Source organism: Burkholderia sp. SR8, assembly GCF_052851275.1.
This window is the reverse complement of sequence record NZ_JAULUC010000005.1, coordinates 282,912-339,567: the sequence shown is the minus strand read 5'-3', so window position 1 is coordinate 339,567 and position 56,656 is coordinate 282,912. Positions and strand designations below refer to the sequence as shown.

Annotated in this window: 55 protein-coding genes and 1 tRNA gene (2 of these 56 only partly in view); 32 read left to right on the top strand and 24 right to left on the bottom strand. The window is 66.7% G+C overall.

Translation table 11 applies throughout. The features are described from left to right. From mraY to lpxC, 11 genes are all read left to right on the top strand, one after another. Positions 1-447: the end of a phospho-N-acetylmuramoyl-pentapeptide-transferase gene (mraY, locus tag Q3A80_RS09060; protein ID WP_121858548.1), read on the top strand. Its footprint begins 723 nt before the window's first position; only the last 447 of its 1,170 coding nucleotides appear in the window; the start codon falls outside the window, past its left edge; the stop codon is at positions 445-447. 28 nt (positions 448-475) lie between these two features. Then, a complete protein-coding gene (murD, locus tag Q3A80_RS09055; RefSeq protein WP_446328704.1) occupies positions 476-1,987 on the top strand; it encodes a UDP-N-acetylmuramoyl-L-alanine--D-glutamate ligase in 1,512 nt (503 codons plus the stop codon). Beyond that, on the top strand, positions 1,984-3,267 hold the full coding sequence (ftsW, locus tag Q3A80_RS09050; RefSeq protein ID WP_446328703.1) for a putative lipid II flippase FtsW: 1,284 nt from the start codon (positions 1,984-1,986) through the stop codon (positions 3,265-3,267). The genes murD and ftsW overlap by 4 nt, the downstream gene beginning before the upstream one ends. Continuing rightward, a complete protein-coding gene (gene murG, locus Q3A80_RS09045) occupies positions 3,264-4,367 on the top strand; it encodes an undecaprenyldiphospho-muramoylpentapeptide beta-N-acetylglucosaminyltransferase (protein WP_446328702.1) in 1,104 nt (367 codons plus the stop codon). The genes ftsW and murG overlap by 4 nt, the downstream gene beginning before the upstream one ends. Next, on the top strand, positions 4,364-5,761 hold the full coding sequence (gene murC / locus Q3A80_RS09040; RefSeq protein WP_446328701.1) for a UDP-N-acetylmuramate--L-alanine ligase: 1,398 nt from the start codon (positions 4,364-4,366) through the stop codon (positions 5,759-5,761). Before murG ends, murC begins: the two co-directional genes overlap by 4 nt. A gap of 1 nt (position 5,762) precedes the next feature. Further along, positions 5,763-6,704: a D-alanine--D-alanine ligase gene (locus Q3A80_RS09035; RefSeq protein ID WP_446328700.1), complete on the top strand. Its 942-nt coding sequence runs from the start codon at positions 5,763-5,765 to the stop codon at positions 6,702-6,704. Between the two features lie 19 nt (positions 6,705-6,723). Then, positions 6,724-7,476, top strand: a complete 753-nt coding sequence (locus Q3A80_RS09030) for a cell division protein FtsQ/DivIB (RefSeq protein ID WP_124610652.1) — start codon at positions 6,724-6,726, stop codon at positions 7,474-7,476. A 26-nt stretch (positions 7,477-7,502) separates the two neighbouring features. Next, positions 7,503-8,735: a cell division protein FtsA gene (ftsA, locus tag Q3A80_RS09025; RefSeq protein ID WP_006752447.1), complete on the top strand. Its 1,233-nt coding sequence runs from the start codon at positions 7,503-7,505 to the stop codon at positions 8,733-8,735. A gap of 112 nt (positions 8,736-8,847) precedes the next feature. Continuing rightward, the gene (gene ftsZ, locus Q3A80_RS09020) at positions 8,848-10,044 is read left to right on the top strand and encodes a cell division protein FtsZ (protein ID WP_011883181.1); all 1,197 of its coding nucleotides are present in this window, start codon (positions 8,848-8,850) and stop codon (positions 10,042-10,044) included. 189 nt (positions 10,045-10,233) lie between these two features. Next, a complete protein-coding gene (locus tag Q3A80_RS09015) occupies positions 10,234-10,740 on the top strand; it encodes a peroxiredoxin (protein WP_011655895.1) in 507 nt (168 codons plus the stop codon). A gap of 239 nt (positions 10,741-10,979) precedes the next feature. Further along, complete coding sequence (gene lpxC, locus Q3A80_RS09010; RefSeq protein WP_446328699.1) at positions 10,980-11,897, top strand: UDP-3-O-acyl-N-acetylglucosamine deacetylase; 918 nt, start codon at positions 10,980-10,982, stop codon at positions 11,895-11,897. A 67-nt stretch (positions 11,898-11,964) separates the two neighbouring features. Here lpxC and Q3A80_RS09005 read toward each other — a convergent pair whose 3' ends face one another. After that, positions 11,965-12,444: a DciA family protein gene (locus Q3A80_RS09005; RefSeq protein WP_446328698.1), complete on the bottom strand. Its 480-nt coding sequence runs from the start codon at positions 12,442-12,444 to the stop codon at positions 11,965-11,967. A 267-nt stretch (positions 12,445-12,711) separates the two neighbouring features. Between Q3A80_RS09005 and secA the strand changes: the two genes are divergently transcribed. The 4 genes from secA to Q3A80_RS08985 all read left to right on the top strand — a co-directional run bounded on the left by secA (position 12,712) and on the right by Q3A80_RS08985 (position 18,243). Then, on the top strand, positions 12,712-15,510 hold the full coding sequence (secA, locus tag Q3A80_RS09000) for a preprotein translocase subunit SecA (protein WP_446328697.1): 2,799 nt from the start codon (positions 12,712-12,714) through the stop codon (positions 15,508-15,510). A 147-nt stretch (positions 15,511-15,657) separates the two neighbouring features. Further along, a complete protein-coding gene (gene argJ / locus Q3A80_RS08995; RefSeq protein ID WP_446328696.1) occupies positions 15,658-16,899 on the top strand; it encodes a bifunctional glutamate N-acetyltransferase/amino-acid acetyltransferase ArgJ in 1,242 nt (413 codons plus the stop codon). A 19-nt stretch (positions 16,900-16,918) separates the two neighbouring features. Then, positions 16,919-17,788 carry an ATP-binding protein gene (locus tag Q3A80_RS08990; RefSeq protein ID WP_446328695.1) on the top strand — a complete coding sequence of 290 codons (870 nt, stop codon included), beginning with the start codon at positions 16,919-16,921 and terminating at the stop codon, positions 17,786-17,788. Then, positions 17,785-18,243 carry an NUDIX domain-containing protein gene (locus Q3A80_RS08985; RefSeq protein ID WP_446328694.1) on the top strand — a complete coding sequence of 153 codons (459 nt, stop codon included), beginning with the start codon at positions 17,785-17,787 and terminating at the stop codon, positions 18,241-18,243. The genes Q3A80_RS08990 and Q3A80_RS08985 overlap by 4 nt, the downstream gene beginning before the upstream one ends. Before the next feature lie 61 nt (positions 18,244-18,304). On the opposite strand, the gene Q3A80_RS08980 is transcribed toward Q3A80_RS08985, so the two are convergent. The 9 genes from Q3A80_RS08980 to Q3A80_RS08940 form a co-directional block, all read right to left on the bottom strand. Next, on the bottom strand, positions 18,305-18,505 hold the full coding sequence (locus tag Q3A80_RS08980; RefSeq protein ID WP_006756830.1) for a DNA gyrase inhibitor YacG: 201 nt from the start codon (positions 18,503-18,505) through the stop codon (positions 18,305-18,307). Positions 18,506-18,533: 28 nt separating this feature from the next. Next, positions 18,534-19,289 (bottom strand): cell division protein ZapD, encoded by a 756-nt coding sequence (zapD, locus tag Q3A80_RS08975; RefSeq protein WP_446328693.1) that lies wholly within the window; start codon positions 19,287-19,289, stop codon positions 18,534-18,536. Between the two features lie 106 nt (positions 19,290-19,395). Then, the gene (gene coaE / locus Q3A80_RS08970; RefSeq protein ID WP_446328692.1) at positions 19,396-20,004 is read right to left on the bottom strand and encodes a dephospho-CoA kinase; all 609 of its coding nucleotides are present in this window, start codon (positions 20,002-20,004) and stop codon (positions 19,396-19,398) included. 93 nt (positions 20,005-20,097) lie between these two features. After that, on the bottom strand, positions 20,098-21,009 hold the full coding sequence (locus tag Q3A80_RS08965) for a prepilin peptidase (RefSeq protein WP_446328691.1): 912 nt from the start codon (positions 21,007-21,009) through the stop codon (positions 20,098-20,100). Between the two features lie 44 nt (positions 21,010-21,053). Continuing rightward, complete coding sequence (locus tag Q3A80_RS08960; RefSeq protein WP_446328690.1) at positions 21,054-22,259, bottom strand: type II secretion system F family protein; 1,206 nt, start codon at positions 22,257-22,259, stop codon at positions 21,054-21,056. A gap of 5 nt (positions 22,260-22,264) precedes the next feature. Continuing rightward, the gene (locus tag Q3A80_RS08955) at positions 22,265-23,542 is read right to left on the bottom strand and encodes a GspE/PulE family protein (protein WP_446328689.1); all 1,278 of its coding nucleotides are present in this window, start codon (positions 23,540-23,542) and stop codon (positions 22,265-22,267) included. 82 nt (positions 23,543-23,624) lie between these two features. Beyond that, positions 23,625-24,914, bottom strand: coding sequence for an HlyC/CorC family transporter (locus tag Q3A80_RS08950; RefSeq protein WP_446328688.1), 1,290 nt, complete (start codon positions 24,912-24,914; stop codon positions 23,625-23,627). A gap of 149 nt (positions 24,915-25,063) precedes the next feature. After that, positions 25,064-25,140: transfer RNA gene (locus tag Q3A80_RS08945), tRNA-Pro, on the bottom strand. A gap of 149 nt (positions 25,141-25,289) precedes the next feature. After that, entirely contained in the window at positions 25,290-26,285 is a 996-nt protein-coding gene (locus Q3A80_RS08940; protein ID WP_446328687.1) for a polyprenyl synthetase family protein, read from the bottom strand. A 210-nt stretch (positions 26,286-26,495) separates the two neighbouring features. On the opposite strand from Q3A80_RS08940, the gene rplU reads away from it, so the two are divergent. The 4 genes from rplU to proB all read left to right on the top strand — a co-directional run bounded on the left by rplU (position 26,496) and on the right by proB (position 29,601). Beyond that, complete coding sequence (gene rplU / locus Q3A80_RS08935; RefSeq protein ID WP_006025184.1) at positions 26,496-26,807, top strand: 50S ribosomal protein L21; 312 nt, start codon at positions 26,496-26,498, stop codon at positions 26,805-26,807. 24 nt (positions 26,808-26,831) lie between these two features. Next, positions 26,832-27,095, top strand: coding sequence for a 50S ribosomal protein L27 (gene rpmA, locus Q3A80_RS08930; RefSeq protein ID WP_006476999.1), 264 nt, complete (start codon positions 26,832-26,834; stop codon positions 27,093-27,095). Positions 27,096-27,282: 187 nt separating this feature from the next. Continuing rightward, entirely contained in the window at positions 27,283-28,395 is a 1,113-nt protein-coding gene (cgtA, locus tag Q3A80_RS08925; protein WP_446328686.1) for an Obg family GTPase CgtA, read from the top strand. An 87-nt stretch (positions 28,396-28,482) separates the two neighbouring features. Further along, positions 28,483-29,601, top strand: coding sequence for a glutamate 5-kinase (gene proB, locus Q3A80_RS08920; protein ID WP_446328685.1), 1,119 nt, complete (start codon positions 28,483-28,485; stop codon positions 29,599-29,601). Between the two features lie 119 nt (positions 29,602-29,720). Here the strand turns inward: proB and Q3A80_RS08915 are convergent, their stop codons facing one another. Continuing rightward, positions 29,721-30,329, bottom strand: a complete 609-nt coding sequence (locus tag Q3A80_RS08915; RefSeq protein ID WP_446328684.1) for a CNP1-like family protein — start codon at positions 30,327-30,329, stop codon at positions 29,721-29,723. A gap of 13 nt (positions 30,330-30,342) precedes the next feature. Continuing rightward, complete coding sequence (locus Q3A80_RS08910) at positions 30,343-30,990, bottom strand: RNA pyrophosphohydrolase (RefSeq protein WP_446328683.1); 648 nt, start codon at positions 30,988-30,990, stop codon at positions 30,343-30,345. 228 nt (positions 30,991-31,218) lie between these two features. Here Q3A80_RS08910 and Q3A80_RS08905 point away from each other — a divergent pair, with 228 nt between their 5' ends. Together Q3A80_RS08905 and Q3A80_RS08900 are read left to right on the top strand one after the other, a co-directional pair. Further along, positions 31,219-32,955, top strand: a complete 1,737-nt coding sequence (locus tag Q3A80_RS08905) for a proline--tRNA ligase (RefSeq protein ID WP_446328682.1) — start codon at positions 31,219-31,221, stop codon at positions 32,953-32,955. Positions 32,956-32,976: 21 nt separating this feature from the next. Continuing rightward, positions 32,977-33,585 (top strand): MarC family protein, encoded by a 609-nt coding sequence (locus Q3A80_RS08900; protein ID WP_040143346.1) that lies wholly within the window; start codon positions 32,977-32,979, stop codon positions 33,583-33,585. A gap of 83 nt (positions 33,586-33,668) precedes the next feature. Here the strand turns inward: Q3A80_RS08900 and Q3A80_RS08895 are convergent, their stop codons facing one another. Both Q3A80_RS08895 and ffh read right to left on the bottom strand, forming a co-directional pair. Then, complete coding sequence (locus tag Q3A80_RS08895; protein ID WP_009688452.1) at positions 33,669-34,220, bottom strand: hypoxanthine-guanine phosphoribosyltransferase; 552 nt, start codon at positions 34,218-34,220, stop codon at positions 33,669-33,671. Positions 34,221-34,314: 94 nt separating this feature from the next. After that, positions 34,315-35,682: a signal recognition particle protein gene (gene ffh / locus Q3A80_RS08890; protein ID WP_040143347.1), complete on the bottom strand. Its 1,368-nt coding sequence runs from the start codon at positions 35,680-35,682 to the stop codon at positions 34,315-34,317. Positions 35,683-35,771: 89 nt separating this feature from the next. On the opposite strand from ffh, the gene Q3A80_RS08885 reads away from it, so the two are divergent. From Q3A80_RS08885 to Q3A80_RS08855, 7 genes are all read left to right on the top strand, one after another. Continuing rightward, complete coding sequence (locus Q3A80_RS08885) at positions 35,772-36,665, top strand: cytochrome C assembly family protein (protein ID WP_446328681.1); 894 nt, start codon at positions 35,772-35,774, stop codon at positions 36,663-36,665. A 13-nt stretch (positions 36,666-36,678) separates the two neighbouring features. Then, the gene (locus tag Q3A80_RS08880) at positions 36,679-36,996 is read left to right on the top strand and encodes a PP0621 family protein (RefSeq protein ID WP_446328680.1); all 318 of its coding nucleotides are present in this window, start codon (positions 36,679-36,681) and stop codon (positions 36,994-36,996) included. Continuing rightward, entirely contained in the window at positions 36,993-37,583 is a 591-nt protein-coding gene (ampD, locus tag Q3A80_RS08875; RefSeq protein WP_446328679.1) for a 1,6-anhydro-N-acetylmuramyl-L-alanine amidase AmpD, read from the top strand. The genes Q3A80_RS08880 and ampD overlap by 4 nt, the downstream gene beginning before the upstream one ends. A 455-nt stretch (positions 37,584-38,038) precedes the next feature. Beyond that, positions 38,039-41,038 (top strand): ribonucleoside-diphosphate reductase subunit alpha, encoded by a 3,000-nt coding sequence (locus Q3A80_RS08870; protein ID WP_446328678.1) that lies wholly within the window; start codon positions 38,039-38,041, stop codon positions 41,036-41,038. Positions 41,039-41,401: 363 nt separating this feature from the next. Beyond that, a complete protein-coding gene (locus Q3A80_RS08865; protein ID WP_059500930.1) occupies positions 41,402-42,613 on the top strand; it encodes a ribonucleotide-diphosphate reductase subunit beta in 1,212 nt (403 codons plus the stop codon). An 82-nt stretch (positions 42,614-42,695) separates the two neighbouring features. Continuing rightward, positions 42,696-43,022, top strand: a complete 327-nt coding sequence (locus Q3A80_RS08860; protein WP_446328677.1) for a hypothetical protein — start codon at positions 42,696-42,698, stop codon at positions 43,020-43,022. A gap of 28 nt (positions 43,023-43,050) precedes the next feature. Next, complete coding sequence (locus tag Q3A80_RS08855; RefSeq protein ID WP_446328676.1) at positions 43,051-43,716, top strand: histone H1-like DNA-binding protein; 666 nt, start codon at positions 43,051-43,053, stop codon at positions 43,714-43,716. Positions 43,717-43,931: 215 nt separating this feature from the next. Here the strand turns inward: Q3A80_RS08855 and Q3A80_RS08850 are convergent, their stop codons facing one another. The 10 genes from Q3A80_RS08850 to Q3A80_RS08805 form a co-directional block, all read right to left on the bottom strand. Next, a complete protein-coding gene (locus Q3A80_RS08850) occupies positions 43,932-44,405 on the bottom strand; it encodes a glycine zipper 2TM domain-containing protein (RefSeq protein ID WP_446328675.1) in 474 nt (157 codons plus the stop codon). 19 nt (positions 44,406-44,424) lie between these two features. Next, a complete protein-coding gene (locus Q3A80_RS08845) occupies positions 44,425-45,363 on the bottom strand; it encodes a carbohydrate kinase family protein (RefSeq protein WP_446328674.1) in 939 nt (312 codons plus the stop codon). A 94-nt stretch (positions 45,364-45,457) separates the two neighbouring features. After that, entirely contained in the window at positions 45,458-45,961 is a 504-nt protein-coding gene (gene tpx, locus Q3A80_RS08840) for a thiol peroxidase (protein ID WP_446328673.1), read from the bottom strand. 72 nt (positions 45,962-46,033) lie between these two features. After that, positions 46,034-47,470 carry a DUF3426 domain-containing protein gene (locus Q3A80_RS08835; RefSeq protein WP_446328672.1) on the bottom strand — a complete coding sequence of 479 codons (1,437 nt, stop codon included), beginning with the start codon at positions 47,468-47,470 and terminating at the stop codon, positions 46,034-46,036. Between the two features lie 45 nt (positions 47,471-47,515). Continuing rightward, positions 47,516-48,418 (bottom strand): 50S ribosomal protein L11 methyltransferase, encoded by a 903-nt coding sequence (prmA, locus tag Q3A80_RS08830; RefSeq protein WP_446328671.1) that lies wholly within the window; start codon positions 48,416-48,418, stop codon positions 47,516-47,518. 2 nt (positions 48,419-48,420) lie between these two features. Continuing rightward, positions 48,421-49,788 (bottom strand): acetyl-CoA carboxylase biotin carboxylase subunit, encoded by a 1,368-nt coding sequence (gene accC / locus Q3A80_RS08825; protein WP_446328670.1) that lies wholly within the window; start codon positions 49,786-49,788, stop codon positions 48,421-48,423. 85 nt (positions 49,789-49,873) lie between these two features. Continuing rightward, on the bottom strand, positions 49,874-50,350 hold the full coding sequence (gene accB, locus Q3A80_RS08820) for an acetyl-CoA carboxylase biotin carboxyl carrier protein (protein ID WP_040143360.1): 477 nt from the start codon (positions 50,348-50,350) through the stop codon (positions 49,874-49,876). A 64-nt stretch (positions 50,351-50,414) separates the two neighbouring features. Further along, positions 50,415-50,867, bottom strand: a complete 453-nt coding sequence (aroQ, locus tag Q3A80_RS08815) for a type II 3-dehydroquinate dehydratase (protein ID WP_446328669.1) — start codon at positions 50,865-50,867, stop codon at positions 50,415-50,417. 194 nt (positions 50,868-51,061) lie between these two features. Further along, the gene (locus Q3A80_RS08810) at positions 51,062-51,616 is read right to left on the bottom strand and encodes a TlpA family protein disulfide reductase (RefSeq protein ID WP_446328668.1); all 555 of its coding nucleotides are present in this window, start codon (positions 51,614-51,616) and stop codon (positions 51,062-51,064) included. Between the two features lie 7 nt (positions 51,617-51,623). After that, positions 51,624-52,268: a UDP-N-acetylmuramate--alanine ligase gene (locus Q3A80_RS08805; protein WP_446328667.1), complete on the bottom strand. Its 645-nt coding sequence runs from the start codon at positions 52,266-52,268 to the stop codon at positions 51,624-51,626. 233 nt (positions 52,269-52,501) lie between these two features. Between Q3A80_RS08805 and mpl the strand changes: the two genes are divergently transcribed. From mpl to aroE, 4 genes are all read left to right on the top strand, one after another. Next, entirely contained in the window at positions 52,502-53,887 is a 1,386-nt protein-coding gene (gene mpl, locus Q3A80_RS08800; protein ID WP_059689100.1) for a UDP-N-acetylmuramate:L-alanyl-gamma-D-glutamyl-meso-diaminopimelate ligase, read from the top strand. Next, entirely contained in the window at positions 53,884-54,453 is a 570-nt protein-coding gene (locus Q3A80_RS08795) for a YqiA/YcfP family alpha/beta fold hydrolase (RefSeq protein ID WP_446328666.1), read from the top strand. Before mpl ends, Q3A80_RS08795 begins: the two co-directional genes overlap by 4 nt. 81 nt (positions 54,454-54,534) lie before the next feature. Continuing rightward, a complete protein-coding gene (locus Q3A80_RS08790) occupies positions 54,535-56,634 on the top strand; it encodes a ribonuclease catalytic domain-containing protein (RefSeq protein ID WP_446328665.1) in 2,100 nt (699 codons plus the stop codon). After that, a protein-coding gene (gene aroE, locus Q3A80_RS08785; protein WP_446328664.1) for a shikimate dehydrogenase crosses the window boundary here: on the top strand, positions 56,631-56,656 show its beginning. Its footprint extends 841 nt past the window's final position; only the first 26 of its 867 coding nucleotides appear in the window; its start codon is at positions 56,631-56,633; its stop codon lies beyond the right edge, outside the window. The genes Q3A80_RS08790 and aroE overlap by 4 nt, the downstream gene beginning before the upstream one ends.

Genomic DNA, 56,656 nt, shown 5'->3' with positions numbered 1-56,656 from the left:
ATGGGCAGCTCGGTCTATTCGAAATACCTGCTGTTCCCGCATATTCCGGGCGCGGGCGAACTGCTGATCTTCTGCTCCGCGATGGGCGGGGCAGGGCTCGCGTTCCTCTGGTACAACACGCACCCCGCGCAGGTGTTCATGGGCGACGTCGGCGCGCTGGCGCTCGGCGGCGCGCTCGGCACGGTCGCGGTGATCGTGCGTCAGGAAATCGTGCTGTTCATCATGGGCGGCATCTTCGTCGCGGAAACGCTGTCGGTGATGCTGCAGGTGTCGTGGTTCAAGTACACGAAGAAGCGTTACGGCGAAGGGCGGCGCCTGCTGAAGATGGCGCCGCTGCATCACCATTTCGAATTGTCCGGCTGGAAGGAAACGCAGGTGGTGGTGCGTTTCTGGATCATCACGCTGATGCTGTGCCTGTTCGGTCTGTCCACCCTCAAGTTGCGGTAAAGGAAAGGTAACAAGGATGTCTGGCGAGATGTTTGGAGATCGGCAGCGGCCGATGGTGCTCGTACTGGGGCTCGGGGAATCGGGCCTCGCGATCGCGCGGTGGTGCGCGAGGCACGGGTGCCGGCTGCGTATTGCCGATACCCGCGAGGCGCCGCCGAACCTTGCCGCGCTGCAGGCCGAAGGCATCGATGCGGAGTTCGTCGGCGGGCCGTTCACACCCGCGCTGCTCGACGGCGGCATCGAGATCGTCGGGCTGAGCCCCGGGCTGTCGCCGCTCGAACCGGCATTGGCCGCGCTGATCGCGGCCGCGAACGAGCGCGCGATCGCGGTGTGGGGCGAACTGGAATTCTTCGCGCAGGCGCTGCGTGCGCTCGGCACGAGCGGCTACCAGCCGAAGGTGCTGGCGATCACCGGCACCAACGGCAAGACCACGACGACGAGCCTCACGGGCCTGCTCTGCCAGCGCGCGGGCAAGAAGGTCGCCGTCGCGGGCAACATCAGCCCCGCGATGCTCGAACGGCTTGCGAGTGCGATCGACGATACGGCGCTGCCGGACGTCTGGGTGCTCGAACTGTCGAGCTTCCAGCTGGAGACTGCACGCACGTTCGCGCCCGACGCGGCCGCGATTCTCAACATCACGCAGGATCACCTCGACTGGCACGGCAGCTTCGACGCGTATGCGGCTGCGAAGGGCCGGATCTTCGGTGCGACGACGACGCGCGTGCTGAACCGCGACGACGCGGCCGTGATGAAGTTCGCGCCGGCCGCCGGCGCCGCCGATGCGGCGCGCACGATCACGTTCGGCCTGAACGAACCGCTGCAGGACGGCGATTACGGCCTGTCGCGCGACAACGGCATCGCGTGGCTCGTCGAAGCGGTCGACCGCGACGCGCCGGACGAAACGACGACGACCCGCCGGCGCAAGCGCGACGGCGCGCATACGCCCGACATCGCGCAAAAGCGCCTGATGCCGGCCGACGCGCTGCGCATCCGCGGGCTGCACAACGCGGCGAACGCGCTGGCCGCGTTCGCACTCGCACGGGCGATCGATCTGCCGGCCGCGCCGCTGCTGCACGCGCTGCGCGAATACCGCGGCGAAGCGCATCGCGTCGAAGTGATCGCGACGATCGACGACGTCGACTACGTGGACGACAGCAAGGGAACCAACGTCGGCGCGACGGTTGCCGCGCTCGACGGCCTCGCGCAGAAGATCGTGCTGATCGCCGGCGGCGACGGCAAGGGCCAGGATTTCGGGCCGCTCGTCGCGCCGGTCGCACGCTGGTGCCGCGCGGTGATGCTGATCGGCCGCGACGCGCCGGCGATTCGCGACACGCTCGCGGAAACCGGCGTGCCGCTCGCGGACCACCCGACGCTCGAAGCCGCGGTGCACGCGGCAGCCGAGCTTGCCGAACCGGGCGACGCGGTGCTGCTGTCGCCCGCGTGCGCGAGCCTCGACATGTTCAGGAATTACGCCCATCGCGCGGACGTGTTCCGCGCGGCGGTGAATGAAGTCGCCATCGACAAAGGAGCGACGCCATGAGCTGGTCCGATCGCCTCGTCTCCCGTTTCAACGACCGGCGCGACGCCGGCGGCAATGCCGCGGGCGGCCGCGTCGCGTCGGCCACGCGGGCCGCGACCGGCGGCCTCGCGAGCGTCGTCAACGGCGTGCGGCCGAGCCGCTCGCGGATGCTCGACTTCGACTACTCGCTGCTGTGGGTTGCGATCGCGCTGCTCGGGCTCGGCGTCGTGATGGTGTATTCGGCGTCGATCGCGATGCCCGATTCGCCGAAATACGCGTCGTATCACGATTACGCGTTCCTGATGCGTCACTGCATCTCGCTCGTCGTCGCGTTCGTCGCGGCCGTGATCGCGTTCCGCGTGCCGGTGTCGACGTGGGACAAATATGCGCCGCATCTCTTCCTGATCGCGCTCGTCGGCCTCGTGATCGTGCTGATCCCGCACGTCGGCAAGGGCGTGAACGGCGCACGCCGCTGGATTCCGCTCGGCATCACGAACATGCAGCCGTCGGAAATCATGAAGCTCGCGGTGACGATCTACGCGGCGAACTACACGGTGCGCAAGCAGGAGTACATGCAGAGCTTCGCGAAGGGCTTCCTGCCGATGGCGTTCGCGGTCGGCCTCGTCGGCGCGCTGCTGCTGCTCGAGCCGGACATGGGCGCGTTCATGGTGGTCGCGGCGATCGCGATGGGCGTGCTGTTCCTCGGCGGCGTGAACGGCAAACTGTTCGGCGGCCTGGTCGCGACGGCGGTCGGCACGTTCACGATGCTCGTGTGGCTGTCGCCGTGGCGTCGCGAGCGGATCTTCGCGTATCTCGATCCGTGGGACGAGCGCTACGCGCAGGGCAAGGCCTACCAGCTCACGCACTCGCTGATCGCGTTCGGCCGCGGCGAATGGTTCGGTGTCGGCCTCGGCGGCAGCGTCGAGAAGCTGAACTACCTGCCCGAAGCGCACACCGACTTCATTCTCGCGGTGATCGGCGAGGAGCTCGGCTTCGTCGGCGTGCTGGTCGTGATCCTGCTGTTCTACTGGATCGTGCGCCGCGCGTTCGAGATCGGTCGCCAGGCGCTCGCGCTCGACCGCACGTTCGCGGGCCTGATGGCGAAGGGCATCGGCATCTGGTTCGGTGCGCAGACCTTCATCAACATGGGCGTGAACCTCGGCCTGCTGCCGACCAAGGGCCTGACGCTGCCGCTCGTGAGCTACGGCGGCTCCGGCATTTTGCTGAACTGCGTCGCGCTCGCGGTGCTGTTGCGCGTGGACTACGAGAACCGGGTGCTGATGCGTGGAGGGAAGGTATGACCGCGTCGCGACGCACGCTGATGGTGATGGCAGGCGGCACCGGGGGCCACGTGTTCCCGGGGCTCGCGGTCGCGCACCGGATGGAAGCGGCGGGGTGGCGCGTCGTATGGCTCGGCAATCCGGCCGGGATGGAAGCGACGCTCGTGCCGAAGCACGGCATTCCGATGGAGTACGTGCGCTTCGGCGGGCTGCGCGGCAAGGGCCTGAAGACCAAGCTGACGCTGCCGTTCAACCTGCTGCGCGCGTGCTGGCAGAGCCTCGGCGCGCTGCGCCGCGTGCGTCCGGACGTCGTGCTCGGGATGGGCGGCTACATCACGTTCCCGGCGGGCGTGATGACCGCGCTGTCGGGCCGGCCGCTCGTGCTGCACGAACAGAATTCGATCGCCGGGCTCGCGAACAAGGTGCTCGCGAAACTCGCGAAGCGCGTGCTCGTCGCGTTCCCCGGCGCGCTGCCGCACGCGGAATGGACCGGCAACCCGATTCGCGCGGAACTTGCGCGCACGGCAACACCCAAAGCACGCTATGCATCGCGCAGCGGCCCGCTGAACGTGCTGGTGGTCGGCGGCAGTCTCGGCGCTGCGGCGCTGAACGAAGTCGTGCCGCGCGCGCTCGCGCTGCTCGCGCCGGGCGAGCGTCCGCGCGTCGTGCATCAGGCCGGCGCGAAGCACATCGACGCGCTGAAGGCGAACTATGAAGCGGCCGGTTTCTCGGGCGGCGACGACGTGCGGCTCGTGCCGTTCATCGACGACATGGCCGGCGCATACGCGGCCGCGGATCTCGTGATCTGCCGCTCCGGTGCGATGACGGTGTCGGAAATCGCGGCGGTGGGTGTGGCGGCGCTGTTCGTGCCGTTCCCGTACGCGGTCGACGATCACCAGACGACCAACGCCGCGTTCCTCGCCGATGCGGGCGCTGCGGTGCTGGTGCAACAACGCGACCTGTCGGCCGAACTGCTGGCCGACTGGCTGCGCGGCCAGTCGCGGGCGTCGCTCGCTGACATGGCGGAGCGTTCGCGCTCGCTGGCAAAGCCCGAGGCCACGGATGAAGTCGCGCGCGTCTGCGCGAAGGTGGCCGGCGCGAACCTGGAAACACTGCAATGAAACACATCGTCAAACACATTCATTTCGTCGGGATCGGCGGCGCGGGCATGAGCGGCATCGCCGAAGTGCTCGTCAACCTCGGCTACGCGGTCAGCGGCTCGGACCTGGCGCGCAATGCGGTGACCGATCGTCTGCAGGCGCTCGGCGCCCGGATCGCGATCGGCCACGACGCGGCGAACATCGAGGGCGCGAACGCGGTCGTCGTATCGACGGCCGTGCGCTCGGACAACCCCGAAGTGCTGGCCGCGCGCCATCGGCGCGTGCCGATCGTGCAGCGCGCGGTGATGCTCGCGGAGCTGATGCGCCTGAAGCAGGGGATCGCGATTGCCGGCACGCACGGCAAGACCACGACGACGAGCCTCGTCGCGAGCGTGCTCGCGGCGGGCGGGCTGGACCCGACCTTTGTGATCGGCGGCCGGCTGATCAGCGCCGGCGCGAACGCGCGGCTCGGCACCGGCGACTTCATCGTCGCCGAGGCCGACGAATCGGACGCGTCGTTCCTGAACCTGTATCCGGTGATCGAAGTCATCACGAACATCGATGCCGACCACATGGACACCTACGGCCACGATTTCGCGCGGCTCAAGCAGGCGTTCATCGAATTCACGCAGCGCCTGCCGTTCTACGGCAGCGCGGTCGTGTGCGTCGACGATCCGAACGTGCGGCAGATCATCCCGTTCATCTCGAAGCCGGTCGTGCGCTACGGGCTGTCGCCGGATGCGCAGGTGCGCGCCGAAGACATCGACGCGCGCGACGGCCGCATGCACTTCACGGTGATCCGCGAAGGCCGTGCGCCGCTCGCGGTCGTGCTGAACCTGCCGGGCCTGCACAACGTGCAGAACGCGCTCGCGGCGATCGCGATCGCGACCGATCTCGGCGTGTCGGACGACGCGATCCAGCTCGCGCTGGCGGAATTCAACGGCGTCGGCCGGCGCTTCCAGCGCTACGGCGAGGTGCCGACCGCGGACGGCGGGCAGTACACGCTGATCGACGACTACGGCCACCACCCGGTCGAGATGACCGCGACGATCGCGGCCGCGCGCGGCGCGTTCCCGGGCCGCCGCCTCGTGCTGGCGTTCCAGCCGCACCGCTACACGCGCACGCGCGACTGCTTCGACGATTTCGTCAACGTGCTGTCGACGGTCGACGCGCTGGTGCTGACGGAAGTCTACGCGGCCGGCGAAGCGGCGATCGCGACGGCCAGCGGCGACGCGTTGTCGCGTGCGCTGCGCGCGGTGGGGAAGGTTGACCCGGTGTTCGTCGCGACGGTCGACGACGTGCCGGATGCATTGGCGAAGGTCGCGCAGAACGGCGACGTGGTAATCACGATGGGCGCGGGTTCGATCGGCGGCGTGCCGGCGAAGGTCGTGCAGAACACGCAACAGAAGGGATGACATGAGCGGGATCGATCCGAAACGTTTCGGCAAGGTGGCGGTGTTGTTCGGCGGCGAATCCGCCGAGCGCGAGGTGTCGCTCACCTCGGGCCGCCTCGTGCTGCAGGGCCTGCGCGACGCGGGCGTCGACGCGCATCCGTTCGACCCGGCCGAGCGGCCGCTGTCGGCGCTGAAGGACGAAGGCTTCGTGCGCGCGTTCAACGCGCTGCACGGCGGCTACGGCGAGAACGGCCAGATCCAGGGCGCGCTCGACTTCTACGGGATCCGCTACACGGGCAGCGGCGTGCTCGGCTCCGCGCTGGGCCTCGACAAGTTCCGCACGAAGCTCGTGTGGCAGCAGACGGGCGTGCCGACGCCGCCGTTCGAGACGGTGATGCGCGGCGACGACTACGCGGCGCGCGCGACGGAGATCGTCGCGAAGCTCGGCCTGCCGCTGTTCGTGAAGCCGGCGAGCGAAGGCTCGAGCGTCGCGGTGCTGAAGGTGAAGACGGCCGACGCGTTGCCCGCCGCACTGTCGGAGGCGGCGACGCACGACAAGATCGTGATCGTCGAGAAGAGCATCGAAGGCGGCGGCGAATACACCGCGTGCATCGCCGGCGATCTCGACCTGCCGCTGATCAAGATCGTGCCGGCCGGCGAGTTCTACGACTACCACGCGAAGTACGTGGCCGACGATACGCAATACCTGATTCCGTGCGGGCTGCCCGCCGAACAGGAAACGGAACTGAAGCGCATCGCGCGCCGCGCGTTCGACGTGCTCGGCTGCACCGACTGGGGCCGTGCGGACTTCATGCTCGACGCCGCCGGCAACGCGTATTTCCTGGAAGTGAACACGGCCCCCGGGATGACCGACCATTCGCTGCCGCCGAAGGCCGCGCGCTCGATCGGCATCAGCTATTCGGAGCTGGTCGTGAAGGTGCTGTCGCTTACGCTCAACGACTGACGCAGGAACGGAACGACGTATGTGGAACAACGTTCGCCAACTCAACCTTGCCGCCAGCGCGCTGTACGCGCTGCTGCTGCTCGTGTTGGCGGCGGCCGGCTGCTACTGGCTGATCCAGCGTCCGACGTTCGCGCTGCGCGAAATCCGGATCGACGGCGACACCGAGCACATCAACACGCCGACGGTGCGGGCAGGCGTGGTCGGACGGCTGAAGGGCAATTTCTTCACGGTCGATCTCGACACCGCGCGCGCCGCGTTCGAGCAGATGCCGTGGGTGCGCCACGCGAGCGTGCGCCGGGTGTGGCCGAATGCGCTGGCTGTCACGCTCGAGGAGTACAAACCGCTCGGGACCTGGGGTAGCGCGCAACTCGTCAGCGTCGACGGCGAGCTGTTCACCGCGAACCAGGGCGAACTGGATCAGGAACTGCCCGCGTTCGACGGCCCGGAAGGCAGCGCGAAGGAAGTCGTCACGCGGTACCGCGACTTCGCGAACTGGTTTGCGCCGCTGAAGGCGGCGCCGGAAGAAGTGACGCTGTCGGCGCGCTACGCGTGGACGGTGAAGCTGTCGAACGGCATGCAGGTCGAGCTTGGCAAGGAGCGCACCAGCGAGACCCTGCATGACCGGAGCCAGCGCCTCGTCGCCGCATGGCCGGCCGTCACGGAGCGTTGGGGCAACGACATCGAGTACGCGGACCTGCGTTATCCGAACGGATTCGCGATTCGAGCGGCAGGCATGCGGTTCCTGACCGATACCGACAAGCGCAAGAAGTAACGAGAGATCACACGCAAGAGCACTTTATGAGCAAAGACTACAAGGATCTGCTGGTTTCCCTCGACATCGGCACGTCGAAGGTGGTGGCCATCGTCGCCGAGCTGAAGGGCGAAGGCCATTACGAGGTGATCGGCCTCGGCCAGAGCGAATCGAAAGGTCTGAAGAAGGGCGTGGTGGTCAACATCGAGGCCACCGTGCAGTCGATCCAGCGCGCGCTCGAGGAAGCCGAGCTGATGGCCGACTGCAAGATCACCAACGTGTTCACGGGGATCGCGGGCAGCCATATCCGCAGCTTCAACTCGAGCGGGATGGTCGCGATCAAGGACAAGGAAGTCACGCAGACGGACGTCGCGCGCGTGATCGAGACCGCGAAGGCGATCAACATCCCGACCGACCAGCAGGTGCTGCATATCCTCACGCAGGAATTCATCATCGACGGCCAGGAAGACGTGCGCGAGCCGATCGGGATGAGCGGCATCCGGCTGGAGGTGAAGGTGCACATCGTGACGGGCGCGGTCAGCGCCGCGCAGAACATCGTCAAGTGCGTGCGCCGCTGCGGGCTGGAAGTGAACGACCTGATCCTGCAGCCGCTCGCGTCGTCGCTGGCCGTGCTGACGGAAGACGAGAAGGATCTCGGCGTGGTGCTGGTCGACATCGGCGGCGGCACGACCGACATCGCGATCTTCGCCGAAGGCGCGATCCGCCACACCGCGGTAATTCCGATCGCCGGCGACCAGATCACGAGCGACATCGCGATGGCGCTGCGCACGCCGACGCCCGACGCGGAAGACATCAAGGTCGGCTACGGGATCGCGAAGCAGGCGCTCGCCGATCCGGACGAGATGGTCGAAGTGCCGGGCCTCGGCGAACGCGGTCCGCGCACGCTGTCGCGCCAGGCGCTCGCCGCGGTGATCGAGCCGCGTGTCGAAGAGCTGTTCTCGCTCGTGCAGCAGGTCGTGCGCGAGTCGGGTTACGAAGAACTGCTGAGCTCCGGCGTGGTCATTACCGGCGGGGCATCGATGATGCCGGGCATGGTCGAGCTCGGCGAAGACATTTTCCTGAAACCGGTGCGCATCGGCGCGCCGGAATACGCAGGCGGCCTCGCCGACGTGGTGCGCAATCCGCGCTACTCGACGGCGATGGGCCTGCTCGTCGAAGGAAGCGCTCAGCGCATGCGCGGCCGCAAGGTCGCGGTGCAGTCCGGCAACGCGGGGCAGATCTTCTCGCGGATGAAGGAATGGTTCCTGAGCAATTTCTGACCGCAACGAATCGAAATTCGCGCTGGTGCCGGCGGCTGGCGCGCGACAGGGGGTTGCCCGATCTCCTGCCGAATAACGGCCGAGTAGTTTTATTTTCTTGACGGAGGCAACAATGGAATTCGAAATGCTGGAAACCGAAACCAACGGCACCATCATCAAGGTGGTCGGCGTTGGCGGCGCTGGCGGCAATGCCGTGCAGCACATGATCAACCGTGGCGTGCAGGGCGTCGACTTCATCGTGATGAACACCGACGCACAGGCGCTGTCGCGTGCGCGCGCACCGTCCGTGATCCAGCTCGGCAACACCGGCCTCGGCGCCGGCGCGAAGCCGGAAATGGGCAAGGCGGCGGCGGAAGAGGCGCGCGAGCGCATCGCCGATGCACTGCGCGGCGCGCACATGGTGTTCATCACGGCCGGCATGGGCGGCGGCACGGGCACGGGCGCAGCGCCGGTGGTCGCGCAGATCGCGAAAGAGATGGGCATCCTGACGGTCGGCGTCGTCAGCAAGCCGTTCGAGTTCGAAGGCGGCAAGCGCATGCGCGTCGCGGAAGCAGGCTCGCAGCAACTGGAGGATCACGTCGACTCGCTGATCGTCGTCCTGAACGACAAGCTGTTCGACGTGATGGGCGATGACGCCGAGATGGACAAGTGCTTCCAGTGCGCGGACGACGTGTTGAACAACGCAGTCGCGGGCATCGCCGAAATCATCAATGTCGACGGCCTCGTGAACGTCGACTTCGAAGACGTGAAGACGGTGATGGGCGAGCAGGGCAAGGCGATGATGGGCACGGCGACGGTCGCCGGCGTCGATCGCGCGCGCCTCGCGGCGGAACAGGCCGTGGCGAGCCCGCTGCTCGAAGGCGTCGATCTGTCGGGCGCGCGCGGCGTGCTGGTCAACATCACGTCGAGCCGTTCGCTGCGCCTGTCGGAAACGCGCGAAGTGATGAACACGATCAAGAGCTACGCGGCGGAAGATGCGACGGTGATCTTCGGTGCGGTGTACGACGACGCGATGGGCGATGCACTGCGCGTGACGGTCGTGGCGACGGGTCTGGGCCGTGCGGCGAAGAAGCAGCAATCGGCTCCGATGACGCTGCTGCGCACCGGCACCGACAACCAGCCGGTCAGCGCGGTCTCGCACGGCTATGCACAGCCGCAGCACGTCAGCACGGCCGACTACGGCGCGCTCGATACGCCGGCGGTGTGGCGCAACTCGCGCGAAACCGCGGCATCGCACGTGCAGGCGCTGCAGGAGAAGGGTGTCGACACGTACGACATTCCGGCTTTCCTGCGCAAGCAGGCTGACTGACGACGTACACAGGCGAAGCCGCGGCGAAGCTGCCGCGGTAACGCCGGCGTGACGGATGCCACGGACCACGACAGGCCGCGTCGGATGCGACGCCGGGCCGGGAGACGTGCCCTCTTCGCATGAGCGGAGCGGGATGGGACGTGCTGTCCGCGACACGCTGAAAAACCGTATCGCTATGAGGGACCAGCCATGATTCAAGTGGGCGACGCGCTGCCCGACGCGCAACTGTTCGAGTTCATCGACGACGCGCGCGCAGGCTGCACGCTGGGGCCGAACGCCTTCAGCGTGCGCGACCAGGTTGCGGGAAAGCGGGTGGTGATCTTCGGATTGCCGGGCGCTTTCACGCCGACCTGTTCGGCGCAGCATGTGCCGGGCTATGTCGAGCACGCCGAGCAACTGCGCTCGGCCGGCATCGACGAGCTCTGGTGCGTGTCCGTCAACGACGCATTCGTGATGGGCGCATGGGGACGTGATCTGCACACCGCGGGCAAGGTGCGCATGATGGCGGACGGCAGCGCTGCTTTCACTCATGCGCTGGGGCTGACGCAGGATTTGTCCGCGCGTGGCATGGGAATCCGTTCCCTGCGCTACGCGATGGTGGTCGACGACGGTGTGGTCAAGACGCTGGCCGTCGAAGCGCCGGGCAAGTTCGAAGTGAGCGATGCGGCGAGTGTGCTCGCGACGTTGACGTCCTGATCGTGCGGTGCGCCGTTGCCTGCCGGCAACGCTGCTCACCGGCCTTTAGGGCGGTCGTAACACGGGTCGATGACCGGAAACGCCTCCGTTCCGGGCATCGGCCCGTCCCGTATCGACACGGGTAACCAGTCGAAACAGATATACGCAGTTTCAAACAGCGGCGAATAGGGAATTACGCTATAATCTCACCTATCGAATATAACTCCTGATTGAGAATCTCAATCAAGTTGAAGAACACCATGCTGAAGCAGCGCACCATCAAATCGATCGTGAAGACCGTGGGCATTGGTCTCCACTCGGGCCGCAAGGTCGAACTGACGCTCCGCCCGGCCGCGCCGGGCACGGGGATCGTTTTCTCGCGCGTCGACCTGCCCACGCCCGTCGACATCCCGGCATCGGCGATGTCGATCGGCGACACGCGGCTCGCATCGGTGCTGCAGAAGGATGGCGCGCGCGTGTCGACCGTCGAGCATCTGATGTCGGCGTGCGCCGGCCTCGGCATCGACAATCTCTATGTCGACGTGACGGCCGAGGAAATTCCGATCATGGACGGCAGCGCCGCGTCCTTCGTGTTCCTGATCCAGTCCGCGGGCATCGAGGAGCAGAACGCGCCGAAGCGTTTCATCAAGGTGAAGAAGCCGGTCGAAATCCGCGACGGCGACAAGTTCGCGCGTCTCGATCCGTTTTTCGGCTTCAAGCTGAAGTTCACGATCGATTTCCGTCATCCGGCCGTCGACAAGACCGGCCAGGAACTCGAGGTCGATTTCGCGAACACGTCGTACGTGCGCGAGATCGCGCGTGCGCGCACGTTCGGCTTTGCGCATGAAGTCGAAATGATGCGCGAACTGGGGCTCGCGCGCGGCGGCAGCATGGACAACGCGATCGTGCTCGACGAGTACCGGATCCTCAACAACGACGGGCTGCGTTACGACGACGAGTTCGTGAAGCACAAGATGCTCGACGCGATCGGCGACCTGTACGTGGTCGGCCATCCGCTGCTCGCGTCGTACACGGCGTACAAGTCGGGTCACGGGTTGAACAATGCGCTGCTGCGCGAGCTGCTCGCGCACGAGGACGCATACGAGATCGTCACGTTCGACGATCCGCAGGCCGCCCCGAGCGGCTTCGCGTTCGATACGCAGACGGCGTTCGCCTGACCGGCACGCCGCGCGAGCGATAAAAAAGCGACCCTCGGGTCGCTTTTTTGTTGGGCGGGCGCCGCGCTCAGCGCGACGACTTCGCGCCGTGCCGGGCGGCCATCCGCGCGAGCGCCGCCTGCAGCGGCGACGGCTCCAGATGATCGGCGAGGTCGCGCAACGCGGCGGCGCCGACGGTCGTCATCCGCGCCTGCTTCACGTGCGGCGGCTCCGGCGCGTCCTTCGGCCGCACGCGCACGCGCAGCGCCGAAACGGGCCAGCCGCGTTTCTGCAGATCGGCGAGCAGACGCGGCTCGACCTGCCGCAGCCGGGCCGCGAGCGCGTTGTGCGCGGCAAAGAGGGTCAGGGTGCCGTCCTTGATGGAGCCCGGTTCGACATGATTCGCAAGATAGTCGGGCAGGAGCGCGGCGAGGTCGCGCTGCAGCGACGCGACCTGCTCGACGCCGGCGCGCAGCGCCGCGAACGCGTCGGTGCGGTTGAGCACTTCGGACACGGGTTGCGGGCGATACGCGGGGAGCGGGCCGAAACGCTTGGAAAATCGGTTCATCGAGGCATTCTTCGGGCGCGCACGCGCGCGGACGTTGACGCCGATTGTACCCGCGCCGGGTTGCGCACGGGCGGCTTTCGGGCCGGGTGTCCGGTCGCCCGCGCGGCCCCGGCGCGCTGCGCGAGTCCGGCCGGGACACCGGCGCATGCTTCCCCGCGTGCTAAAATTCCTCGTTTGATTCCACTAATTCGCTAAGCCGCCGGGGCTCGGGCGTCGGGGCGCGCAACACGCGCCGGGCGCCGGTGCTGCGACGCAGGATCCGATCCGATGACAACCGGTTTTCTCCAGAAAATTTTTGGCAGCCGCAACCAGCGGCTCGTCAAGCAATACCAAAAGACCGTCGCGACGATCAATGCGCTCGAAACGCAGATCGAGAAGCTGACGGACGACCAGTTGCGCGGCAAGACGGATGAATTCCGCCAGCGGATCGCGGGCGGCGAGTCGCTCGACAAGCTGCTGCCCGAGGCGTTCGCGGTTTGCCGGGAGGCGAGCCGCCGCGTGCTGAAGATGCGCCACTTCGACGTGCAGCTGATCGGCGGCATGGTGCTGCACTACGGCAAGATCGCCGAAATGCGCACCGGCGAGGGCAAGACGCTCGTCGCGACGCTGCCGGTGTACCTGAATGCGCTGGCCGGCCGCGGCGTGCACGTCGTGACGGTCAACGACTACCTCGCGCAGCGCGACGCCGAATGGATGGCGCGCCTCTACAACTTCCTCGGTCTGTCGGTCGGCATCAACCTGTCCGGCATGGAGCACGAGCAGAAGCAGCAGGCGTATGCGGCCGACATCACGTACGGCACGAACAACGAATTCGGCTTCGACTACCTGCGCGACAACATGGTCTACGAGACCGACGCGCGCGTGCAGCGGGCACTGAACTTTGCAGTCGTCGACGAAGTCGACTCGATCCTGATCGACGAGGCGCGTACGCCGCTGATCATCTCCGGCCAGGCGGAAGACCACACCGAACTGTACGTGCGGATGAACGCGCTGCCGCCGCTGCTCGAGCGCCAGATCGGCGAGGAGAAGGCCGACGGCACGGGCGTCGAGAAGCCGGGCGACTACACGCTCGACGAGAAGTCGCGCCAGGTGTTCCTGACGGAGTCGGGCCACGAGAAGGCCGAGCGGCTGCTCGCCGAGTGGGGCCTGATCGGCGAGGGCGAGAGCCTGTACGCGCCGCAGAACATCACGCTGATGCACCACGTGTACGCGGCGCTGCGCGCGCACACGCTGTTCCACAAGGATCAGCACTATGTCGTGCAGAACGGCGAAGTGGTGATCGTCGACGAATTCACGGGCCGCCTGATGGCGGGCCGCCGCTGGTCCGACGGCCTGCACCAGGCGGTCGAGGCGAAGGAGCACGTGAAGATCCAGAGCGAGAACCAGACGCTCGCATCGATCACGTTCCAGAACTACTTCCGGATGTACGCGAAGCTCGCGGGCATGACCGGTACGGCCGACACCGAAGCGTACGAATTCAACGAGATCTACGGCCTCGAGACGGTCGTGATCCCGACCAACCGTCCGCCGAAGCGGATCGACAAGCAGGACCAGATCTACAAGACGGCCAAGGAGCGCTACGACGCGGTGATCCGCGACATTCGCGAGTGCTACGAGCGCGGCCAGCCGGTGCTGGTCGGCACGACGTCGATCGAGAACTCCGAGCTGCTGTCGCACCTGCTGAAGCAGGCCGGGCTGCCGCACGAGGTGCTGAACGCGAAGCAGCACGAGCGCGAAGCCGCGATCGTCGCGGAAGCCGGGCGTCCGAAGCGCATCACGATCGCGACCAACATGGCCGGCCGCGGTACCGACATCGTGCTCGGCGGCAATGCCGAGAAGCAGGCCGCGTTCATCGAGGCCGACGACGCGATTCCGGCCGACGAGAAGGCGCGCCGCATCAAGCAGCTGCACGACGAGTGGGAAACGCTGCACGAACAGGTGAAGGCCGCGGGCGGCCTGCACATCATCGGCACCGAGCGTCACGAATCGCGCCGGATCGACAACCAGCTGCGCGGCCGTGCGGGCCGCCAGGGCGATCCGGGCTCGTCGCGCTTCTACCTGTCGCTCGACGATCCGCTGCTGCGTATCTTCGCGGGCGACCGCGTGCGCTCGATCATGGATCGCCTGAAAATGCCGGAAGGCGAGGCGATCGAGGCAGGCATCGTCACGCGTTCGATCGAATCCGCGCAGCGCAAGGTCGAGGCACGCAACTTCGACATCCGCAAGCAGCTGCTCGAATACGACGACGTGTCGAACGACCAGCGCAAGGTGATCTACCAGCAGCGTAACGAACTGCTCGAAGCGCACGACATCACCGAGACGATCGCCGCGATGCGCCACGGCGTGATCGCCGAAGTCGTCCGCCAGTTCGTGCCGGAAGGCAGCATCGAGGAACAGTGGGACGTGCCGGAGCTCGAGGAAGCGCTGCGCAACGACTGGCAGCTCGACCTCGCGATCCAGGAAATGGTCAACGAGTCGTCGTCGATCACCGCTGAAGAGATTCTCGACGCCGTGACGACCGCCGCCGACGAGCAATACGACGCGAAGGTCGCGCTGGTCGGCCGCGAATCGTTCAGCGCGTTCGAACGCTCGGTGATGCTGCAGACGGTCGACCGCCTGTGGCGCGAACACCTTGCGGCGCTCGACCATCTGCGCCAGGGCATCCACCTGCGCGGCTATGCGCAGAAGAACCCGAAGCAGGAATACAAGCGCGAGGCGTTCGAACTGTTCGCCGCGATGCTCGAGGCGATCAAGCAGGAAGTCACGCGCATCGTGATGAACGTGCAGATCCAGTCGCCGGAGCAGCTCGAGGAAGCCGCCGAGCAGATCGAGGAGCGCAGCGGTCATCTCGAGAACGTCGAGTACCAGCACGCCGACTATGCGGAAGCCGGCGCGCCGGTCGCGAACGTCGCGGCGGCCACCGCCGCCACGGCGACGGCCGACATGGTCGGCAGCGCGATGACCCACAGCGGCCCGGGCGGCGAGATGCCGAAGGTCGGCCGCAACGACCCGTGCCCGTGCGGCAGCGGCAAGAAGTACAAGCAATGTCACGGTAAGCTGTCGTGATCGGCGGCGGCGCGCGTGCGCGCGCCGCGTCGTTCGTTCGCAGCTTCGAGTCAGTGATGTAAGTTGCGGCGGCCCGTTCCCGCGGCCGCCGGTTCTTCCAATCGATGCCGGCGCGTGCCGGCATTTTCCATCCGGCAGGTGTGCCCCATGGCTGTCAATTTTCCGTCGATCGATCCCGCCCAACTGTATCCCGTCGCCGGCGTCACGCTCGGCTGGGCGGAGGCGAACATCCGCAAGCCGAATCGCAAGGACGTGCTGGTCATCTCCGTCGACGAAGGGGCGACGGTCGCCGGCGTATTCACCGAGAACCGTTTCTGCGCCGCGCCGGTGATCGTGTGCCGCGAACATCTGGCCAAGGTGCGCGCGGGCGGCGCGGGCATTCGCGCGCTCGTCGTGAACACGGGCAACGCGAATGCGGGCACCGGCGAGCCGGGCCTCGCGAACACCCGTGAAACCTGCGCGGAGCTCGCGCGCCTCGCGGGCCTCGATGCCGCGCAGGTGCTGCCGTTCTCGACCGGCGTGATTCTCGAGCCGCTGCCGATCGACCGCCTGAAGGCCGGGTTGCCGGCCGCGCTCGCGAACCGCAAGGCCGCGAACTGGTATGACGCCGCGCAGGCGATCATGACGACGGACACGCTGCCGAAGGCCGCGTCGCGCCAGGTCACGATCGACGGCCACACGGTCACGCTGACCGGCATCAGCAAGGGTGCCGGGATGATCAAGCCGAACATGGCGACGATGCTCGGCTTCCTCGCGTTCGATGCGAACGTCGCGCAGCCGGTGCTCGACACGCTCGTGAAGGAAGTGGCCGACCGCTCGTTCAACTGCATCACGATCGACGGCGATACGTCGACGAACGATTCGTTCATCCTGATTGCATCGGGCAAGAGCACGCTGCCCGCGATCGCGTCGACCGACTCGCCGGCCTATGCGGCGCTGCGCGACGCGGTCACGCAGGTCGCGCAAGAGCTGTCGCAGCTGATCGTGCGCGACGGCGAAGGCGCGACGAAATTCATGACCGTGCAGGTCGAAGGCGGCAAGAGCGTCGCCGAGTGCCGCCAGATCGCCTATGCGATCGGCCACTCGCCGCTCGTGAAGACGGCCTTCTACGCATCCGACCCCAACCTCGGCCGCATTCTCGCGGCGATCGGCTATGCGGGCGTCACCGATCTCGACGTCGGCAAGATCGATCTCTATCTCGACGACGTGCTCGTCGCGAAGGCGGGCGGGCGCAACCCGGCGTATCAGGAAGAGGACGGTCAGCGCGTGATGAAGCAGAGCGAAATCACGATCCGCGTGCTGCTCGGCCGCGGCGACGCGCAGGCAACCATCTGGACGTGCGACCTGTCGCACGATTACGTGAGCATCAACGCGGATTACCGCTCCTGACCGGGAGCGCTCGAACGACATGGACAAGCTCGAACAGTTTCTGACACGTGCCGAAGCGCTGCTCGGCCGTCTCGAAGGGATGCTGCCGCCCGCGCCGGCGGCCGTCGACTGGAATGCCGCCACCGCATTCCGCTGGCGCAAGCGGCAGGGGCGCGGCTATCTGCAGCCGGTGCCGGCTGCATCGTCGATCACGCTCGGCGACCTGCACAACATCGATCGCCAGAAAGGGCTGATCGAACAGAACACGCGACAGTTCGTGCAGCGCAAGCCGGCGAACAACGTGCTGCTGACCGGTGCGCGCGGCACCGGCAAGTCGTCGCTGATCAAGGCGTGCCTGAACGCGTATGCGAAGGACGGGCTGCGCCTGATCGAAGTCGACAAGGACGACCTGCACGATCTCGGCGACATCGTCGAGCTGATCTCGCAGCGCCCGGAGCGGTTCATCGTGTTCTGCGACGATCTGTCGTTCGAGGACGGCGAATCGGGGTACAAGGCGCTGAAGGTCGCGCTGGACGGCTCGATCGCCGCACAGTCGGACAACGTGCTGATCTACGCGACGTCGAACCGCCGCCATCTGTTGCCCGAGTACATGAGCGACAACGAGTCGTACAAGCATCTGCCGGACGGCGAGATCCATCCCGGCGAAGTGGTCGAGGAAAAGATCTCGCTGTCGGAGCGCTTCGGCCTGTGGGTCAGCTTCTACCCGTTCAAGCAGGACGACTACCTCGACATCGTCGGACACTGGCTGCGCCATTTCGGGTGTGCGGATACCGAGATCGAGGCCGCACGCGGCGATGCGCTCGTCTGGGCGCTCGAGCGCGGTTCGCGCTCGGGGCGCGTCGCATGGCAGTTCGCGCGCGACTGGTCGGGCCGCAAGGAGCAGGCATGAGCGTGGATTCCGCAGCAGGCGCGGCGCGCGCGCCCGACGGCCGCAAGGTGACGGAAGTCGCTGTCGGCGTGATGGTGCAGCCGGACGGCCCGGTCGGCCGCTGCCGCTACCTGCTCGCGCAGCGGCTGCAGGGCAAGCCGTACGAAGGCTACTGGGAATTCCCGGGCGGCAAGCTCGAGGCCGGCGAGAGCGTCGAGGACGCGCTGGCCCGTGAACTGCACGAGGAGCTTGGCATCGTCGTCACGGCCAGCCATCGCTGGCACACGCTCGAGCACGATTATCCGCATGCGTACGTGCGGCTCTATTTCTGCAAGGTGACGGGCTGGACGGGCGAGCCGCACAGCAAGGAAGGGCAGGCGTTCGTGTGGCAGCAACTGCCGGTCGATGTCGCGCCGCTGTTGCCGGCCGCGCTGCCGGTACTGGAACTGCTCGAGAAGGAAGCGGCGTCGCAATGACGCCGTGGCGGCCCGCCTGAAACGCGGGCCATATCGCCGGACGGGCGGCGCCGCGCGCCGCTCAGCTGTCGCGGCGGTCGTCCGTGCCGTCTTCTTCCGACGACGGACCTTCGTCGGAAGAGCCGCCGATCCGATACTTTTCTGCCGCCCATGCGCCGAGATCGAGCTGCTTGCAGCGGGCCGAACAGAACGGACGGAACTTGTTTTCAGGCGTCCAGCGCACTTCTGCGCCGCACGAAGGACATTTCACAACGGTAGTCATACGAAAGCGTCGAACCGGCACGCGGCCGTTACAGATTGCACAGTGTCAGATGGAACGGCACGTCGATGTCCACCGCGCGCGGCCGCACGTCGCCGTCCTGCATGGTGAACCGTACCCACAGCATGTATTTGTTGGCGCTGGCTTCGGGGATCACGCGCAGCTCCGGCGACACGCGCACCTGCATCAGCTGGTAGCTGCGCCCCGACAGCATCTGCTGGTAGCTGCCCTGCATCGCCATCACCTTCGAAGCCTGGCCCGATTCGCGCGCGAGACGCAGCACGATCGCCGCGGCGTCGCGCAGCGGCAGCAGCGGCATGATCCATTTCGCGATGTCCTGACGGCGCTGTTCGGCCGGCCATTGTTGCCACGCGTAATACGACGGCAGGTCGAACTTGCAGGTGCCGCCGGGAATCACCGCGCGGCTGCGGATGCTCGCGAGCCACTCGTTGTCGACCAGATGCTGGCCGGTCTTGCCCTGCATCTGCGCAAGATTCGCGAGCGTCTGCTCGATTTCGCCGAGCACGGCTTCGAGCGCATTCTGTTCGATGCCCGGATTGCCGCGAAAGGGAGCGAGCGTCTGGCGCTGACGTTCGAGTTCCTTCATCAGATCCGATTTCAGGTCCGCACGGCCCGTGACCTCGGCGATTTCGAACAGCGTCGTCAGCGCGACGTGATGTTCACGCGCGTCCTCCTGAGCCAAAAAGAACGCGAAGCGCTCGAACAGGTCCTCGAGGCGCAGCAGCGTGCGAATTCGCTCGTTGAACGGATACTCGTAAAGAATCAAGCGCGCTCGCCTCTCGGGTAGGGATTGAAACAATGCAGGACATTCTAATGCTCACGCTCTACCCTAGCAACGCGCCAATTTCGTACACCATCACGATCGCGCGGCGTCACCGCGCGGCGGCCGCGAATTCGAGATAGCGTTGGTGCAGTGCGTCGACCTGCGCGGCGAGCTCGGCGGGCGTTGCCGCATCGTTGACGATCACGTCGTCGGCGGCCGCGAGACGCGCTTCGCGCGTCGCCTGTCTCGCGATGATCGCTTCGACCTGTTCGCGCGTGAAACCGTTGCGCCGCATCACGCGCGCGATCTGCGTTTCGACCGGACAGTCGACCACCAGCACGCGGTTGCTGCGTGCCTTCCAATTGCCTGATTCCACGAGCAGCGGCACGACGAACATCACGTACGAGCCCTGCGCGTCGCGGGCTTCGCGATCGGTCTCCGCGCGGATCAGCGGATGCGTGATCGCTTCGAGGCGGCGGCGTGCGTCGTCGTCGCTGAAAATGAGTGCGCGCATCCTGGCGCGATCGAGCGAGCCGTCGGCCGAGACGAAGTCCGGTCCGAATGCGTGTTCGATCGCCGGCATCGCGAGCCCGCCGGGCGCGGTGATGCGGTGCGCGATCAGGTCGGTATCGACGAGCGATGCGCCGCGCGCGGCGAACATGTCGGCGACGGTCGTCTTGCCGCTGCCGATGCCGCCGGTGAGTCCTATTGCAAACATGTGAACCTCCGCCGGGCCGCCACAACGAAACGACGCGCGCTTCCGCGATGCAGCGAACGAAGCGAACGAAGCGGACGCGGGCGGCGCATCATGTCAGCCGCCGAGCGCCGAATAAAAAGGGGTACCGAAAAACAGTGTCGCGACGCCGCCGGCAGCGAGGAACGGGCCGAACGGAATCGGCTCCTCGAAGCGCATGCGGCCGCGCCAGGTCGCGACGAGCCCGACGATCGCGCCCGTCACCGCGGCGAACAGCACGACCTGCGGCAGTGCGGCCCAGCCCATCCATGCGCCGAGCGCGGCGAGCAGCTTCAGGTCGCCGAAGCCGATGCCCTCGATCCCGCGCAGCCATTTGAACAACCAGTAGATCGACCACAGGAACAGGTAGCCGGCCATCGCGCCGACCACGGCCGAACGCAGCGACGTGAACGTGCCGCCGAGATTCAGCGCGAGCCCCGCCCACAGCAGCGGCAGCGTCATCGAATCGGGCAGGTAGCCGGTCCGGACGTCGATCGCGCTCATCGCGAGCAGTGCGGCGCACAGCCCGAACGCGGCGAGTGCCGCGACCGTGGGGCCGAACGCGGCGAGCGAACCGGCGGCGAGCAGCGCGCCGGCGAGTTCGACGAGCGGATAGCGTATGCCGATCGCATGGCCGCACTGACGGCAGCGGCCGCGCAACATCAGATAGCTGACGAGCGGAATGTTTTCCCACGCGCGCAGCACGTGGCCGCAATGCGGGCAGGCGCTGCGCGGGCGCCACAGATCGTAGTGCGGCGGATAGCCGTCGTCCGGTGCGGCGCTCGCGGCGCCCGTCGCTTCGGCGATTTCGGCCTGCCATGCGCGCTGCATCATTACCGGGACCCGGTGCACGACGACGTTCACGAAGCTGCCGACGCACAGGCCGAGCACGACGGCGAATGCATACTGCACCGCGTGCGGCAGCATCGCCAGTGCGAGCAACGTGCTGTCGGGCGAATCGAAAACGGCGGTCAGGGGCACGGGCGTCATGGGCTCGGGTTCGGGCATCAAAGGCGACAGAATCGGTTGCGATGCTACACCACGTTGCCCAGCTGAAGGATGGGCAGATACATCGCGATCACGAGGCCGCCGACGAGGGCGCCGAGCACGACCACGATCAGCGGTTCGCCGAGCGCGGCAAGCGCATCGAGGCGCGCGTCGAGCTGACGCTCGCAGAGCGCGGCGATGTCGGCGAGCATCGTGTCGAGCGCGCCGGTTTCCTCGGCGACGGCGATCGGCTGCACGACGTCGTCCGGGAAGCAGGCGGCCGCGCGCATTGCGTCGGCAAGCCGCGCACCGCGCAGCACGCGCGCCGCGATCTGCGCGGTGGCCTGCGCGAATACCGGATGGCCGGCCGTGCGCTCCAGCGTCGCAAATGCATCCGCGAGCGGTACGCCGGCACCGAGCAGCGTTGCGAGCGAGCGGCACCAGCGCGCGGTCGCGAACCGCGTGAGCGCGCTGCCGACGACCGGCGCGTTCAGCAGCTGCCGCGCGGCCGTGTAGCGCAGCGACGGCGAGCGGCGCAGCACATGATGCACGGCGAGTCCGGCCGCGGCTGCGGCGGCGGCGAACGTGCCGCCCCACGCCGATGTCGCGGAAGAGACGGCGAGCAACGCGCGGGTCGGCGCCGGCAGCGTCGCGCCGAAGCCGTCGAAGATCTGCCGGAACGTCGGCACGACCCATACCATCAGCGCGGCCGAGATCGCGAGCGCGAACGCGATGACGGCGACCGGATACGCGAGCGCGGCACGCAGCTTGCGCCATTGCGCGTCGGCGCGCTCGCGGTGCTCCGCGACGCGGGTCAGCACGGTGCCGAGCGCGCCCGATGCTTCGCCTACCTCGATCAACTGTCGATACAACGTGCCGAACTGCGACGGATAGCGCGCGAGCGCGGCGGCGAAACGTTGCCCGCCGACGATCTCGCGTGCGAGGCCGGCGGCGATGCGCGGCAACCCGTCGCGCGTGCGGGTGCGGGCGAGCATCTCGAGCGACGGTGCGAGCGGCAGCCCGGCTTGCAGCAAGCTCGCGAGCTGACGCGTGAAGCGCGTGACCTCGCGTGCGCCGGCCGCGGGCGGCCGGGCCGTGCCGCGCGCGTCGAGCGCCAGCACCGCGATGCCGTCGCGCGCGAGCGCCTCACGTGCGGCGGCGGCGTCGAATGCGATGACGTTTCCGCGGCATCGCGCGCCGTCGCGGCGACGGCCGCGCCATGCGAAGCGGGTTTCGTGCGGCGGCGCTCGCATCGCGCTCACACGTCGGGCGTCGCGGCCAGCGCTTCCGCGACGCTCGTCGTGCCGTCGCGAACGTGCGCGAGCGCTGCGTCGCGCAGACTGCGGACACCCTCGGCCGCCGCGCATTGCGCGAGCGTTCCGACGCTCGCGCGCGCGACGATGCGTTCAGCCATCTCCGCGGAAACCGGCATCGTCTGGTGCAGACCGATCCGGCCTCGATAACCGATACCGTGGCAGGCAGCACAGCCGCGCGCGACGAACGGACGCCATCCGGATTCCAGTGCCGCCGGATCGCAGCCCGCGTCGCGCAGCGCGCGCACCGGCGCGTCCGAGCGCACGCGGCACGCGGCGCACAGGCGCCGAACGAGGCGCTGCGCGGTGACGAGCCGCAACGCGGCCGCCAGGTTGTATGGCGCGACGCCGATGTCGAGCAGTCGCGCGACGGCTGCCGGCGCATCGTTCGTGTGCAGCGTCGACAGCACGAGGTGTCCGGTCTGCGCGGCCTTGATCGCGACGTCGGCCGTTTCCGCATCGCGAATCTCGCCGACCATGATGACGTCCGGATCCTGCCGCAGCAGCGCGCGCAGCGCCGTGGCGAACGTGAGCCCGGCCTTTTCGGCGACGCCGACCTGATTGATTCCGTCGAGCTGGATCTCGGCCGGATCCTCGACCGTGCATACGTTGTGCGCATCGCGATCGAGCATCTGCAGCGCGCAGTAGAGCGACAGCGTCTTGCCGCTGCCGGTCGGGCCCGTGACCAGCACGAGACCATGCGGCGCGCGGATCGCGGCCTCCATCGCCGCGGCCTGCCGCGCGTCGAAGCCGAGGCGCGCGAGCGTGAGGTCGGGCGGCAGCGTGTCGAGGCGGCGCAGCACGAGTTTCTCGCCGAACAGCGTCGGAAGCGAACTGACGCGGTAATCGCCCCGCATGCCGCCGTCGACTGCGATGCGTAGCCGGCCGTCCTGCGGAAGCCGCCGTTCGGCGATGTCCATGCGCGCGAGCACCTTGATCCGCGTGACGAGCGCGTCGCGCAGATGAGCAGGCGGCCGCACGTGTTCATGCAGCACGCCGTCGACGCGCAGGCGGATGCGCCAGCCCGCTTCGAACGGTTCGACGTGGATGTCGGACGCGTCGCGCACGCGCGCGGCGTGCAGCGTGTCGGTCAGCAGCCGTACCGCGGGCGAGTCGTCGAGTTGCGTCGCGTCGAGCGAACGCGCGCGCTCGGCGGCCGATGCGTCGGTGGCGGCGGGCGGCCGCTGCGGGCGCGGGGCCGCCCCCGAAGGAGGGAATTGCATGTGAGCCGGCGCTCGGCCGCCTGTTGATCGTGACCGGCAAATGGTCGCGTATCGCGGGCGGCGCCGACAGTCGGCCGTTCGGCTAGCGGGCGGCGGCGCGCGTGCGCGTGCCGCGCGGCTTGAAGAGCTTGACCGTGCGCACGGCCTGATCGTCGCTGCGCATGACCTCGAGCATCACGTCGCCGATCTTCACGCACACGTCGCCTTCCGGAATTTCCTCGAGGATCTCGAGGATCAGGCCGTTCAGCGTCTTCGGCCCGTCGGTCGGCAGGTGCAGATGCAGCCAGCGATTCAGTTCGCGCAGCGGCATGCTGGCCGCGACGATGCATTCGCCGTTCTCGTTCCAGCCGCGTGCGCGCTCGCCGCGCGGCATCGACGTCGTGAATTCGCCGATCAGCTCCTCGATGATGTCCTCGGGCGTGACGAGCCCTTCGAGCTCGCCGTACTCGTTGACGACGAGCGCGGTGCGCTGCCGGCTTTCCTGGAAATACTGGAGCTGCTGGACGACCGGCGTGCCCGACGGCACGTAGTACGGCTCCGCGAGCAGCGTGCGCAGCGTTTCGCGGTCGAAATCCTGGTTGTGCAGCGCGGTGAGCGTCTTGCGCACGTGCAGCACGCCGAGCACCTTGTCGATGTCGCCTTCGTACACGACGAGGCGGTTGTGATAGCAGGTCTCGAGCTGATGCAGGATGTCGTCGAGCGGCGCGTAGAAGTTCAGCGACTCGATCTGGCGGCGCGGCACCATCACGTCGTCGACCGTGATGTTCTCCAGATCGAACAGGTTGAGCAGGATGCTGCGGTGCTTGGTCGGCATGAAGCTGCTCGACTCGAGCACGATCGCGCGCAGTTCGTCGGGCGACATCCGCTGGTCGCGGCCCTTCTTCGTATTGATGCGCAGCGCCCAGAGCACGCCGTTCGCGAGCGCGTTGACGAACCAGACGACCGGCTTGAACACGCGCATCAGCGGCGCGATCACGAGACTCGCCGGCAGCGCGATGCGCTCGGGAAAGGTCGCGCCGACGATCTTCGGCGCGATTTCCGCGAACACGATGATCAGGAACGCGACGATGCCGGTCGCGATCGACAGCGCGAGATTGTTACGGCCGAACGTATGCAGCGCGAGCGACGTCGTCAGGACCGGGATGATCGTGTTGAACAGGTTGTTGCCGATCAGGATCACGCTGAGCAGCAGGTCGGTGCGCGTGAGGAGGCCCTGCGTGGTTTTCGCGCCGAGCACGCCCTTGCCGGCGAGATGCTTCAACCGGTGCCGGTTGAGCGCCATCATCGCGGTCTCGGAAATGGAAAAGAAGCTGGAGCAGAGGAGAAGCAGGAAGACGGCGCCGATTTGCGCCCATAAGGGAATTTGGTCCACGCGTCGGAAAGGGCAGTGAAGGACAGGGATGGAGGAAATATAGCAGAGGCCGGCGGGCGCGATGTGTCGCGTGACGCATGGAGCCTGGGCGATCTGGCCGCGAGAAGGCAAAAAAAAACCGTGCACGGCGTGCACGGTTTTTTCAAATCTGGTCGGGGTGAGAGGATTCGAACCTCCGGCCTCTACGTCCCGAACGTAGCGCTCTACCAGGCTAAGCTACACCCCGATTTTTGCTCTTCGGACTCCGCCGTCTTCGTTAAGAATCGCTGCGTCGTCACAAGCAAGAACGTAACTATAACGATGTTTTTTCTAAAAGGGAATACCTTGGTGAAGAAATTTTTCGAGACAAGGTATCGCTTCCGGTTCGCCGCGCGTTTACGACTGCCGCGACGTCGAATACGAGCACAACCCGACGAGGCTTTCCTTGTAGATCGAATCGGGGAACGCGGCGATTGCGGCAGCGGCGGCCTGCGCTTCCTGTCGTGCGCATTCGAGCGTATGGTCGAGCGCACCCGAACGCGTGATCGCGTCGAAGATCGTATCGAAGCGGTCGGTGCCGCCCTGTTCGATCGCCTCGCGGGCGAGCGCCGACTGTTCCGGCGTGCCGCGTTCGATCAGATAGATGAGCGGCAGCGTCGGCTTGCCTTCGCGCAGGTCGTCGCCGGCATTCTTGCCCATCGCTTCTGCCGTGCCCGCATAGTCGAGCCAGTCGTCCATGATCTGGAACGCGGTGCCGATCCTGCGGCCGTATTCGGCGGCGGCGGCTTCGGTCGGCGCATCGGCGCCGGCGAGCACTGCGCCCAGGCGCGCCGACGCCTCGAACAGCTTTGCCGTCTTGTAGCGGATCACCTGCATGTAGCGCGTCTCGTCGACATCGGCGTCGTGCATGTTCAGAAGCTGCAGCACTTCGCCTTCTGAAATGATCGTCGTCGCCTCCGACAGGATTTCCATCACGCGCATCTTGCCGACGCCGACCATCATCTCGAACGAGCGCGAATAAAGGTAGTCGCCCACCAGCACGCTCGCCGCGTTGCCGAACAGCGCGTTGGCCGTCTGGCGGCCGCGCCGCAGTTCGGATTCGTCGACGACGTCGTCATGCAGCAGCGTGGCCGTGTGGATGAACTCGACGACGGCGGCCAGCACGTGCCGCTGGTGCGACGTCTCGCCGAGCGCGCCGGCGACGAGCAGCAGCAGCGCCGGACGCAGTCGCTTGCCGCCCGCGCCGATGATGTACTCGGCGATCTGGTTGATCAGCAGCACGTCGGACGCGAGGCTTTGCCGGATAACGCGATTCACCTGCTCCATGTCGCTGGCGATCGGAGCGAGCAGGTGGGCGGCGCTGAGGGTGGGGGAGGCGGTGGACGACGACATGATGATCGAAATGGGTGATGCCGCGGATTATAAGTCGAATCCGCGATATCCCGGTCCGCCGGACGTGCCGGCACGTCGTTTTTGGCCATCCGGCCAGCGCTTGCGCGCGGCAATCGTGGATCGGCTTTGACTTGGGTGCTAAGCCCATGTATAATCACGTGTTTTCCGCGCGTGGTGTGCGGAAAAATTGGATCCAGAGTGAGGTTCTCAATGTACGCGGTCATAAAAACCGGCGGCAAGCAGTACAAGGTTGCCGTTGGCGAAAAACTCAAAGTAGAACAGATACCGGCTGACATTGACGCTGAAATCACGCTCGACCAGGTTCTCGCAGTGGGCGAAGGCGAATCGATTAAGTTCGGTACGCCGCTGGTCAGTGGGGCTTCCGTCAAGGCCACCGTTGTGTCGCACGGTCGTCATGCCAAGGTCACCATCTTCAAGATGCGTCGCCGGAAGCACTACCAAAAGCACGGCGGCCACCGCCAGAACTACACTGAGCTGCGCATCGACGCGATCAACGCGTAAGCGCCTCGGTAAAGGAGCAATCAGATGGCACACAAAAAGGCAGGCGGCTCTTCCCGGAACGGCCGCGACTCCGAGTCGAAACGTCTCGGCGTGAAAGTGTACGGCGGCCAGGCGATCAACGCCGGCGGCATCATCGTGCGTCAGCGCGGTACGCGCATGCACGCTGGCGAGAACGTCGGCATGGGCAAGGATCACACCCTGTTCGCGCTGGTCGACGGTCACGTCAAGTTCGCGACCAAGGGCGCGGACAAGAAGCATCTGGTCATCGTCGTCCCGGCGGCTGCCTAAGTTCAGGCACCCACGGGCTTCGTAGCCGAAAGGCCCCGCAGTCTTCGCGGGGCCTTTTTTATTTGGCCGCCCGCGCGCACCTGCGCGCGGGCGGCTGTCGCGCAGTGGCGGAACATCGGCCGAACGGCAGATTGTTCAAGCGTGCCGGCGCGCGGCACAATAGCGGAAATACTGGTCGGAGTGACGAATGAAGTTCATTGACGAAGCACGAATCGAAGTCATCGCCGGCGACGGAGGCGATGGCAGCGCGTCGATGCGCCGCGAGAAATTCGTTCCGTTCGGCGGGCCGGACGGCGGCGACGGCGGCCGGGGCGGCAACGTCTACGCGATCGCCGACCGCAACATCAACACGCTGATCGACTACCGTTACGCGAAGAAGCATCTCGCGCGCAACGGCGAAAACGGTCGCGGCTCGGATTGCTACGGCAAGGGCGGCGACGACATCACGCTGCGCATGCCGGTCGGCACGGTCGTGACCGACATGGACACGGGCGAGCTCATTGCCGATCTGACCGAGCACGACCAGCAGGTGATGCTCGCAAAGGGCGGCGCCGGCGGTCTCGGCAACCTGCATTTCAAGTCCAGCACGAACCGCGCGCCGCGTCAGAAGACGGACGGCAAGCCCGGCGAACGCCGCATGCTGCGGCTCGAACTGAAGGTGCTGGCCGACGTCGGGCTGCTCGGCATGCCGAACGCCGGCAAGTCGACCTTCATCTCGTCGGTGTCGAACGCAAAGCCGAAGATCGCCGATTATCCGTTCACGACGCTCGCGCCGAATCTCGGCGTCGTGCGCGTCGGCCCGAGCAAGAGCTTCGTGATCGCCGATATCCCGGGGCTGATCGAGGGCGCGGCCGAAGGCGCGGGCCTCGGCCATCAGTTCCTGCGGCATCTGCAGCGCACCGGTGTGCTGCTGCATCTCGTCGATCTGGCCCCGTTCGATGAAAACGTCGATCCGGTCGCCGAAGCGACGGCGATCGTCGGCGAACTGCGCAAGTACGACGAGGCGCTCTACGAGAAGCCGCGCTGGCTCGTCCTCAACAAGCTCGACATGGTGCCGGAAGACGAGCGCGAAGCGCGCGTCGCCGATTTCCTCGACCGTTTCGGCTGGGACGGCCCGGTGTTCGAGATTTCGGCACTCACCGGCCAGGGCTGCGAAGCGCTGTGCTACGCGATCTACGACTACCTCGCCGAGCATTCGGACGCCCATCGCGCGGCGGAAGAGGAAGACCTGGCTGCGGACGTGCGGTTCCGCGATGCGTCGCCGGCCGATGGCGGTTCGACGTCCGGCGGCGACGCCTGAGCGGACCGGAAACGCACCGGGCGCGGTCCCGGTGCGGACATTTAATCGCGCCCGGCCGGGCAGGCATCAGACAGGAGACAGTGCAGGATGCGTTCGATCATCGCGGATTCGAAGCGATTGGTGGTGAAGGTGGGCTCCAGCCTCGTGACCAACGACGGCAAGGGGCTCGATCATGCTGCGATCGGCCGCTGGGCGGCCCAGATCGCCGCACTGCGCGCGCAGGGCAAGGAAGTCGTGCTCGTCAGTTCGGGCGCGATCGCGGAAGGGATGCAGCGGCTCGGCTGGAGCAAGCGTCCGCGTGAAATCGACGAGCTGCAGGCCGCCGCTGCGGTCGGCCAGATGGGCCTCGCGCAAGTCTACGAAAGCCGCTTCACCGAGCACGACATCCGCACCGCGCAGATCCTGCTCACGCACGCCGACCTGGCCGATCGCGAGCGCTATCTGAATGCGCGCTCGACGCTGCTCACGCTGCTGCGGCTCGGCGTCGTGCCGATCATCAACGAGAACGACACGGTCGTCACCGACGAAATCAAGTTCGGCGACAACGACACGCTCGGCGCGCTCGTCGCGAACCTGATCGAAGGCGACGCGCTGATCATCCTGACCGATCAGACGGGGCTGTTCACCGCCGATCCGCGCAAGGACCCGAACGCGACGCTCGTCGCGGAAGCGAGCGCGGGCGCGCCGGAGCTCGAGGCGATGGCGGGCGGCGCAGGCTCGAGCCTCGGCCGCGGCGGGATGCTGACGAAGATCCTCGCGGCGAAGCGCGCGGCGCACAGCGGCGCGAACACCGTGATCGCGAGCGGCCGCGAAGCCGACGTGCTGGTGCGGCTGGCGGCGGGCGAGGCGATCGGCACGCAGCTGATCGCACGCACCGCGCGAATGGCCGCGCGCAAGCAGTGGATGGCCGATCACCTGCAGGTGCGCGGGCACGTCGTGATCGATGCGGGCGCGGTCGAGAAGCTGACGGCCGGCGGCAAGAGCCTGCTGCCGATCGGCGTGACCGGCGTGCAGGGCGCATTCGCGCGCGGCGAGGTGATCGCCTGCGTCGGCCCGGACGGGCGCGAAGTGGCGCGCGGCCTCACGAACTACAGCAGCGCGGAGACGAAGCTGATCCAGCGCAAGCCGAGCGGCGAGATCGAGACGGTGCTCGGCTACATGCTGGAACCGGAGCTGATTCACCGCGACAACCTCGTGCTGGTGTGATCGGCCCGCGCGGCGTACGGCGCGCGGCGCGCAGTCAGCCGCCGAGACACGACGAAAAAGCCCGCGTAGCGCGGGCTTTTTCATTGCTGGCGGGGAAATGACACCCCGCGTTGTGCCTCTCAGCGCAGCTGACTCATCGCCGTGCGATGGAACTTGATGTTCTCGAGAATCTGCGCGGTCGTGCCCTGCGGCATCTTGTTCGCGCAGAAGTAGTCCTGATACAGCGCCGAGTGGTACGCGTTCAGCTCGCCGTTCTCGATGCGCCGCCAGTCGTTCTCGACCGTGCGGTCCCAGCCGTCGTGATCGGCGTTCAGGCCTGCATACTGGCGCCATTCGTAGGTGTCGCAGCGGATGCCTTCGTAGATCACGTTGCGTGCGCCGGCCGGGCTCGTGATGACGACTGCGTAGCGCACGACGCCGTCGGTGCCGACCGCGAGCGATTTCGCATCGACGAAGAACTTGAGCGGCGTGTTCTGCGACACGTTGAACGGCAGCAGGTCGGCCGCTTGCGGCAGCGGCGGCAGCGTGTCGACCGGGTTTTCCTTCCAGTTGCCCTGGCGGTCCAGCAGATAGACGAACTCGCTGTCATCCTTGTTGGTCGGCGTCTTCGAATTCGCGCAACCGGCCAGCGTGGCCACTGCGACGACCGATGCGAGCGCGAGAGCAATCGCTTTCAATATGCATTCCTCGTAAAAAAAGGGCGCGACACCAAGGTCGCGCCCGGTCATGCAGTCCGACTCGTCATTTGCCGACGATCACGCGAGGCGGCATCTCGTCGAGCGTGCTCGCCTCCACTTCGATCTCGGAACAGACCACCGATGTGTCGACAATCGTCAGCGTCTGCTGGGCCTGCGCGCCGATCACGCGCGGATAGCGCGACGGACGCGGCCCACGCGGCTTTTCGGCTCGCTGCGCCGGGCGGCGCAGGAAGCGCGACAGTTCCGTCAGCGCCAACTGATAGACATCCCGCTTGAACTCGATCACTGCATCGAGCGGCACCCAATACTCGTTCCAGCGCCACGCATCGAACTCCGGGTGATCGGTCGCGCGCAAGCAAATGTCGCAATCGCGTCCGACCATCCGCAGAAGGAACCAGATCTGCTTCTGGCCGCGGTAATGGCCGCGTACTTCGCGTTTGATGAACTTGTCAGGCACCTCGTAACGCAACCAGTCGCGAGTGCGGCCGATTATCTTGACGTGTTCCGGGTGCAGGCCGGTTTCCTCGTGCAGCTCCCGGTACATCGCCTGCATGGGGGTCTCGCCGTACTTGATCCCACCTTGAGGAAACTGCCAGGAATGCTCGCGGAGCCGCTTGCCCCAAAACACCTCGTTGCGCGCGTTCAAGAGGATGATGCCGACGTTCGGGCGAAAGCCTTCACGATCCAGCATACAACCACCTTCGAATCCTTTAAAATTGCTTTGATTATAAACAGATAACGGGCGCTGCGCACCGTGACGGAGCGAATCCGCGCGGGGTGCACCGGCTGAATTGTCCCTGATTTGTCTGCTACGTCATCTGCGCCATCGTCGTCGCTTGTTGTTCGTCGCGCGCAGCTTTTTCACCTTGAAACTTTTTCGGGCGCCCCGCCTTGGGGCGCCGTATTTGGAACCGTCCGCATGAAAGCTTCCCGTTTCTTTATCGGCACCCTCAAAGAAGCACCGGCCGACGCAGAGATCGTCAGCCACAAGCTGATGGTGCGCGCCGGCATGATCCGTCGTGTCGCCGGCGGCATCTACAACTACCTGCCGGTCGGCCTGCGCTCGATTCGCAAGGTCGAGGCGATCGTGCGTGAGGAAATGAATCGGGCAGGCGCCATCGAGCTGCTGATGCCGGCCGTGCAGCCGGCCGAGCTGTGGCAGGAATCGGGCCGCTGGGAACAGTACGGTCCCGAGCTGCTGCGCTTCAAGGACCGCAAGGACAACGACTTCGTGATCGGGCCGACGCACGAGGAAGTCGTCACCGACATCGCGCGCAACCAGATCAAGAGCTACCGGCAGATGCCGGTGAACTTCTACCAGATCCAGACGAAGTTCCGCGACGAAATTCGGCCGCGCTTCGGCGTGATGCGCGGCCGCGAATTCATCATGAAGGACGCATATTCGTTCGACAAGGATGCGGCCGGCCTGAACGAGTCGTATCGCAAGATGTACGATGCGTACGTGCGCATCTTCACGCGCCTCGGCCTCGAGTTCCGCGCGGTCGCGGCCGACAGCGGCTCGATCGGCGGCAACTTCTCGCACGAGTTCCACGTGATCGCTGATACGGGCGAGGACGCGATCGCCTACTGCCCGACGTCCGATTTCGCGGCGAACATCGAAGCGGCCGAAGCGCTGCCGCTGATCGCCGAACGCGCGGCGCCGGCCGAAGCGATGGAGAAGGTCGCGACGCCCGGCAAGGCGAAGTGCGAGGCCGTCGCCGAACTGCTGGCGATCCCGCTCGAGCGCACGATCAAGTCGATCGTGCTGGCCACCGAGAACGAAGGCGCCGAGCCGACCATCTGGCTCGTGATGCTGCGCGGCGACCACGACCTGAACGAGATCAAGGTATCGAAGCTGCCGGGGCTGAAGAACCACCGCTTCGCGACCGAGCAGGAAATCGTCGAGTGGTTCGGCACGCCGCCGGGCTATCTCGGCCCGGTCGGCACGAAGAAGCCGGTCAAGGTGATCGCCGATCGCACGGTCGCGAACATGAGCGACTTCGTCGTCGGCGCGAACGAGGTCGACTATCACATCGCGGGCGTGAACTGGGGCCGCGACCTGCCGGAGCCGGAAGTCGCCGACGTGCGCAACGTGAAGAAGGGCGATCCGTCGCCGGACGGCAAGGGCGTGATCGACATCTGCCGCGGCATCGAGGTCGGCCACGTGTTCCAGCTCGGCACCAAGTATTCGGAAGCGATGGGCGCGACGTTCCTCGACGAGTCGGGCAAGCCGCAGCCGATGCTGATGGGCTGCTACGGCGTCGGCGTCACGCGCATTCTCGGCGCGGCGATCGAACAGAACTTCGACGAGCGCGGCATCATCTGGCCGGAGTCGATTGCACCGTTCGAGGTCGTGCTGTGCCCGATGGGCTATGACCGCAGCGACATGGTCCGTGAAGCCGCCGACAAGCTGTACGCGGAACTGAGCGCCGCCGGCATCGACGTGATTCTCGACGATCGCGGCGAGCGCCCGGGCGTGATGTTCGCCGACTGGGAACTGATCGGCGTGCCGCACCGTCTGGTGATCGGCGAGCGCGGCCTGAAGGAAGGCAAGATCGAGTACCAGGGCCGCCGCGATGCGGAAGCGACGCTGCTGCCGGCCGACGCGGCCGCGGCGACGGTGACGGAGAAGATCCGCGCCGCGCTCGCGCGCTAAGCACCGCAACCGGGGGACACGGTGGAATACACCTTCCTGTCGGCCACCGTGCTCCTCGTGCTGATCACGGATCCGCTGGGCAACATCCCGCTGTTCATCACGGCGATGCGGGATGTGCCGCGCGAGCGCCGCGTGAAGCTGATCCTGCGTGAAGTGGGGATCGCGTTCGTGATCCTGCTGTTCTTCATGGTGGTCGGCGACCGCTTCCTGCGGATGATGAGCCTCACCGACCTGTCGCTGCGGCTCGGCGGCGGGATCGTGCTGTTCCTGATCGCGCTGCGGATGATCTTCCCGCACCCGGACGGCGCGCTCGGCAGCGATCCGCGCGCGGGCGGCGAACCGTTCATCGTGCCGCTCGCGATTCCCGCGCTCGCGGGGCCGTCCGCGCTCGCGACGGTGATGCTGCTGACGTCGCAGGCGCCGGGCAAGATGTTCGAGTGGGTCGGCGCGCTGACGGTCACGATGATCGTCTGCGCGATCACGCTGGTGCTCGCCGAAAGGATTCAGGCGTGGCTCGGCGAGCGTACCGTCGCCGCGTTCGAGCGGCTGATGGGCCTCGTGCTCGTCGCGATCTCGGTCGAGATGCTGCTGGCGGGCATTCGCGCGTTCGTGCACCAGTTGCAGCCGTAGCGCGGGCGGTGCGGCGGGCCGACGAAAAAAAGCGGCGCTCCGGGAAACCGGCGCGCCGCTTTTCTATGGAGCGGGCAGGGCGGTCAGACGTTCGCGGTCAGCGCGCGAATCGTCGGCAGGTTGCGCCAGTAGCCCTTGGCATCCATCCCGCAGCCGAACACGTAGCGGTCCGGCACCGAGAAGCCGCAGAAGTCGGGGTGCAGCGGCTTCGCCTTCGCGAGCGTCTTCTCGCACAGCACGGCGGACATGAAGCGCTTCGCGCCCATGTCGAGGATGCGATCGCGGATCGCGGCCATCGTCTCGCCTTCGTCGAGGATGTCGTCGAGCACGAGCACGATGCGGTCCTTCACCGATTCGCGCGGCGCGACGCGCCAGTGCATTTCCGGGCTGCCCTGCGTCGTGTTGCGGTAGCGGGTCAGGTGGATGTAGTCGAATTCCAGCGGGAAATCGAGATGCGGCAGCAGCATCCCGGTAAACACCGCGGCGCCACCCATCACCGAGAGAACGAGCGGGAACGCGTCGCCGATCTCGGCGCGGATCGCGTCGGCCATCCGGGCGATCGATGCGTTGACGGCATCGGCCGAGACGATCTCTTCGGAGTGGTCGAAAATGTGGAGGGCTTCTTCGCGGTTCATGTGTTCTGGCGAGCAGTCGGTATACAAATAAGGATGAAGCAGAACGGGCGGCGCGCGCTACGGCAAAAACCCGCGCGCCGGCCCGCGGGCGGAATCAGCGCATGCCGGGCATCATGCCCTTCAGGCCGCGCATCATCTTCTGCATGTTGCCGCCCTTCAGCTTCTTCATCATCGTACGCATCTGATCGTACTGGTTGAGCATCCGGTTGACTTCCTGCACCGGCACGCCCGCGCCGGCTGCGATGCGGCGCTTGCGCGTCGCCTTGATGATCTCGGGTTTCGCGCGCTCGGCGGGCGTCATCGAGCTGATGATCCCTTCCATCCGGCGGATCGACTTCTCGGCCTGGCTCATGTCGGCGCCGGCCGCCGCCTGCTGGAACTGCGCGGGGAGTTTGTCCATCAGCGACGACAGGCCGCCCATGTTCTTCATCTGCGAGATCTGCGCGCGGAAATCGTTCAGGTCGAAGTCGCCGCCTTTCTTCACCTTGTCGGCGAGCTTCTGCGCGGCCTGCACGTCGACGCCGCGCTGCGCTTCCTCGACGAGCGCGAGGATGTCGCCCATGCCGAGGATCCGGTTCGCCATCCGGTCCGGGTGGAACACCTCGAGGCCGTCGAGCTTTTCGGCGACGCCGACGAACTTGATCGGCTTGCCCGTGATGTGGCGCACCGACAGCGCGGCGCCGCCGCGCGAGTCGCCGTCGAGCTTGGTCAGCACCACGCCGGTGAGCGGCAGCGTGTCGTTGAACGCCTTCGCGGTGTTGACCGCGTCCTGGCCGAGCATCGCGTCGACGACGAACAGCGTTTCGGCCGGCTTCAGCGCGCCGTGCAGCGCGGCGATTTCCTGCATCATCGCTTCGTCGATACCGAGGCGGCCGGCCGTGTCGACGATCAGCACGTCATGGTAGTGGCGCTTCGCCCAGTCGACGGCCGCGAGCGCGATGTCGACGGGCTTCTGGTCCGGCGTCGACGGGAAGAAGTCGGCGCCGACCTGTTCGCTCACCGTTTTCAGCTGCATGATCGCGGCCGGGCGATACACGTCGCACGACACCGTCAGCACCTTCTTCTTGTACTTCTCGCGCAGCAGCTTCGCGAGCTTGCCGGCGGTCGTGGTCTTGCCGGCGCCCTGCAGGCCGGCCATCAGGATCACGGCGGGCGGCGTGACCGCGAGATTCAGCTCGGCGGCCTTGCCTTCGTAGTCGCCGCCGATCACGGCGGTCAGTTCCTTCTGGACCACGCCGACGAGCGCCTGGCCCGGCGACAGGCTGCTGATCACTTCCTCGCCGAGCGCCTTTTCCTTGACCTTGGCGATGAATTCGCGGACGACGGGCAGCGCGACGTCGGCCTCCAGCAGCGCGAGACGCACCTCGCGGAGCATCTCCTGGGTGTTCGCCTCGGTGAGCCGGGCCTCGCCGCGCAGCGTCTTGACGACGCGCGCCATCCGTTGAGTGAGATTGTCGAGCATGGGGAGCGATGGACAGTGGGGCCCGAAGGCGCAACGGAACCGAACAAAGGGAGCCGTCGCGGGAAGGGGGCCTAGTGTAAACTTCGAACATGGATATTGTACTGTATGCCCTCACCGCATTCCTGTACGGCGGCCTCGCCGTCGCAGGCTGGCGCACGCACCGCCAGGGCGCGACGCCGCTCGTCGCGAGCGTGCCGGCCGTGCCGGTTCCTGCGTCCGCCGCATCGGGGATGAGCGGGGCCGGCCGGGCGCTGCTGTTCGCGGCGCTCGTCGCGCACGGCGTGCTGCTGCACATGACGATCTTTCCGCACGACGCGATGGTGTTTGGCTTCGCGTTCGCGCTGTCCGCGATGTTCTGGCTCGGCGCCGGCATCTACTGGATCGAGAGCTTCTTCTTCCCGCTCGACAGCCTGCGGCTGCTCGTGCTGCCGCTCGCGTGCGGCGCGTCGCTGCTGCCGCTCGTGTTCGGCGGCGTGCGGGTGCTGCCTTATGCCGCAGCGCCGCTGTTCAAGCTGCACTTCCTGATCGCGAACATCGCGTACGGCCTCTTTGCGATCGCGGCGCTGCACGCGGTGCTGATGCTGATGGTCGAGCGGCGCCTGCAGTCGCTCAGAAGCGGCGGGCGCGACGGCTCGACCGGCTGGATCGCGAGCTGGCTCGAAACGCTGCCGCCGCTGCTCACGCTCGAGAAGCTGCTGTTCCGGCTGATCGGCGCCGGCTTCGTGCTGCTCACGCTCACGCTCGCGTCGGGCATCCTGTTCAGCGAGCAGGTCGATGCGCGCGCGCTGCGGCTCGACCACAAGACCGTGTTCGCGGTGCTGTCGTGGCTGATGTTCGGCGGCCTGCTGGTCGCTCGCAAGACGTCGGGCTGGCGCGGGCGCGGCGCCGCGCGATGGGTGCTCGTGTCGTTTGCCGCGCTGCTGCTCGCGTATGTCGGCAGCCGGTTCGTTTTCGAGGTGCTGCTGCACCGCTCCGTCGTTTGAACGCAGGTTTCCGATGCGACAGATTCTTCTCCTGATTCTTCTCTTCTTCGCGGGCTCGTGGCTCGCGCGCAAGCTGCGCCAGGCGCAGGAGCACGCGCAGGCGCGCACCGGCCGCGCGGGCGGTGACGACGGCGCGCCCGGTCACGGCGGCGCCGGTGCGGCGCGCGCGAACGGCGATGCACGCTCGCTGCCCGAACCGATGGTGCGCTGCGCCGAATGCGGCGTGCATGCGCCGAAGGGCGACGCCATCGCCGCGGGCGGCGACTACTTCTGCAGCACCGAGCACGCGCAGCGTCACGGCGCCCGCGCGAGCGGCCACGACGCGCGATGAGCGACGCCGCGCTGCTGTCGGTCGACGCACACGGCTGGGTGCGCGACGCGCGCCACGCGCCGTCGCCGAATTTCGAGGCGCGGCCCGCGGGTGCGGTGCCGACGCTCGTCGTCGTCCACAACATCAGCCTGCCGCCCGGCGAGTTCGGCGGCGACGCGATCGAGGCGCTGTTCCTGAATCGGCTCGACTGCGATGCGCACCCCTATTACCAGAGCCATCTGCGCGGCGTGCGCGTGTCCGCGCACTTCCTGATCCGTCGCGACGGCGAACTCGTGCAGTTCGTGTCGTGCGACGAACGCGCGTGGCACGCGGGCGCGTCCGAGTTCTTCGGCCGGCCGCGCTGCAACGACTTCTCGATCGGCATCGAGCTCGAAGGCGCGGACGACGTGCCGTTCGACGCCGCGCAGTACGCGACGCTCGGCGTGCTCGCGCGCACGCTCGCCGCGCACTACCCGATCGATGCTGTGGCCGGTCATTCCGACGTCGCGCCGGGCCGCAAGACCGACCCCGGCCCGCACTTCGATTGGCAACGCTTCGCACGCGATGCCGGCTTTTCGGCCGAATACTTTCCTTTCCGGCAGCACTGAGCGCAGGGTTTTTTGAGCGGGGAAAGTTTTTTCTCCGACCAATGCCTTGTCGTATCTGCGCGCGAGCGATGTCAAGACCTCCATCGCAAATTATCCGTTTTGACCTCGTCCGAATGTCCACTATACTTGGTGCCAGTTGAGTAGTTCTGTACTAGATATAGTGTGTGTCGCAGGGAAAACCCGAGCGGCACCGGCCGGCGGCCAACGCCGGCGGACAGGGTTCTCAGGGCGGCGCGCCAGGCCGGGCGGTCCGGGCGTCGCGATCAAGCGCAGCGAACTTCGACGGGGCGGGGTATACATGACGAAGCACACGACCGGACCGGTTGTTGTCGCGCATCGGCCGGCCCGGCCTCCCCGACGCATCGCTCGCCTCTTACCGCTCGCGCACCGCATCGCGCAGCGTTCGTTTTAATCCGCGGTTCTCTCCGCACCATCCAACACCAGGAGCTTTGCACATGCAAACCACCGACAACGCGACGTCCCAGTACGAGAGCGCCTCGAGCCGTCCGCTCGGCGGGACCGAACAGGGCGCGCAGGCGCTCGCGCCGCAGGCCACGTTCGCCGACTACAAGGTGATCCGCCGCAACGGCAGCGTGGTGTCGTTCGAGCCTTCGAAGATCGCGATTGCGGTGACCAAGGCTTTCCTGGCCGTCAACGGCGGGCAGGGCGCGGCATCGGCGCGCGTACGCGAACTCGTCGAGCAGCTGACGCACAACGTCGTGCGCGCGCTCGTGCGCAGCCGCCCGAACGGCGGTACGTTCCATATCGAAGACATCCAGGACCAGGTCGAACTCGCGCTGATGCGCGGCGGCGAGCACAACGTCGCGCGTGCGTACGTGCTGTATCGCGAGAAGCGCCACCTCGAGCGCCAGCATGCGGGCGAGGAAGCGGCGGCAGCGGGCGCCGAGTCGAGCACCGGCATCAACGTCGTCGACAACGGCGTCACGCGCCCGCTCGACATGAATGCGCTGCGCGCGCTGATCGTGTCCGCATGCGACGGCCTCGGCGCTGCGGTTAACCCTGACCCGATCGTCGCGGAAACGGTGAAGAACCTGTACGACGGCGTGCCGATGAGCCAGGTCTACGACTCGGCGATCCTCGCTGCGCGCACGATGATCGAGAAGGATCCGGCGTACAGCCAGGTCACGGCGCGCATCCTGCTGCACACGATCCGCCGCGAGATCCTCGGCGAGGAAGTCGTGCAGGCCGAGATGTCGGCGCGCTACGCGGAATACTTCCCGCAGTTCCTGAAGCGCGGCGTCGACGCCGGCCTGCTCGACGACAAGCTGCTGCAGTTCGACCTGAAGCGTCTCGGCGAAGCGCTCGACGCGAACCGCGACCTGCAGTTCGGCTACCTCGGCCTGCAGACGCTGTACGACCGCTACTTCCTGCACGTCGACGGCACGCGCATCGAAATGCCGCAGGCATTCTTCATGCGCGTCGCGATGGGCCTGTCGCTGAACGAGATCGACCGCGAAACGCGCGCGATCGAGTTCTACAACGTGCTGTCGAGCTTCGACTTCATGAGCTCGACGCCGACGCTGTTCAACTCGGGCACGCACCGCTCGCAGCTGTCGTCGTGCTACCTGACGACGGTCGCGGACGACCTCGACGGCATCTATGAAGCGCTGAAGGAAAACGCGCTGCTGTCGAAGTTCGCCGGCGGCCTCGGCAACGACTGGACGCGCGTGCGTGCGCTCGGCTCGCATATCAAGGGCACGAACGGCAAGTCGCAAGGCGTGGTGCCGTTCCTGAAGGTCGTGAACGACACGGCGGTCGCGGTCAACCAGGGCGGCAAGCGCAAGGGCGCGGTGTGCGCGTACCTCGAATCGTGGCACCTCGACATCGAGGAATTCCTCGAGCTGCGCAAGAACACCGGCGACGACCGCCGCCGTACGCACGACATGAACACGGCGAACTGGATTCCCGACCTGTTCATGAAGCGCGTGATGGAGGGCGGCGAATGGACGCTGTTCTCGCCGTCGACCTGCCCGGACCTGCACGACAAGTTCGGCGCGGAGTTCGAGGCGGCTTACACGGCTTACGAAGACAAGGTCGCGCGCGGCGAGATCAAGCTGTTCAAGAAGATCCCGGCGCAGCAGCTCTGGCGCAAGATGCTCGGCATGCTGTTCGAGACGGGCCACCCGTGGATCACGTTCAAGGATCCGTGCAACGTGCGCTCGCCGCAGCAGCACGTCGGCGTCGTCCACTCGTCGAACCTGTGCACGGAAATCACGCTGAACACGAGCGACACCGAAATCGCGGTGTGCAACCTGGGTTCGGTGAACCTCGTCGCCCACCTGGTGAAGCAGGCCGACGGCAGCTACGCGCTCGACCACGACAAGCTGAAGCGCACGATCAGCGTCGCGATGCGCATGCTCGACAACGTGATCGACATCAACTACTACGCGGTGCCGAAGGCGCGTAACTCGAACCTGAAGCACCGTCCGGTCGGCATGGGCATCATGGGCTTCCAGGACTGCCTGCACCTGCTGCGCACGCCGTACGCGTCGGAAGCGGCGGTCGAGTTCGCCGATCGTTCGATGGAAGCGGTCTGCTACTACGCGTACTACGCGTCGACCGAGCTGGCCGAGGAACGCGGCCGCTACTCGAGCTACCGCGGCTCGCTGTGGGATCGCGGCATCCTCCCGCAGGACACGCTGAAGCTGCTGGCGGAAGCGCGCGGCGGCTACGTCGAGGTCGACACGTCGGAGTCGCTCGACTGGACGACGCTGCGTGCGCGGATCGCCGCACACGGCATGCGCAACTCGAACTGCGTCGCGATCGCGCCGACGGCGACGATCTCGAACATCATCGGCGTGTCGGCGTGCATCGAGCCGACCTTCCAGAACCTGTACGTGAAGTCGAACCTGTCCGGCGAATTCACAGTGGTTAACGAGTACCTCGTGCGCGACCTGAAGGAACGCGGCCTGTGGGACGAAGTGATGGTCGCCGACCTGAAGTACTTCGACGGCATGCTGTCGCGCATCGACCGCATCCCGGCCGACCTGCGCGCGATCTACGCGACCGCGTTCGAAGTCGACCCGACGTGGCTCGTCGAAGCGGCATCGCGTCGCCAGAAGTGGATCGACCAGGCGCAGTCGCTGAACATCTACATGGGCGGCGCGTCGGGCAAGAAGCTCGACGAGGTCTACAAGCTCGCATGGCTGCGCGGCCTGAAGACGACCTACTACCTCCGCACGATGGCGGCAACGCACGTCGAGAAGTCGACGGTCGCGCACGGTGCGCTGAACGCGGTGCCGACGGGCGGTGCGGGCGGCTCGGGCAGCGGCGGCGCGCAAGGCGCGGCAGGCGGCTTCAGTGCGGCGGGCGGCGATGCATCGTCGGGCGCGGTCAGTGCGGCCGCGGCACTCGCGCCGGTCGAAGCGGACGGTCCGGTGTGCACGATGCGTCCGGGCGATCCGGGCTTCGACGAATGCGAAGCGTGCCAGTAACGCAGCGCGCATGACCTGAAGAAGGTTCGGGCGGCGCGCACGGCAACCGATCGAGGTTGAAGTGTGCGCCGCTCTCTACTAAAAAAATGATAAGGAATCTGTAACGCGACACCTGCGTTGCAGGCAGTGACAAGCGATCGAAACATCCCCGACGACGTCGCGTTTCGATCAGCGTTCGATGCGTCGAGCGCACCTCGCGATACACGCGCGACACACGTCGCGCTCTGCATGAACGACGATGCGTTGCTCAAAGTGTTGTATCGAGGTCGCAACGCGAATCGAAAAAAGGATTTTTCGTGAGCGAACCCTTTTATCGCTCAGGAAAAGATGGTACAAACCGTTCTAAATTGATGGTGAGAATTTATGCTCAACTGGGATGACGAGAAGACTGCCGTAACCCCCGCGAGCGGAGCGCAGCAAAACGCGATGCGCACCTCCGCAGGGATGGCTGTCGGAATGCAGGCTGCAACGCCTGCCGCCCATCAGGTCCGTGACATCTTCGAAGGCGATCTCGCGGTGCCGCCGCAAGCATCGGCTGTTCCCGCTGGCGGTTCGGAAGCGCGGGTCAACGTTGCGGACAAGCGCATCATCAACGGCCAGACTGACGTCAATCAGCTGGTGCCGTTCAAGTACAAGTGGGCGTGGGAAAAGTATCTGGCCGGTTGCGCGAACCACTGGATGCCGCAGGAAATCAACATGTCCCGCGACATCGCTCTGTGGAAGGACCCGAACGGTCTGACCGAGGACGAGCGCCGCATCGTCAAGCGCAACCTCGGCTTCTTCGTGACGGCCGATTCGCTCGCCGCGAACAACATCGTGCTCGGCACGTACCGCCACATCACGGCGCCGGAGTGCCGGCAGTTCCTGCTGCGCCAGGCATTCGAAGAGGCGATCCACACGCACGCGTATCAATACATCGTCGAATCGCTCGGTCTCGACGAAGGCGAGATCTTCAACGCGTACCACGAGGTACCGTCGATCCGCGCGAAAGACGAATTCCTGATCCCGTTCATCCATACGCTGACGGACCCGGCCTTCAAGACCGGCACGCTCGAAGCGGATCAGAAGCTGCTGAAGTCGCTGATCGTGTTCGCCTGCATCATGGAAGGCCTGTTCTTCTATGTCGGGTTCACGCAGATCCTCGCGCTCGGCCGCCAGAACAAGATGACGGGTGCTGCAGAGCAATATCAGTACATCCTGCGCGACGAGTCGATGCACTGCAATTTCGGCATCGACCTGATCAACCAGATCAAGCTCGAGAACCCGCATCTCTGGACCGCGGAATTCCGCGCGGAGATCCGCGAGCTGTTCAAGCAGGCTGTCGAACTCGAATACCGCTACGCCGAGGACACGATGCCGCGCGGCGTGCTGGGTCTGAACGCGTCGATGTTCAAGAGCTATCTGCGCTTCATCAGCAACCGCCGTTGCCAGCAGATCGGCCTCGATCCGCTGTTCCCGAACGAGGAAAACCCGTTCCCGTGGATGAGCGAGATGATCGACCTGAAGAAGGAGCGCAACTTCTTCGAGACGCGAGTGATCGAGTATCAGACGGGCGGCGCGCTGTCCTGGGAATAACCCGCAGCAGCGAACCCGTCACATGATGGAGCAGCCGGCGGCCTCTCGGCCCCGGCCCAAGGTTTAGGAGCAAGAACGCCTGATGCAAAGCATGCCCGGTGCCTTAACGGCCCAACGACATGATCGGCACTTTGCGAACCCTTCAGTGGGATGGGCAAACTTCCCTCCGGAAAAAGCGGGCGGCCGTGTGGCGGTCCGCTTGATCAAGCGATTAGGGGTAGCGGCGCGAGGTGCGCCGGCTACCGACTTGATTTGGCGCGCGAGGCCATGGGGTCACGCGCGCCATACCGTATTCATTAGCGTAAGCGCGCGGTATCCGCGTACGCCGATGAATAGCCCGCTTCGAAGCGCACGTGCTGAACAGCGTCCGCGGGAAGCGGGTTTTGACGAAGGGTGTAGTTTGAACTGACTCTCATCTGAACCTGAAGGAGAACAACATGGCTACTGCCAAGAAAAAACCGGCTGCTAAGAAGGTCGCTGCCAAGAAGACCGTTGCGAAGAAGGCTGCTCCGGCGAAGAAGGCCGCTGCAGTGAAGAAGGTTGCTGCGAAGAAGGTCGCGGTGAAGAAGGTCGCCGCGAAGAAGGCAGCACCGGCGAAGAAGGCTGCTGCGAAGAAGGTCGCGGCAAAGAAGGTCGCAACGAAGAAGGTTGCAGCGAAGAAGGTTGCTGCAAAGAAGGCGGCACCGGCGAAGAAGGCCGCAGCGAAGAAGGTTGCAGCCAAGAAGGTCGCAACGAAGAAGGTTGCTGCCAAGAAGGCCGCACCGGCGAAGAAGGCTGCTGCGAAGAAGGCCGCACCGGCGAAGAAGGCTGCAGCCAAGAAGGCCGCGCCTGCGAAGAAGGCTGCAGCGAAGAAGGCCGCGCCTGCGAAGAAGGCTGCAGCGAAGAAGGCTGCGCCTGCCAAGAAGGCCGCCCCTGCGAAGAAGGCTGCTGCACCGAAGGCTGCCGCCCCGGCGAAGAAGGCTGCTGCTCCGAAGAAGGCCGTCGTGAAGAAGGCTGCACCGGCAACCACCGCGTCGACCGCATCGGTTGCGCCGGCATCGGGCGTGAAGACCGCGCTTAACCCGGCAGCAGCATGGCCGTTCCCGACCGGCAGCCGTCCGTAATCGCGGCTGACCAGTACCACCCGGACACTCACGTGGTGTCCGCGGGTTGAGTAGCGCTACTCAATCGATCCCGCCATCTGGCTCAGGTGGCGGGATTTTTTTTGTCCGCATGCGTCGCTGCGCGGCCCGGTGGCCAGGCGCGGACGAAAAAAAACGCATGTGCAGCTGCGCACATGCGTTCGATCGCGGCTTGCGCCGCGTGCTGAGGATGCTCGTTAGTGCGTGACGCGCGTGACGCCGCCGCTCGACAGCAGTCGTACACGCTCGCCGGCGCGGAACATTTCGCCGTTCGCTGCCTGCGTGATCGAGCGCAGGTCGCCGTTGTCGAGGCGCACGGTGATTTCGACACCGTTCGCCGTGCTGAGGTTTTCGCCGACCGCGTTGCCCGCGACCGCGCCGACGAGGCCGCCCGCGATGGCCGTCAGGATCGACCCCTTGCCGCCGCCGATCGCGCTGCCCGCGACTGCGCCGAGCGCGCCGCCACCGAGCGTGCCGATCGCGCTGCCGCCGCCGTCGGACTGGATGCGCACCGCGCGGACGCTTTCGACCGTGCCCATGCGGACCGTCTGTTCGCGCTGCGCCTGGCCGACGCTATAGACATCCGCCGAACCCGGCGCGGTGAAGCAGCCGGCGAGCGTGAGCGTGGCCGTCAGCATGGCCGCGAGCGTGAGGGTTTTTTTGGTCAACATCTTTGCTCTCCCACAATAATCATTTGAGACTGTACCCGAAGGCAGCCTCGAAGCGCGCGTCGATGTCGGCGCGCGTCAATGCGTAAGTTTGAGGCCCCTGGTGGGCAATCTTGATCGAGCCCATCAGGCTCGCGAGGCGGCCCGTGGTTGCCCAGTCGAGGCCGTTCTCGATGCCGTACAGCAGGCCGCCCCGGAACGCGTCGCCGCAACCGGTCGGATCGACGACACGCTCTGCTTGCACGACCGGAATCTGTTCTTCGCCGTTTTTGTGAAGAATGGTAGCGCCGTGCTCGCCGCGCGTAATGATCAACGCCTGAACCCGGCTGGCGATTTCCTGTTCGGACCAGCCCGTCTTGTCGCTGACGAGCTTGCCCTCGTAGTCGTTGACCGCGACGAAGGTCGCGAGTTCAATGATGCGGCGCAGCGTCGCGCCGTCGAACAGCGGCAGGCCCTGGCCCGGATCGAAGATGAACGGGATGCCGGCCTTCGCGAATTGCTCGGCGTGCTGGACCATCCCGTCGAAGCCGTCCGGCGCGACGATGCCGAGCTTCACGCCCGGCACTTCGTCCGCGCGGTTCAGGTGCGACTGCATCATCGCGCCCGGGTGGAACGCGGTGATCTGGTTGTTCTCGAGATCGGTCGTGATCATCGCCTGCGCGGTGTGCGTGTCGGGCACCACGCGCACGCTGGCCTTCGAAATGCCGAGGCTGTCGAGACGCTCGAGATAGCGGTCGGCATCGTTCGCGCCGACCGTCGCCATGATGCGCGCGTCGCCGCCGAGCATGTGCAGCGCGTAAGCGATGTTCCCCGCGCAACCGCCGAATTCGCGACGCATCGTCGGCACGAGGAAGCTCACGTTCAGAAGGTGAACCTGGTCGGGCAGGATGTGCTCGCGAAACCGGCCTTCGAAGGTCATGATGTTGTCGTAGGCGAGCGAGCCGCAAATCAGCGTAGTCAAGGCGTGCGTTCCTGTAGAGAGCAAAGGGAAGCGGCCGCCCGGGCCGCGCGCGCAGGCCATCGGGCCTCGCGCGGCTGGGCCGGGCGGCAGCGGGTTACTTCAGTGCGGCGAGCGCTGCGTCGTAGTTCGGCTCGTCCTTGATCTCGCTGACGAGTTCCGTGTGGATCACCTTGTCCTGCGCGTCGAGCACGACGACCGCGCGGGCCGTCAGGCCGTTCAGCGGGCCGCTCGTCACGTCGACGCCGTATGCGTTCGCGAACGCGCGGCCGCCGCGGAACGTCGAGGCCGTCACGACGTTCGCGAGGCCTTCGGTCGTGCAGAAGCGCGTGGCGGCGAACGGCAGGTCGCCGGACACGACGATCACGACGGTGTTGTCGAGCGACGACGCGGCTTCGTTGAACTTGCGGGTCGACGTCGCGCAGGTCGGCGTGTCGAGGCTCGGGACGATGTTCAGCACCTTGCGCTTGCCGGCGAAGCTGGCGAGCGTCAAATCGGCGAGATCCTTGCCGACCAGCTTGAAGTCGGGGGCTTGCGAGCCGACGGCCGGGAACGTGCCGGCGAGATCGATCGGGTTGCCACCCAGCGTAACTTTGCTCATGTTCGTGCTCCGAAATAGCGCGCCGCTGCGGCGCGCGGGTTGAGACGGCGCGCATGCGCGCGCCGCGGGGCGTCACGGATAGAAGATCTGGACGCGGAAATTCGACGCCGGCGCGCCGTTCGTGTCGAGACGCACGACCATCGTCTGCGTCGTGCCGGGCGGCAGCCCGGCGTCGATCGGCGTGCCCGGGCGCACGTAGTCGCGCGGCGCGAGCACGCGGCGCACGGTCACGTGATTCGTGTCGTCGAGGAGCGTCAGCTCGAGCGACGGGTACGCGAGCGGGACGCGGTAGCGGTTCGTCAGCGGCACCTTCAGCTCCAGCACGCGCGGGCCGTCGACCTGCCGCAGGTCGGTCGCGTCGAGCCGCAGGCCGTCGATCGCGCGCGGCGGCGTCACCGTGCAGCCGAGCGGCGCGCACGCGTGCCGGAACCAGCCCTGCGTGACGGGCCAGTAGATCATCACGGACTCGCGCTGCCACCACGCGAGTTGCGCGACCAGCAGCACCGCGAGCGCGGCCGCGACGAGCCCGCCGAAAAAGCCGCCGAGCATCCCGCGCCGCTGCGGCGCGCGCGTTTCGCGCGTGACGGCGAACGGCGGGCGGTCGTCGTCGGTCAGGGCGGCGGGGAAGGGGGCCGGCTGGACGGCCGGTTGGACGGCCCGTTGCGCGTCAGGGGCGCTGGCGGCCGCAGCCGGTGCGGTCGCGCGTTCGCCGGCGTGCGTGTCGGGTACGGATTCAGCCTGGGCTTCGGGTTCGGGCTCGGCTTGCACCGGCCGGAACGCGAAGCGCGGTTCGCGCGGTGCGTGCTCGTCGTCAGGCACGGCGAACCGCGCGTTGCCGACCGGTTCCGCCGATTCCGCCGCAGCGCGTTCGACGGCTGGCTCGTGCGCGACGAAGCGCGGTTCGCGCAGGTCGGGTTCGGCCGGCGGCGTCAGCGGTTCGCGCAGGCCGGATTGGGCAGGCGGCGTGAACGGTTCGCGCAGGTCCGGTTCGGCGGGCGGCGTCAATGGTTCGTCGACGTCGTGGCGCGCCGCATCCGGTTCCACCGGTCGCGCGATGTCGGCATGCAGTTCGGCCGGGCCCGACGCGATCGGCGCGGGCGTGCCGGACAGATGAACGACACCGGCCTCCGTCGACGGCAGCGCGAGCGGAATCAGCGGCTCGATGCGCACCGTCTGCACGTTGTGCTGCAGGGACGGATCGACGCCGGCGTCGAGCCACGGCGCCCACATGTCCCAGCCGTCGGGCTTGTAGTCGGTGCCGGCGGCCGGCTCGGCCGGTGCGTCGGTGGTGAAGAGCCGCGCGGGCGCCGCGCCGTGCTGCGGCCCGGCGGCCGCCGTTTCGGTCAGCGCCGGTTCGGGCCGCTGCGCCGGTTCCGGCACGAGCGACTGCGATGCGTTGAAGACCTGCTGGCAGTGTCCGCAGCGCACGAGCCCGTCATGCAGCGACAGCTGCTCCTGCTGCAGCCGGAAGACGGTTTCGCAATGAGGGCAGCGCGTTGCAAGAAGCATGTCGAGCCGGGCGGCCTGCTGGCCAGAGTGAAGGACAGCGCTATTCTAATGGCTTTCGCGCCGCGTTCCGGCGAGGCATACCCAACCTTCGTGTTCGCGCCAGACCGAGATGTCGACGTAGCGCGCATAGACGGCCGCGACTTCGTCCGCCTGGCGCGCGAGCACGCCCGACAGCGCGATGCGCCCGCCCGGTTTCACCTTCGACGCGAGCATCGACGCCATCAGCTTCAGCGGATTCGACAGGATGTTCGCGACGACGATGTCGAACTCGCCGGCCGGGCACGCGTCGGGCAGCCCGTACGTGACTTCCGCATGGTTGCGTTCGCTGTTCTGCCGCGCCGATTCGACTGCCTGCGGATCGATGTCGATGCCGACCACGGGGTTCGCCCCGCATTTCTGCGCGAGGATCGCGAGAATGCCCGAGCCGCAGCCGTAGTCGAGCACCGACTGGCCGGGCTTCACCGACTGCTCGAGCCATTCCATGCACAGGCGCGTGGTGGGGTGGCTGCCGGTGCCGAACGCGAGGCCCGGATCGAGCTCGAGGATCAGCGCGTCGGGATCGGGCGCATCGTGCCATGACGGCACGACCCAGATCCGTTCGCCGATCGGAATCGGCTCGAACTGCGACTGCGTGAGCCGCACCCAGTCCTGCTCCTCGACTTCGCGAACGTCGAACTTCGGCGTATCGGCGATGCCGATCTCGTTGGCCGCGGCCGCGAGCAGCACGGCCGGCTCGTGATCGGGCGACAGCAGTGCGATCACGCGCGAGTGCTGCCACGCGGTGCGTTCGGGCACGAGGCCCGGCTCGCCGAAGAGCGGCTGTTCGTCGGGCGTGTCGGCGTCGGCGTCTTCGACCGACACCGACAGCGCGCCGAGATCGAGCAGCGCGTCGGACAGCGCCTCCGCATGCTCACGGGCCAGTTCGACGACGAGTTCGCGATAGCTCATGCTTACGCTTCTTCCGGTGCGACCTGCTGCTTCTGCGCGAGCCGGTGTTCGAGGTAATGGATGCTGGTGCCGCCTTCGACGAACTTCGAGTCGATCATCAGCTCGCGATGCAGCGGGATGTTGGTCTGGATCCCTTCGACGACCATTTCCGACAGCGCGATGCGCATCCGGCGGATCGCCTGGTCGCGCGTCGCGCCGTAGGTGATCAGCTTGCCGATCATCGAATCATAGTTCGGCGGCACGAAATAGCCATTGTAGGCATGCGAGTCGACGCGCACGCCGGGGCCGCCCGGCGTATGCCACGACGTGATCCGGCCCGGCGACGGCGTGAACTTGAACGGATCTTCAGCGTTGATCCGGCATTCGATCGCATGTCCGCGGAACTGGATGTCGCGCTGGCGCAGCGCGAGCTTCTCGCCGGCCGCGATGCGGATCTGTTCCTGCACGATGTCGACGCCCGTGATCATCTCCGACACCGGGTGCTCGACCTGCACGCGCGTGTTCATTTCGATGAAGTAGAACTCGTTGTTCTCGTACAGGAATTCGAACGTGCCCGCGCCGAGGTAGCCCATCTTCTTGCACGCGTCCGCGCAGCGGTCGCCGATGCGCTCGATCAGGCGGCGCGGAATGCCGGGCGCCGGCGCTTCCTCGATCACCTTCTGGTGGCGGCGCTGCATCGAGCAGTCGCGCTCGCCGAGCCAGATCGCGTTCTTGTGCGCATCCGACAGCACCTGGATTTCGATGTGGCGCGGGTTCTCGAGGAACTTCTCCATGTACACCTGCGGGTTGCCGAATGCGCGGCCGGCTTCCTCGCGGGTCATGTTGACCGCGTTGACGAGCGCGGCCTCGGTGTGCACGACACGCATCCCGCGCCCGCCGCCGCCGCCCGCTGCCTTGATGATGACCGGATAGCCGATCGTGCGCGCAATCTTCACGATCTCCTTCGGATCTTCCGGCAACGCGCCTTCCGAACCCGGCACGCACGGCACGCCGGTCTTGATCATCGTCTGCTTCGCGGTGACCTTGTCGCCCATCATCCGGATCGTTTCCGGACGCGGGCCGATAAACGTGAAGCCCGACTGCTCGACGCGTTCCGCGAAGTCGGCGTTCTCCGACAGGAAGCCGTAGCCGGGGTGGATCGCCTCGGCATCGGTGACTTCCGCGGCGCTGATCAGCGCCGGCATGTTCAGGTAACTCAGGTTCGACGGGGCCGGGCCGATACAGACGGCTTCGTCCGCGAGGCGCACGTACTTGGCTTCCTTGTCGGCTTCCGAGTAGACGACCACCGTCTTGACGCCCAGCTCGCGGCACGCGCGCTGGATGCGCAGCGCGATTTCACCGCGGTTGGCAATGAGGATTTTTTCAAACATAGCGAATATTCGTCTCTTCGAGGGGCGCGCGAACGGCGCCTGGCGAGCATCGGCGGCGCGCGGCCTGGCAGGCCGCGCGGCGGATTTAGCCGATCACGAAAAGCGGCTGGCCGTATTCGACGGCCTGGCCGTTCTCGACGAGGATTTCCTTGATCACGCCGGCTTTGTCCGACTCGATCTCGTTGAGCAGCTTCATCGCTTCGATGATGCAGATGGTCTGGCCTTCCTTGACCGAATCGCCGACCTGGACGAACGGGTCCGCGCCCGGCGACGGCGCGCGGTAGAACGTGCCGACCATCGGCGACGTCACGACGTGGCCTTGCGGCGCGGCGGGCGCCGCAGCGGCGCCTGCCGCCGGCGCGGCTGCCGCGCCTTCGGCCGGCAGCGCGACCGACGGAGCCGGTGCGCTGACCTGCGGGGCAAATCCGCCCGTCGGCTGGACATAGACCGGCGGCGCGTTCTTGACGATACGCACCTTGCCTTCGCCTTCCGTCACTTCCAGCTCGGAGATGCCGGATTCGGAAACGAGGTCGATCAGAGTTTTCAGCTTACGAAGATCCATCGGGAATTCCCCTTTCAATACGTGAAAGCGCCGGTGGGACCGGCGCTGAATCTAGATCGCGAAATCAGCCGCGCGACGCGCCTTGCAGCTTGTCCAGCGCGTACTCGAGCGCGTACAGATAGCCTTTCCAGCCGAGCCCGCAGATCACGCCTTCGGCCTGGTCGGAAAAGTAGGAGTGGTGCCTGAACGCTTCGCGGCGGTGCACGTTCGACAAATGAATCTCGACGAACGGGATGCCGACGCCGGCGAGCGCGTCCCGGATCGCGACGCTCGTGTGCGTATATGCGGCGGGATTGATCAGGATGAAATCGGTCCGTTCCTCCCGCGCCGCCTGGATGCGGTCGACCAGCGCGCCTTCATGGTTGCTCTGGAACGACGACAGTTCGGCGCCGGCTTCCTGCGCCCGTGCGGCAAGCGCCTGATCGATCTGCGCGAGCGTGACGCGGCCGTACACCTCCGGTTCCCGGGTGCCGAGAAGGTTCAGGTTGGGGCCGTGCAACACCAGCAATCGTGTCATGGTCGCTTCTATTTCTGCGGAATTGCGCGAACTTTAGCGCTATTTAGAGAAATTTGTCTAGTTTTGCCGAACGGCCGAGTGCGCGCGACCTGCAAGAATTACCGGTGCGAATCCAAAGTATCGGCGAATTCACGTGAAATTGCCGCGATCGACGCACAAATGGTCGGCAACGTGCGGACGGCCGTCCGGAACGATCACAGCGCGTCGAGCGTCTTTTTCAGCTCGGCCGGCTGGATTTGGCCCAATTTTGTCTCGCGGATCTTGCCGGTTTCGTCGATCACGACCGTAAACGGCAGCGCGCCGGCCGTGTTGCCGAAATTACGGGCCAGATCGGCGCCCGCATATCCGCTGACGAAAACGGGGTAGTCGACCTTCACCTTCTGCAGGAAATTCTTCACGTTCTGGTCGGAATCGACGCCGATCCCGATGAAGCGGATGCCTTTTTGCTTGTATTGATGCGACAGCGCGACGAGCTCCGGCATTTCCTCGACGCACGGACCGCACCACGACGCCCAGAAGTTGACCACGACCTTCTGGCCCTTGAAGGAGGCGAGCGACGCCGGCTTGCCGTCGACGCCGGTGAGCGACGCGGCCCACAGCTGTTCGACCGGGTTGCCCTGCGCGGCAGGCGCGGCGACCGCGACGCCGTCGTCGGCGCTGCCGCCACGGAACCAGTGGCCGGCGGCGAGCCCGCCGGCGACGGCGGCGGCCGCGACCACCGCGACCGCCAACATGCGTTTCATCGTCATCGTTGAATCATTCCGGTTCGGAAGGAGCGTTGCCGGCTTCGATCAGCGCGCGCAATGCGGCGGTGTCCGCACGGGCGACCCGGCCGCGGGCATCGGCCTTGACCGCGCCGCGCAGGTCGTCGCTCGCGTACAGCGCGACGTGAATGCCGATCGCGTCGACGTCGCGCCGCGGGCGCCACAGGAAGCTGAGCGTCTCGACGTCGGCGCGACCGGCGAAATGCCGCGTCTCGGACACGTCGTACTGAACGTTCTGGTTCAGCAGGTAGATCGCAACGTCCTTCGGGTTGTCGGTGAATATCTGCAAATGGATGTCCGAATGCGCGTTCGCGGTGCCGTTCAGCACGGCGCCCGTCACATACGGATTGAACTCGGCGAGCCGGCGCATCCAGTCGAGCGCGATCTCGCGCAGGCGGCGCAGCTCGTCGGGCTGCGTGTCGCTCTGGAACAGCGCGAGGTACTCGCGCAGTTCTTCCTCGATCAGGTCGTTATCCGGCAGCCATTCGCCGGCAACGCGCGAATCGCCGAACAGCTGGCGCGCGGCCTTGCGCTTCGCGCTGGCGTAATCGAGGCCGTCCTCCGCGATCAGGCGGGCGGCGGACTGGGCGATTTCCTCGCGGGCGCGCCGCGGGTCGACAAGGGGTTTGCGAGACATGATCCGGCAATCATACTCGATCGCCGCCGCGGCCGAACGCGCTGCGGCGGGTGCCGCCGGTCGCGCCGCGCGGCATCCGGATCGGTCGTTCGGGCCGCCGGGCACAGCGGGGCGTCAGTTACAATGACGGTCTTTGTGTCGCGGCGAAAGTCGTTGGCCGGGCGGCCCGTCCGGCGCGCCGCGGACCTTCCTTTCCGAATCGACGGCGCCCGGCGGCGCGAAAGCATTCATCTATGCACATCCACATTCTTGGCATCTGCGGCACCTTCATGGGCGGTCTCGCCGTGCTCGCGCGCGAGGCGGGCCACACGGTGACGGGTTGCGACGCGGGCGTCTATCCGCCGATGAGCACGCAGCTCGAGGCGCAGGGCATCACGCTGATCGAGGGCTACGGCGCCGAGCAGATCGACCTGAAGCCCGACCTGTTCGTGATCGGCAACGTCGTCACGCGCGGCAACCCGCTGATGGAGGCGATCCTCGATCGCGGCCTGCCGTACGTGTCCGGCCCGCAATGGCTCGGCGAACACGTGCTGGCCGGCAAGTGGGTGCTCGCGGTCGCGGGTACGCACGGCAAGACGACCACGTCGTCGATGCTCGCGTGGCTGCTGGAAGACGCGGGCCTGAACCCGGGCTTCCTGATCGGCGGCGTGCCGCTGAACTTCGGCGTGTCGGCGCGGCTGACCGATTCGAGCTTCTTCGTGATCGAGGCCGACGAATACGACACGGCGTTCTTCGACAAGCGCTCGAAGTTCGTCCACTACCGGCCGCGCACCGCGGTGCTCAACAATCTCGAATTCGATCACGCCGACATCTTCCCGGATCTCGCCGCGATCGAAACGCAATTCCATCATCTCGTGCGTACCGTGCCGGGCGTCGGACGGATCGTCACGAACGGCCGTTCCGACGCGCTCGAGCGCGTGCTCGCGCGCGGCTGCTGGAGCGAAGTCGAGCGGTTCGGCGTCGACGGCGGCTGGCAGGCGCTGCCGGCCGAGGACGGCGTGCCGGTCGACGAGCGCTTCGCGGTCTATTCGCAGGCCGAGCGCGTCGGTGAAGTCGCATGGCAGGTGCAGGGCGACCACAACCGGATGAACGCGCTCGCGGCGATCGCGGCCGCGCGCCACGTCGGTGTGCCGCCCGCGCAGGCCGCCGAATCGCTCGCATCGTTCCGCAACGTGAAGCGCCGGATGGAAGTGCGCGGCAGCGTGGACGGCGTAACCGTCTACGACGACTTCGCGCACCATCCGACCGCGATCGAAACCACGATCGCCGGCCTTCGCGCGCGCATCGGCCGGCAAAATTCCCGCATCCTCGCGGTGCTCGAGCCGCGCTCGAACACGATGAAGCTCGGCGTGATGAAGGCGCAGCTGCCGGCGAGCCTCGCCGACGCCGATCTCGTGTTCGGCTACGGCGCGCCGACAGGGCGCGACGCGCTCGGCTGGAATCTCGGCGACGCGCTTGCGCCGCTCGGCGACAAGGCCCGCGCGTTCGACGATCTCCATCTGCTGGTGAAGTCGGTCGTCGAAGCCGCGCGTCCGGGCGACCACGTGCTCGTGATGAGCAACGGCGGGTTCGGCGGCGTGCACCAGAAGCTGCTCGACGCGCTCGGGAGCCGCGCGTGATCCTCTATCTGCACGGGTTCCGGTCGTCGCCGGAGTCGCAGAAGTCGCGGTTGCTCGCCGCACGGATGGCCGAGCTCGGCCGTATGCACGAGTGGCGCTGCCCGTCGCTGTCGGTGTCGCCGCTGGACGCGATCGCGGTCGCGGAAGCCGAGGTGGCCGGCGCGCGCGACGTGACCGTGATCGGCAGCTCGCTCGGCGGCTACTACGCGACCTGGCTCGCCGAAAAGCACGGCTGGAAGGCCGTGCTGCTGAATCCGGCGATCGTGCCGCAGCGCGATCTCGAGCAATATCTGGGCGAACAGCCGCTGTGGCACGGCGGCGGGTCGATCGTCGTCGAGCGCCGTCACCTGCAGGAGCTCGACGCGCTGCGCGTGCCGGCCATTTCGCGGCCCGAACGCTACTATCTGTTCGCGGCGACCGGCGACGAAGTGCTCGACTACCGCGAGATGCTCGCCCATTACCCGGGCGCGAAAACGCGCGTGATCGAAGGCAGCGATCACGGAATCAGCGAATTTGCCGACTATGTCGACGACGTTCTCGCCTTTTGCGACGACAGAGCGTCATGAATCCGGCGTCATGCCGATCGAATTCCCATCATCATGCGGCGCCGCCGATGCGGCGTCCGGCAGTCTGAACGAGAGTACTGAGTGAACGTTTTCTTCGAGGAATCGGGCAGTTTCAAGGCGGGCAGCGTGCTGTCGCGCCAGGGCGACGCGTTTCAGGTCGAGTTGCCCGGCGGGCGGCGGGCCAAGGTGCGCGCAAAGGACGTGCTGATCGAATTCGACAAGCCGGCCGCGAGCGAACTGATGCAGGAAGCCGATTCGGCCGCGCAGCAGATCGACCTCGATTTCCTGTGGGAATGCGCACCGGCCGAGGAATTCGCGTACACGGCGCTGGCCGCCGAGTACTTCGGCGCGACCTACGGCCCGGTCGAGCGCGCGGCGCTGGTGCTGCGCCTGCACGGCTCGCCCGTGTACTTCCGCCGCAAGGGGCGCGGCCAGTATCAGCGCGCGCCGGAAGAGCAGCTCAAGATGGCGCTCGCGTCGCTCGAGCGCAAGCGCCAGCAGGCGCTCGTCCAGGCGCAGTACGAAGAGGAACTGAAGGCCGGCAAGCTGCCGGAGGCGTTCGCGGGCAAGGTGCTCGGGCTGCTGACGCGGCCGGACAAGAATTCGATCGAATTCAAGGCGCTCGAGGCGGCGGCCGGCGCGCGCGGCGTGTCGCCGGCGCGGCTGATGCTCGACTGCGGCGGCATCGAGTCGCCCCGCGCGCTGCACGAGGCGCGCTTCCTCGCGGAATTCTTCCCGCACGGCACGGGCTTTCCGCCCGTCACGGTCGGGCCGCTGCCGGACGACCTGCCGCGCGCGGACGTCGCCGCGTTCTCGATCGACGACATCACGACGACCGAAATCGACGACGCGTTCTCGGTCGAGCACCTGGCCGACGGCCGCGTGCGGATCGGCGTGCACATCGCGGCACCGGCGCTCGGCATCGTGCGCGGCGATCCGGTCGACGCGATCGCGCGCGCGCGCCTGTCGACCGTCTACATGCCGGGCGACAAGATCACGATGCTGCCGGACGACGTCGTCGACGTGTTCACGCTGAAAGAGGGCGACTATCGCCCGGCACTGTCGCTGTACATCATCGTGAACCGCGAAACGCAGGACATCGTCGCGAACGAGACGCGCGCCGAACTCGTGTACGTGAAGAGCAACCTGCGTCACAACACGCTCGACGAGCTCGTCACCGAAGAGACGCTCGCGGCCGGCACCGGCGACTACCCGCACAAGGACGACATCGCCGTACTGTGGCCGCTCGCGCAGGCGCTGTTCGAGAAGCGCCAGGTCGCGCGCGCGGGCTACGGCCTGAAGCGCGAGGTGCAGCGCAACACCGACTACAACTTCTACGTCGAAGGCGAGCACGTGACGATCACGCCGCGCCGCCGCGGCTCGCCGCTCGACCTGATCGTGTCGGAACTCGCGATCCTCGCGAACTCGACGTGGGGCGCGTTCCTGCACGACCACACGGTACCGGGCATCTACCGCTCGCAGCGCGGTTTCGGCGCGCCGGGCCCGAAGCGCACGCGGATGCAGACGACGGCCGCGCCGCACGAAGGCCTCGGCGTCGCGCAGTACGCATGGAGCACGTCGCCGCTGCGCCGCTACGTCGACCTCGTGAACCAGTGGCAGCTGCTCGCGTGCGTGCAGCACGGCGTGACCGCGAAGCTGGCCGCGCCGTTCAAGCCGAAGGACGCCGATCTCTACGCGGTCGTGCAGGGCTTCGACGACACCTATACCGCGTACGCCGACTACCAGCGCCGGATGGAGTACTTCTGGTGCCTGCGCTGGCTCGCGCAGGAGCAGAGGAAGCAGGTCGTCGCGAGCGTCGTGAAGGGCGATCTCGTGCGGCTCGAGGAAATCCCGCTGCTGCTGCACGTGCCGGGGCTCGGCGTGCATGCGCGCGGCACGCGCGTGCTGCTCGACGTGATGTCGCTCGACGAGCTGACGATCGAGGCGTCGGTGCGGCTGCTGAACGTGCTCGACGCGCCGACCGTGACGAGCGGCGACGCGGCCGACGAAGAGGATGACGCCGAAGGCGGCGACGACACGCTGGTCGATGCGGAAGACGCATCGGCGCAAACCGAGGCCGAAGCGCTGGCCGAATCGGGCGACGCGGCGGCCGACGGCGGCGATGCCGCAAACGGCACCGGCCAGGAAAGCGCGGCAAGCGAAGAGGGACGCGCATCGTGAGCGCCGCCGCGTCGACGAGCGG

Bases quoted from the DNA above. Each gene is read 5' to 3' on its own strand.
- Q3A80_RS09030 (WP_124610652.1), top strand. From the start codon at position 6,724: ATGTGGAACAACGTTCGCCAACTCAACCTTGCCGCCAGCGCGCTGTAC.
- murG (WP_446328702.1), top strand. From the start codon at position 3,264: ATGACCGCGTCGCGACGCACGCTGATGGTGATGGCAGGCGGCACCGGG.
- rpmA (WP_006476999.1), top strand. From the start codon at position 26,832: ATGGCACACAAAAAGGCAGGCGGCTCTTCCCGGAACGGCCGCGACTCC.
- Q3A80_RS08985 (WP_446328694.1), top strand. From the start codon at position 17,785: ATGAGCGTGGATTCCGCAGCAGGCGCGGCGCGCGCGCCCGACGGCCGC.
- Q3A80_RS08885 (WP_446328681.1), top strand. From the start codon at position 35,772: ATGGATATTGTACTGTATGCCCTCACCGCATTCCTGTACGGCGGCCTC.
- ftsA (WP_006752447.1), top strand. From the start codon at position 7,503: ATGAGCAAAGACTACAAGGATCTGCTGGTTTCCCTCGACATCGGCACG.
- Q3A80_RS08965 (WP_446328691.1), bottom strand. From the start codon at position 21,009: ATGACGCCCGTGCCCCTGACCGCCGTTTTCGATTCGCCCGACAGCACG.
- mpl (WP_059689100.1), top strand. From the start codon at position 52,502: ATGCACATCCACATTCTTGGCATCTGCGGCACCTTCATGGGCGGTCTC.
- Q3A80_RS09005 (WP_446328698.1), bottom strand. From the start codon at position 12,444: ATGAACCGATTTTCCAAGCGTTTCGGCCCGCTCCCCGCGTATCGCCCG.
- Q3A80_RS08860 (WP_446328677.1), top strand. From the start codon at position 42,696: ATGCAAAGCATGCCCGGTGCCTTAACGGCCCAACGACATGATCGGCAC.
- ftsW (WP_446328703.1), top strand. From the start codon at position 1,984: ATGAGCTGGTCCGATCGCCTCGTCTCCCGTTTCAACGACCGGCGCGAC.
- Q3A80_RS08870 (WP_446328678.1), top strand. From the start codon at position 38,039: ATGCAAACCACCGACAACGCGACGTCCCAGTACGAGAGCGCCTCGAGC.
- ftsZ (WP_011883181.1), top strand. From the start codon at position 8,848: ATGGAATTCGAAATGCTGGAAACCGAAACCAACGGCACCATCATCAAG.
- accB (WP_040143360.1), bottom strand. From the start codon at position 50,350: ATGGATCTTCGTAAGCTGAAAACTCTGATCGACCTCGTTTCCGAATCC.
- Q3A80_RS09015 (WP_011655895.1), top strand. From the start codon at position 10,234: ATGATTCAAGTGGGCGACGCGCTGCCCGACGCGCAACTGTTCGAGTTC.
- Q3A80_RS08960 (WP_446328690.1), bottom strand. From the start codon at position 22,259: ATGCGAGCGCCGCCGCACGAAACCCGCTTCGCATGGCGCGGCCGTCGC.
- ffh (WP_040143347.1), bottom strand. From the start codon at position 35,682: ATGCTCGACAATCTCACTCAACGGATGGCGCGCGTCGTCAAGACGCTG.
- Q3A80_RS08905 (WP_446328682.1), top strand. From the start codon at position 31,219: ATGAAAGCTTCCCGTTTCTTTATCGGCACCCTCAAAGAAGCACCGGCC.
- Q3A80_RS08915 (WP_446328684.1), bottom strand. From the start codon at position 30,329: ATGACCGGGCGCGACCTTGGTGTCGCGCCCTTTTTTTACGAGGAATGC.
- accC (WP_446328670.1), bottom strand. From the start codon at position 49,788: ATGTTTGAAAAAATCCTCATTGCCAACCGCGGTGAAATCGCGCTGCGC.
- Q3A80_RS08990 (WP_446328695.1), top strand. From the start codon at position 16,919: ATGGACAAGCTCGAACAGTTTCTGACACGTGCCGAAGCGCTGCTCGGC.
- Q3A80_RS08835 (WP_446328672.1), bottom strand. From the start codon at position 47,470: ATGCTTCTTGCAACGCGCTGCCCTCATTGCGAAACCGTCTTCCGGCTG.
- Q3A80_RS08980 (WP_006756830.1), bottom strand. From the start codon at position 18,505: ATGACTACCGTTGTGAAATGTCCTTCGTGCGGCGCAGAAGTGCGCTGG.
- proB (WP_446328685.1), top strand. From the start codon at position 28,483: ATGCGTTCGATCATCGCGGATTCGAAGCGATTGGTGGTGAAGGTGGGC.
- aroQ (WP_446328669.1), bottom strand. From the start codon at position 50,867: ATGACACGATTGCTGGTGTTGCACGGCCCCAACCTGAACCTTCTCGGC.
- rplU (WP_006025184.1), top strand. From the start codon at position 26,496: ATGTACGCGGTCATAAAAACCGGCGGCAAGCAGTACAAGGTTGCCGTT.
- Q3A80_RS08805 (WP_446328667.1), bottom strand. From the start codon at position 52,268: ATGTCTCGCAAACCCCTTGTCGACCCGCGGCGCGCCCGCGAGGAAATC.
- Q3A80_RS08865 (WP_059500930.1), top strand. From the start codon at position 41,402: ATGCTCAACTGGGATGACGAGAAGACTGCCGTAACCCCCGCGAGCGGA.
- murD (WP_446328704.1), top strand. From the start codon at position 476: ATGTTTGGAGATCGGCAGCGGCCGATGGTGCTCGTACTGGGGCTCGGG.
- lpxC (WP_446328699.1), top strand. From the start codon at position 10,980: ATGCTGAAGCAGCGCACCATCAAATCGATCGTGAAGACCGTGGGCATT.
- Q3A80_RS08955 (WP_446328689.1), bottom strand. From the start codon at position 23,542: ATGCAATTCCCTCCTTCGGGGGCGGCCCCGCGCCCGCAGCGGCCGCCC.
- Q3A80_RS08895 (WP_009688452.1), bottom strand. From the start codon at position 34,220: ATGAACCGCGAAGAAGCCCTCCACATTTTCGACCACTCCGAAGAGATC.
- Q3A80_RS08910 (WP_446328683.1), bottom strand. From the start codon at position 30,990: ATGCTGGATCGTGAAGGCTTTCGCCCGAACGTCGGCATCATCCTCTTG.
- Q3A80_RS09035 (WP_446328700.1), top strand. From the start codon at position 5,763: ATGAGCGGGATCGATCCGAAACGTTTCGGCAAGGTGGCGGTGTTGTTC.
- cgtA (WP_446328686.1), top strand. From the start codon at position 27,283: ATGAAGTTCATTGACGAAGCACGAATCGAAGTCATCGCCGGCGACGGA.
- Q3A80_RS08810 (WP_446328668.1), bottom strand. From the start codon at position 51,616: ATGACGATGAAACGCATGTTGGCGGTCGCGGTGGTCGCGGCCGCCGCC.
- Q3A80_RS08880 (WP_446328680.1), top strand. From the start codon at position 36,679: ATGCGACAGATTCTTCTCCTGATTCTTCTCTTCTTCGCGGGCTCGTGG.
- argJ (WP_446328696.1), top strand. From the start codon at position 15,658: ATGGCTGTCAATTTTCCGTCGATCGATCCCGCCCAACTGTATCCCGTC.
- Q3A80_RS08850 (WP_446328675.1), bottom strand. From the start codon at position 44,405: ATGTTGACCAAAAAAACCCTCACGCTCGCGGCCATGCTGACGGCCACG.
- coaE (WP_446328692.1), bottom strand. From the start codon at position 20,004: ATGTTTGCAATAGGACTCACCGGCGGCATCGGCAGCGGCAAGACGACC.
- secA (WP_446328697.1), top strand. From the start codon at position 12,712: ATGACAACCGGTTTTCTCCAGAAAATTTTTGGCAGCCGCAACCAGCGG.
- ampD (WP_446328679.1), top strand. From the start codon at position 36,993: ATGAGCGACGCCGCGCTGCTGTCGGTCGACGCACACGGCTGGGTGCGC.
- prmA (WP_446328671.1), bottom strand. From the start codon at position 48,418: ATGAGCTATCGCGAACTCGTCGTCGAACTGGCCCGTGAGCATGCGGAG.
- tpx (WP_446328673.1), bottom strand. From the start codon at position 45,961: ATGAGCAAAGTTACGCTGGGTGGCAACCCGATCGATCTCGCCGGCACG.
- murC (WP_446328701.1), top strand. From the start codon at position 4,364: ATGAAACACATCGTCAAACACATTCATTTCGTCGGGATCGGCGGCGCG.
- Q3A80_RS08855 (WP_446328676.1), top strand. From the start codon at position 43,051: ATGGCTACTGCCAAGAAAAAACCGGCTGCTAAGAAGGTCGCTGCCAAG.
- Q3A80_RS08940 (WP_446328687.1), bottom strand. From the start codon at position 26,285: ATGTCGTCGTCCACCGCCTCCCCCACCCTCAGCGCCGCCCACCTGCTC.